This window comes from Bacillus sp. SJS (assembly GCF_000732485.2).
In the GTDB taxonomy this organism is placed as follows: domain Bacteria; phylum Bacillota; class Bacilli; order Bacillales; family Bacillaceae; genus Metabacillus_B; species Metabacillus_B sediminis.
This window is the reverse complement of the sequence record NZ_JAQV02000019.1, coordinates 173,015-224,735: the sequence shown is the minus strand read 5'-3', so window position 1 is coordinate 224,735 and position 51,721 is coordinate 173,015. Positions and strand designations below refer to the sequence as shown.

General features: G+C 44.7%; 55 protein-coding genes and 1 rRNA gene (1 of these 56 only partly in view). 23 read left to right on the top strand and 33 right to left on the bottom strand.

Translation table 11 applies throughout. The features are described 5' to 3' along the window. Both AS29_RS11680 and AS29_RS11675 read right to left on the bottom strand, forming a co-directional pair. Nucleotides 1–153 (bottom strand): 16S ribosomal RNA (locus tag AS29_RS11680); the annotation flags it as partial. Nucleotides 154–385: 232 nt separating this feature from the next. Further along, a complete protein-coding gene (locus tag AS29_RS11675; protein ID WP_035406032.1) occupies nt 386–1,258 on the bottom strand; it encodes a nucleotidyltransferase-like protein in 873 nt (290 codons plus the stop codon). 199 nt (nt 1,259–1,457) lie between these two features. On the opposite strand from AS29_RS11675, the gene AS29_RS11670 reads away from it, so the two are divergent. After that, entirely contained in the window at nt 1,458–1,817 is a 360-nt protein-coding gene (locus AS29_RS11670; RefSeq protein ID WP_035406030.1) for a YgzB family protein, read from the top strand. A 22-nt stretch (nt 1,818–1,839) separates the two neighbouring features. Here the strand turns inward: AS29_RS11670 and perR are convergent, their stop codons facing one another. Next, a complete protein-coding gene (perR, locus tag AS29_RS11665) occupies nt 1,840–2,277 on the bottom strand; it encodes a peroxide-responsive transcriptional repressor PerR (RefSeq protein WP_035406029.1) in 438 nt (145 codons plus the stop codon). Between the two features lie 336 nt (nt 2,278–2,613). Here perR and AS29_RS11660 point away from each other — a divergent pair, with 336 nt between their 5' ends. Together AS29_RS11660 and AS29_RS21395 are read left to right on the top strand one after the other, a co-directional pair. Beyond that, nucleotides 2,614–3,480 (top strand): SPFH domain-containing protein, encoded by an 867-nt coding sequence (locus AS29_RS11660; RefSeq protein WP_035406025.1) that lies wholly within the window; start codon nt 2,614–2,616, stop codon nt 3,478–3,480. Between the two features lie 11 nt (nt 3,481–3,491). Beyond that, nucleotides 3,492–3,647 (top strand): ribbon-helix-helix domain-containing protein, encoded by a 156-nt coding sequence (locus tag AS29_RS21395; protein WP_123914226.1) that lies wholly within the window; start codon nt 3,492–3,494, stop codon nt 3,645–3,647. Between the two features lie 33 nt (nt 3,648–3,680). Here the strand turns inward: AS29_RS21395 and AS29_RS11655 are convergent, their stop codons facing one another. The 3 genes from AS29_RS11655 to AS29_RS11645 form a co-directional block, all read right to left on the bottom strand. Beyond that, nucleotides 3,681–4,202, bottom strand: a complete 522-nt coding sequence (locus tag AS29_RS11655) for a DinB family protein (protein WP_035406023.1) — start codon at nt 4,200–4,202, stop codon at nt 3,681–3,683. Between the two features lie 120 nt (nt 4,203–4,322). Beyond that, nucleotides 4,323–4,793, bottom strand: coding sequence for a thioredoxin-dependent thiol peroxidase (gene bcp / locus AS29_RS11650; RefSeq protein ID WP_035406021.1), 471 nt, complete (start codon nt 4,791–4,793; stop codon nt 4,323–4,325). A gap of 60 nt (nt 4,794–4,853) precedes the next feature. After that, the gene (locus tag AS29_RS11645) at nt 4,854–5,261 is read right to left on the bottom strand and encodes a potassium channel family protein (RefSeq protein ID WP_035406020.1); all 408 of its coding nucleotides are present in this window, start codon (nt 5,259–5,261) and stop codon (nt 4,854–4,856) included. A gap of 285 nt (nt 5,262–5,546) precedes the next feature. On the opposite strand from AS29_RS11645, the gene AS29_RS11640 reads away from it, so the two are divergent. From AS29_RS11640 to AS29_RS11630, 3 genes are read left to right on the top strand one after another with little or no spacing between them, the layout of a single operon-like run. Further along, nucleotides 5,547–6,101 (top strand): sigma-70 family RNA polymerase sigma factor, encoded by a 555-nt coding sequence (locus AS29_RS11640; RefSeq protein WP_035406016.1) that lies wholly within the window; start codon nt 5,547–5,549, stop codon nt 6,099–6,101. Then, the gene (locus AS29_RS11635; protein ID WP_035406014.1) at nt 6,086–6,490 is read left to right on the top strand and encodes a PadR family transcriptional regulator; all 405 of its coding nucleotides are present in this window, start codon (nt 6,086–6,088) and stop codon (nt 6,488–6,490) included. The genes AS29_RS11640 and AS29_RS11635 overlap by 16 nt, the downstream gene beginning before the upstream one ends. Before the next feature lie 3 nt (nt 6,491–6,493). Beyond that, entirely contained in the window at nt 6,494–7,774 is a 1,281-nt protein-coding gene (locus AS29_RS11630) for an FtsW/RodA/SpoVE family cell cycle protein (RefSeq protein ID WP_035406012.1), read from the top strand. A 455-nt stretch (nt 7,775–8,229) separates the two neighbouring features. On the opposite strand, the gene AS29_RS11625 is transcribed toward AS29_RS11630, so the two are convergent. From AS29_RS11625 to AS29_RS11615, 3 genes are read right to left on the bottom strand one after another with little or no spacing between them, the layout of a single operon-like run. Further along, nucleotides 8,230–9,015, bottom strand: coding sequence for an ABC transporter permease (locus tag AS29_RS11625; protein WP_035406010.1), 786 nt, complete (start codon nt 9,013–9,015; stop codon nt 8,230–8,232). 3 nt (nt 9,016–9,018) lie between these two features. Then, nucleotides 9,019–9,810, bottom strand: coding sequence for an ABC transporter permease (locus AS29_RS11620; protein WP_035406008.1), 792 nt, complete (start codon nt 9,808–9,810; stop codon nt 9,019–9,021). A 15-nt stretch (nt 9,811–9,825) separates the two neighbouring features. Next, nucleotides 9,826–10,851: an ABC transporter ATP-binding protein gene (locus tag AS29_RS11615; RefSeq protein WP_035406005.1), complete on the bottom strand. Its 1,026-nt coding sequence runs from the start codon at nt 10,849–10,851 to the stop codon at nt 9,826–9,828. A 165-nt stretch (nt 10,852–11,016) separates the two neighbouring features. Between AS29_RS11615 and AS29_RS11610 the strand changes: the two genes are divergently transcribed. From AS29_RS11610 to AS29_RS11595, 4 genes are all read left to right on the top strand, one after another. Further along, the gene (locus AS29_RS11610) at nt 11,017–11,619 is read left to right on the top strand and encodes a sigma factor-like helix-turn-helix DNA-binding protein (RefSeq protein WP_051860613.1); all 603 of its coding nucleotides are present in this window, start codon (nt 11,017–11,019) and stop codon (nt 11,617–11,619) included. Nucleotides 11,620–11,637: 18 nt separating this feature from the next. Beyond that, nucleotides 11,638–12,216, top strand: a complete 579-nt coding sequence (gene clpP, locus AS29_RS11605) for an ATP-dependent Clp endopeptidase proteolytic subunit ClpP (RefSeq protein ID WP_035406002.1) — start codon at nt 11,638–11,640, stop codon at nt 12,214–12,216. Nucleotides 12,217–12,280: 64 nt separating this feature from the next. After that, entirely contained in the window at nt 12,281–13,573 is a 1,293-nt protein-coding gene (locus AS29_RS11600) for a glutamate-1-semialdehyde 2,1-aminomutase (protein ID WP_035405999.1), read from the top strand. A gap of 546 nt (nt 13,574–14,119) precedes the next feature. Next, entirely contained in the window at nt 14,120–18,601 is a 4,482-nt protein-coding gene (locus tag AS29_RS11595; protein ID WP_035405997.1) for a glutamate synthase-related protein, read from the top strand. A gap of 330 nt (nt 18,602–18,931) precedes the next feature. Here AS29_RS11595 and AS29_RS11590 read toward each other — a convergent pair whose 3' ends face one another. Beyond that, the gene (locus AS29_RS11590) at nt 18,932–19,201 is read right to left on the bottom strand and encodes a hypothetical protein (RefSeq protein ID WP_035405995.1); all 270 of its coding nucleotides are present in this window, start codon (nt 19,199–19,201) and stop codon (nt 18,932–18,934) included. An 11-nt stretch (nt 19,202–19,212) separates the two neighbouring features. Further along, a complete protein-coding gene (locus tag AS29_RS21065; RefSeq protein WP_082883825.1) occupies nt 19,213–19,368 on the bottom strand; it encodes a YezD family protein in 156 nt (51 codons plus the stop codon). Nucleotides 19,369–19,775: 407 nt separating this feature from the next. On the opposite strand from AS29_RS21065, the gene AS29_RS11585 reads away from it, so the two are divergent. Continuing rightward, nucleotides 19,776–20,819 carry a DUF1835 domain-containing protein gene (locus AS29_RS11585; protein WP_051860612.1) on the top strand — a complete coding sequence of 348 codons (1,044 nt, stop codon included), beginning with the start codon at nt 19,776–19,778 and terminating at the stop codon, nt 20,817–20,819. 262 nt (nt 20,820–21,081) lie between these two features. Further along, the gene (locus tag AS29_RS11580) at nt 21,082–21,876 is read left to right on the top strand and encodes a protein phosphatase 2C domain-containing protein (protein ID WP_035405993.1); all 795 of its coding nucleotides are present in this window, start codon (nt 21,082–21,084) and stop codon (nt 21,874–21,876) included. A 643-nt stretch (nt 21,877–22,519) separates the two neighbouring features. Here AS29_RS11580 and AS29_RS11575 read toward each other — a convergent pair. Further along, a complete protein-coding gene (locus AS29_RS11575) occupies nt 22,520–23,341 on the bottom strand; it encodes a hypothetical protein (RefSeq protein ID WP_035405991.1) in 822 nt (273 codons plus the stop codon). Nucleotides 23,342–23,723: 382 nt separating this feature from the next. Between AS29_RS11575 and AS29_RS11570 the strand changes: the two genes are divergently transcribed. Next, entirely contained in the window at nt 23,724–24,800 is a 1,077-nt protein-coding gene (locus AS29_RS11570; RefSeq protein ID WP_035405989.1) for an FUSC family protein, read from the top strand. A gap of 222 nt (nt 24,801–25,022) precedes the next feature. Here the strand turns inward: AS29_RS11570 and AS29_RS11565 are convergent, their stop codons facing one another. The 6 genes from AS29_RS11565 to AS29_RS11540 form a co-directional block, all read right to left on the bottom strand. Beyond that, nucleotides 25,023–25,427 (bottom strand): cytidine deaminase, encoded by a 405-nt coding sequence (locus AS29_RS11565; RefSeq protein ID WP_035405987.1) that lies wholly within the window; start codon nt 25,425–25,427, stop codon nt 25,023–25,025. Between the two features lie 141 nt (nt 25,428–25,568). Continuing rightward, a complete protein-coding gene (gene nikC, locus AS29_RS11560; RefSeq protein WP_051860611.1) occupies nt 25,569–26,459 on the bottom strand; it encodes a nickel transporter permease in 891 nt (296 codons plus the stop codon). Nucleotides 26,460–26,472: 13 nt separating this feature from the next. Beyond that, nucleotides 26,473–27,474 carry an ABC transporter permease gene (locus AS29_RS11555; RefSeq protein WP_035405983.1) on the bottom strand — a complete coding sequence of 334 codons (1,002 nt, stop codon included), beginning with the start codon at nt 27,472–27,474 and terminating at the stop codon, nt 26,473–26,475. Between the two features lie 58 nt (nt 27,475–27,532). Then, nucleotides 27,533–29,146 (bottom strand): ABC transporter substrate-binding protein, encoded by a 1,614-nt coding sequence (locus AS29_RS11550; RefSeq protein WP_035405981.1) that lies wholly within the window; start codon nt 29,144–29,146, stop codon nt 27,533–27,535. 48 nt (nt 29,147–29,194) lie between these two features. After that, entirely contained in the window at nt 29,195–30,163 is a 969-nt protein-coding gene (locus tag AS29_RS11545; RefSeq protein ID WP_035405978.1) for an ABC transporter ATP-binding protein, read from the bottom strand. Continuing rightward, nucleotides 30,138–31,139, bottom strand: coding sequence for an ABC transporter ATP-binding protein (locus tag AS29_RS11540; RefSeq protein ID WP_035405975.1), 1,002 nt, complete (start codon nt 31,137–31,139; stop codon nt 30,138–30,140). Before AS29_RS11540 ends, AS29_RS11545 begins: the two co-directional genes overlap by 26 nt. Nucleotides 31,140–31,262: 123 nt before the next feature. Between AS29_RS11540 and AS29_RS11535 the strand changes: the two genes are divergently transcribed. After that, on the top strand, nt 31,263–31,601 hold the full coding sequence (locus AS29_RS11535; protein ID WP_035405973.1) for a hypothetical protein: 339 nt from the start codon (nt 31,263–31,265) through the stop codon (nt 31,599–31,601). Nucleotides 31,602–32,134: 533 nt separating this feature from the next. Here the strand turns inward: AS29_RS11535 and AS29_RS11530 are convergent. From AS29_RS11530 to fabL, 5 genes are all read right to left on the bottom strand, one after another. Then, a complete protein-coding gene (locus tag AS29_RS11530; RefSeq protein WP_035405971.1) occupies nt 32,135–33,880 on the bottom strand; it encodes an ABC transporter ATP-binding protein in 1,746 nt (581 codons plus the stop codon). Nucleotides 33,881–33,996: 116 nt separating this feature from the next. Next, nucleotides 33,997–34,527: a nucleoside tri-diphosphate phosphatase gene (gene ntdP / locus AS29_RS11525; RefSeq protein WP_035405969.1), complete on the bottom strand. Its 531-nt coding sequence runs from the start codon at nt 34,525–34,527 to the stop codon at nt 33,997–33,999. A gap of 177 nt (nt 34,528–34,704) precedes the next feature. Continuing rightward, nucleotides 34,705–34,959, bottom strand: coding sequence for a YgaB family protein (locus tag AS29_RS11520; RefSeq protein WP_035405967.1), 255 nt, complete (start codon nt 34,957–34,959; stop codon nt 34,705–34,707). 263 nt (nt 34,960–35,222) lie between these two features. Then, nucleotides 35,223–35,414 (bottom strand): gamma-type small acid-soluble spore protein, encoded by a 192-nt coding sequence (locus AS29_RS11515; protein WP_035405965.1) that lies wholly within the window; start codon nt 35,412–35,414, stop codon nt 35,223–35,225. A gap of 76 nt (nt 35,415–35,490) precedes the next feature. Continuing rightward, on the bottom strand, nt 35,491–36,240 hold the full coding sequence (gene fabL / locus AS29_RS11510; protein ID WP_035405962.1) for an enoyl-[acyl-carrier-protein] reductase FabL: 750 nt from the start codon (nt 36,238–36,240) through the stop codon (nt 35,491–35,493). A gap of 90 nt (nt 36,241–36,330) precedes the next feature. On the opposite strand from fabL, the gene AS29_RS11505 reads away from it, so the two are divergent. Further along, nucleotides 36,331–36,555, top strand: coding sequence for a hypothetical protein (locus tag AS29_RS11505; protein WP_035405961.1), 225 nt, complete (start codon nt 36,331–36,333; stop codon nt 36,553–36,555). Between the two features lie 459 nt (nt 36,556–37,014). Here the strand turns inward: AS29_RS11505 and mutY are convergent, their stop codons facing one another. Next, nucleotides 37,015–38,103, bottom strand: a complete 1,089-nt coding sequence (gene mutY / locus AS29_RS11500; protein WP_035405959.1) for an A/G-specific adenine glycosylase — start codon at nt 38,101–38,103, stop codon at nt 37,015–37,017. Between the two features lie 139 nt (nt 38,104–38,242). Between mutY and AS29_RS11495 the strand changes: the two genes are divergently transcribed. Further along, on the top strand, nt 38,243–39,223 hold the full coding sequence (locus tag AS29_RS11495) for a metal-dependent hydrolase (RefSeq protein WP_035405957.1): 981 nt from the start codon (nt 38,243–38,245) through the stop codon (nt 39,221–39,223). A 33-nt stretch (nt 39,224–39,256) separates the two neighbouring features. On the opposite strand, the gene AS29_RS11490 is transcribed toward AS29_RS11495, so the two are convergent. After that, nucleotides 39,257–39,526: a YfhJ family protein gene (locus tag AS29_RS11490; protein WP_035405955.1), complete on the bottom strand. Its 270-nt coding sequence runs from the start codon at nt 39,524–39,526 to the stop codon at nt 39,257–39,259. A 93-nt stretch (nt 39,527–39,619) separates the two neighbouring features. Between AS29_RS11490 and sspK the strand changes: the two genes are divergently transcribed. Further along, nucleotides 39,620–39,811, top strand: coding sequence for a small, acid-soluble spore protein K (sspK, locus tag AS29_RS11485; RefSeq protein WP_082883824.1), 192 nt, complete (start codon nt 39,620–39,622; stop codon nt 39,809–39,811). Between the two features lie 145 nt (nt 39,812–39,956). On the opposite strand, the gene AS29_RS11480 is transcribed toward sspK, so the two are convergent. Next, nucleotides 39,957–40,274 (bottom strand): YfhH family protein, encoded by a 318-nt coding sequence (locus tag AS29_RS11480; protein WP_035405953.1) that lies wholly within the window; start codon nt 40,272–40,274, stop codon nt 39,957–39,959. Nucleotides 40,275–40,333: 59 nt separating this feature from the next. Continuing rightward, nucleotides 40,334–41,152, bottom strand: a complete 819-nt coding sequence (recX, locus tag AS29_RS11475) for a recombination regulator RecX (RefSeq protein WP_035405950.1) — start codon at nt 41,150–41,152, stop codon at nt 40,334–40,336. A gap of 96 nt (nt 41,153–41,248) precedes the next feature. On the opposite strand from recX, the gene AS29_RS11470 reads away from it, so the two are divergent. The 5 genes from AS29_RS11470 (at nt 41,249) to AS29_RS11455 (ending at nt 45,014) form a co-directional block, all read left to right on the top strand. Beyond that, nucleotides 41,249–42,139: a TIGR01777 family oxidoreductase gene (locus AS29_RS11470; protein WP_035405947.1), complete on the top strand. Its 891-nt coding sequence runs from the start codon at nt 41,249–41,251 to the stop codon at nt 42,137–42,139. A gap of 31 nt (nt 42,140–42,170) precedes the next feature. After that, nucleotides 42,171–43,343 (top strand): amidohydrolase, encoded by a 1,173-nt coding sequence (locus AS29_RS11465; protein ID WP_051860610.1) that lies wholly within the window; start codon nt 42,171–42,173, stop codon nt 43,341–43,343. Between the two features lie 251 nt (nt 43,344–43,594). Continuing rightward, complete coding sequence (locus tag AS29_RS11460; protein WP_035405945.1) at nt 43,595–44,152, top strand: GNAT family N-acetyltransferase; 558 nt, start codon at nt 43,595–43,597, stop codon at nt 44,150–44,152. 475 nt (nt 44,153–44,627) lie between these two features. Further along, the gene (locus AS29_RS21060; RefSeq protein WP_249291989.1) at nt 44,628–44,747 is read left to right on the top strand and encodes a YfhE family protein; all 120 of its coding nucleotides are present in this window, start codon (nt 44,628–44,630) and stop codon (nt 44,745–44,747) included. 78 nt (nt 44,748–44,825) lie between these two features. Next, entirely contained in the window at nt 44,826–45,014 is a 189-nt protein-coding gene (locus tag AS29_RS11455) for a YfhD family protein (RefSeq protein ID WP_035405943.1), read from the top strand. 43 nt (nt 45,015–45,057) lie between these two features. On the opposite strand, the gene AS29_RS11450 is transcribed toward AS29_RS11455, so the two are convergent. Both AS29_RS11450 and AS29_RS11445 read right to left on the bottom strand, forming a co-directional pair. Further along, entirely contained in the window at nt 45,058–46,266 is a 1,209-nt protein-coding gene (locus tag AS29_RS11450; protein ID WP_051860609.1) for a C40 family peptidase, read from the bottom strand. Between the two features lie 129 nt (nt 46,267–46,395). Beyond that, a complete protein-coding gene (locus AS29_RS11445; protein ID WP_035405941.1) occupies nt 46,396–47,607 on the bottom strand; it encodes a threonine synthase in 1,212 nt (403 codons plus the stop codon). Between the two features lie 201 nt (nt 47,608–47,808). Here AS29_RS11445 and AS29_RS11440 point away from each other — a divergent pair, with 201 nt between their 5' ends. Then, on the top strand, nt 47,809–48,393 hold the full coding sequence (locus AS29_RS11440) for an RDD family protein (RefSeq protein WP_051860608.1): 585 nt from the start codon (nt 47,809–47,811) through the stop codon (nt 48,391–48,393). 25 nt (nt 48,394–48,418) lie between these two features. On the opposite strand, the gene AS29_RS11435 is transcribed toward AS29_RS11440, so the two are convergent. The 4 genes in view from AS29_RS11435 to nagA are tightly spaced (at most 1 nt apart) and all read right to left on the bottom strand, a layout consistent with a single transcriptional unit that may run on beyond the window. Then, nucleotides 48,419–49,258 carry a DUF4037 domain-containing protein gene (locus AS29_RS11435; protein ID WP_051860607.1) on the bottom strand — a complete coding sequence of 280 codons (840 nt, stop codon included), beginning with the start codon at nt 49,256–49,258 and terminating at the stop codon, nt 48,419–48,421. A gap of 1 nt (nt 49,259) precedes the next feature. Beyond that, nucleotides 49,260–49,997, bottom strand: a complete 738-nt coding sequence (gene phnF / locus AS29_RS11430; RefSeq protein ID WP_035405940.1) for a phosphonate metabolism transcriptional regulator PhnF — start codon at nt 49,995–49,997, stop codon at nt 49,260–49,262. Beyond that, nucleotides 49,994–50,749 (bottom strand): glucosamine-6-phosphate deaminase, encoded by a 756-nt coding sequence (gene nagB, locus AS29_RS11425; RefSeq protein WP_035405937.1) that lies wholly within the window; start codon nt 50,747–50,749, stop codon nt 49,994–49,996. The genes phnF and nagB overlap by 4 nt, the downstream gene beginning before the upstream one ends. Then, nucleotides 50,746–51,721: the 3' portion of an N-acetylglucosamine-6-phosphate deacetylase gene (nagA, locus tag AS29_RS11420; protein ID WP_035405934.1), read on the bottom strand. 197 nt of this gene lie beyond the right edge of the window; 976 of the gene's 1,173 nt are visible here — the last part of the coding sequence; its start codon lies off the right edge, out of view; it ends in the stop codon at nt 50,746–50,748. The genes nagB and nagA overlap by 4 nt, the downstream gene beginning before the upstream one ends.

Here is a 51,721-nt window from a genome sequence, read left to right as displayed (position 1 = left end):
CTCCGGTTTCCCGGAGTTATCCCAGTCTTACAGGCAGGTTGCCCACGTGTTACTCACCCGTCCGCCGCTGACCTCCGAAGAGGTCCGCTCGACTTGCATGTATTAGGCACGCCGCCAGCGTTCGTCCTGAGCCAGGATCAAACTCTCCAAAAAGTAGTTTGACTAGCTCTAGTTTGTTGCTCTAGAATTAACGTTGGCACTTCGATTTGTTTAGTTTTCAAAGATCATTTTGTTTCGTTCGTTTCCTCAGAAGCGACTTTATTAATATACCATTTTCAAAAGCCTGAGTCAACAACTTTTTTATTTTTTTATCGCTGCCGATTTCGGCATTATCGGCTTCGTTCAGCAGCGACGCTTATTAATATACCACCTGCAGCAACCGTGGTCAATAACTTTTTTTAAAAGAATAAGCCCGGTGATAAATTCCTTTGCCCTTCGTTTCAATTAGATGAATGCCCACGAATTGTCTTTCCACTAAAAACTCCAGCAAAATACTGAGATCCACCGCATAATAGGCAACCTCCGGATGAGCAAGCAGCTCTGAAAAATGCCAGAATTCCTTTTCTTCTAATATAGAAAGTAAATGTGCGGCTCCCACATCTGCTTTGGAATGAATTAAAAAATCACTCGCAAGAAAAAGAAGTTCCAGTCTCTTATTAAGAGGCTCTCCGCTATCAATTAGCTCCTGATAAAGTTTATGAACCTGAGGCTCAATCTGCCGAACTTGATTCCAGACAGTAATCTCCGGATAAAACCCCTGATCAATAACTTCTAATCTTGCAAGATGATGAAGGGCATGAACGATATGATTATATGCGTCCAAATACTGCTTTGCTTCAAAAAAAGATTTCCCCTCAAAATAGCGTCTAATCAGCTTCCCGTATTCCATTCCAATTTTCAGCTTTCTTTCAGAGAATGGGAATGTACTAAGTTTTTCTACCATTTGAGATAAATATTCATTCCGATCAAATAATACCTTGCCATTTAAAATCCAATCAATGATTCGTCTGTTTGTTCCAAGCACCAGCCATTCACCGATTTGTTTCTCTGTCACGATATGCATGGATGCCTTTTGATCGTTAAATTCATAATGTTTTATATGTACAGGGATTTCTGCTGTGCGGACAATAATAAGCAAAGCTGCATCAAACATATCCGTTCCCGGAGAGGTTTGGTCCTTTTTTTCAACCATGATGACAGCAAGCGTGTCCGGGTGACTTGCCCGTTCCTGATAGATAGGGCGGAGAATGTTTTCCATTTCAATAATTCCTCCAAGTACAATATTGATTCGTTTCTTACTTCTACATTTTTTTCTAATACCCTTTTTCGACAAACATTTATCCCACTAAAGGATTAAAACATATTTTTCAGGCAGGGATATTTTTCGGATATTAATGGTGTTTTTTTCTAATTCCTTTGCGCTTCCTGTGCTATATTTAGTATAAGGGGTTGATGGGATGGCTCGCGCTTATTCAAACAAGATTAATAAAATAAGAACTTTCGCGCTTAGCTTAGTCTTCGTTGGGTTTTTCATTATGTACTTAGGGATCTTTTTTAGACAATCAATTATCGCAATGACTATTTTCATGCTTCTCGGCTTGCTTTCAGTTTTAGCCAGTACAGCCGTTTACTTTTGGATCGGCATGCTTTCCACACGAGCTGTACAGGTTATCTGTCCTGCATGTCAAAAGCCTACGAAAATTCTCGGGAGAGTGGATATGTGTATGCACTGCAGAGAACCTCTTACACTGGACAAGCAGCTGGAAGGCAAGGAGTTTAATGAAGACTACAACCGAAAAACGGCAAAAAAAAGCTGATAGGCGCTTCCTATCAGCTTTTTTAATGGATGTTTTTTTGAGCACAGCTGCTGCATTCACCGTAGATCTCCATACGGTGATGGCTCACTTTGAATCCAGTAACATGAGCTGCGAGATGCTCAACTTCATCCAGTCCTGGATAATGAAAATCGACAATTTTGCCGCACGTCTCACAAATGACGTGATAATGCTCTGTTGTTACAAAATCAAACCGGCTGGAGGAATCCCCATAGGTTAACTCTTTCACAAGTCCGACTTCCTTGAAAACCCGAAGATTATTATAGACCGTAGCCACACTCATATTTGGAAACTTACCTTCCAAGGATTTATAGATATCGTCCGCTGTAGGATGGTTCATGGAGTGAATAAGGTATTCCAAAATCGCATGACGCTGCGGGGTAATCCGGACTCCGGTTTGCTTTAATGTATCAATCGCTTCCTTGAGCTGATGTTCAGACATCCGCCATGCACCTCTCTTCCGAAAAACATTCTCACATTGTAATATTTATAAATAGTGTACTCTGAGGAATTGAGTTTTGTCAATGCTCCGCCCTGTTTGATTACATATTTCAGCGAAAACTTTTTCAAAAAAAAATGTGCAGAAAATTAATTCTGCACCAATGTCGCACTAACTTTTGAGGAGGTTATGCCTTCCCTCTTACTATATACCGCAGTGCCAATTTCGGGATGGACGAACGCCCCCTTTTCAAACTTTTTTCCTTAAATGTAAAATTATAGTGTGATTCTGATATTAAAGTGATATCATAATGATATAAATATATTGGGGGTCAGATGAATGACAGAGAAAATGATCTGGAAGGTTAATGGATTCATGGGTATCCTATTGTTTCTCATCTTTTGCGGAGGAGCCCTCTTCTTCTTCAACGCACAGCAGCAGTTTGGAGATGTCGCGGGGATTGTTTTAGCGATTGCCTCCCTTCTTCTAGGTATGCTTGTGCTCAGCGGGCTGACGATTGTCCAGCCTAACAAAGCAAATGTTTGTACGTTCTTCGGCACATACCGGGGAGTAATCCGTGATCAAGGATTTTGGATGACGATTCCGCTCACAATCCGCAGCACTATTTCACTTCGAGCGGTGAACTTTAACAGCGACAAGCTCAAAGTAAATGATTTTGAAGGAAATCCAATTGAGATTGCAGCTGTGATTGTTTACAGGGTTTTGGATTCAGCGAAAGCCATGTATGATGTAAATGATTATGTAGAATTTGTCCGCATTCAAAGCGAAACCGGTATTCGTCATATCGCCACCCAATATCCTTATGATAATTTTTATGGAGACGAGGGTATCTCTTTAAGGAAGAATAGTGATGAAATTGCCGACATGCTGGCTGGCGATCTTCAAAGAAGACTTCAAGTCGCGGGGGTTGAAGTGATTGAGGCGAGGATTATGCATCTTGCTTATTCATCCGAGATCGCGTCTGCGATGCTGCAGAGACAGCAGGCAACCGCGGTACTTGCTGCAAGAAAAGTAATTGTTGATGGGGCCGTAGGTCTTGTGAAGTCCGCGATTGATCAGCTTGCTGAAGAAGGCGTTGTGGAATTGGATGAAGAGAAAAAAGCACAGATGGTGAATAATTTGATGGTCTCCCTCGTGTCTGAAAAGGGCATGCAGCCGATTATCAATTCAGGAAGCATCTACTAGGTTGTGATGAAATGAAACGAAAAAACTTCCCTCTCAGAATTGATCCCGAGCTCTATAAAGCTCTTGAAAAATGGGCAGACGATGAAATCCGGAGTGTAAATGCTCAGATCGAGATTATTTTGAAGGAAGCAGTAAAACGCGCTGGACGCAGCAAGAAGGAAGAATAAAGGAAGAACCGGACGCCATGCATCCGGTTCTTTTCATTTTTGTGGAGTAAGCTGATCCCTGTACCAAAAATATACGTAATCGGTCATCAAGGAGGATTCATCCATTTGATGCAGCATCGCTGAAATATTGCCTCTGTGATACGTGCTGTGATTTACAATATGAAAAACGATTTCTGCCAGACTGGTTTCTCTTACTCCGGCATATGGATTGTTGAGTATGATTTTCTTTTCCAGGTCGGGGGTGCTTTCAAAGAAGGTTTGAAATTGAGCATTCAACGCATGGAACTCTTGTTCAATCTCATCCACGGATAGCTCTCCCAGTTTTTCGCGCAGTTTAGCTGCCGCTTCCATAGCAATCGCCATTTCCTTCCCTTCCAGCGCGTGAAGCCACAAATATTCTGTTACATAGATATGAGTCATCGTTGCAGAAACAGAGGGAAAGGTGCTTTTTGTTTCCTTATGAAAGATCTCCTGAGGCAGCGTCTTTAAATGGTCAAAAATCCGCTGATGTGCCCAAACATTGTACTCATAGAGCTTGTTCGGATGGTTCTCCATTATGATCGCCTCCTATATAACTTCCTTCTTCCAATTCGTGTAAGAAGACTAATATTCCTCCTGATTTTGAATTCAAACTGCAAAAAAAGCCCGGGGAACAATCTCCCAGGCTTTCATGGTTTAGTTGGACTCATTTTTTATATAAGTCAGTGCTTCTTCCACATGGTCCTTCACTTTGACTTTTTTCCATTCTTTAATAATCTTGCCTTCAGGATCGATAATAAAAGTAGAGCGTTCAATGCCCATGTATTCTTTCCCGAAGTTCTTCTTCAGCTTCCAGACACCATATGCTTCGGATACCTTATGATCCTCATCGGCAAGCAGATGAAAAGGAAGATCATATTTGTCTCTGAATTTATCATGCTTGTCTACAGGGTCCGGACTCACACCAAGAATCACTGCATTAACATCAGAAAATTCACTGTGGCGGTCGCGAAAATCACAAGCCTGCGTCGTGCATCCCGGGGTCATGTCCTTTGGATAGAAATAAAGAACAACATATTTCCCTTTATAATCAGACAGCTTAACCTTTTCGCTGCCGGCTGCATTCAATTCAAATTCAGGAGCCTGCACTCCAACTTCAATACTCATGTTTTCCCCTCCAAATATGATTTCTATTTAGAGCGTACCCAAAAGCAGGAGTTCGTACAACTATTTAGCGTTTTTATCGATTTCAAGCACGGTTCTTGCTACTAAAATAACCGGCAGCATATATCCGATCAATGCTTCCAGAACGGCAATCAGCCTTCCCGCTCCCACCGGAATAATCTCCCCGTAGCCGACCGAAAACAGTGTGACCGCACTAAAATACAAACTAGTATTTAGATGCTCCAGATAATCGCCTTTAATCGGCTCATTACCCTGCGTTAAAATTCCTTGTCCGGTTTGAATAAATAGAAGGTAAAGCATCGCAAAACCAATCAAAATCGATAAATATAAAAACGCGATGACGAGGATCGTTTCGCGGGACAGGAATTGCTGCTCTTTGAATGTCTTCGCCGTTATCCGAACAGACATGAGCAAACAGATGATGGTTGCAGCACCAATAATCGGTTCCATAGCGGCCTCCGTGTTTGTCCTTTTTGTATGTATATGCTGATTGAAAAGTTAAATATGTTTTTGGTTTGATCTTTGCTTCGCTGATCTTGAAGAGGGTAAAACTTTGCACTGATCCCCGCTCTGCTAAACTTCCCTAATAGTGCATTTTTGCTCTTGCCCCCGCTGAGCCTCCTAATAAAGGGGGAGTGAAAAAAACGCACCTATGGAAATATGATAAATTTTTAACAAACCCAAAAACTATTTGGCACCGGGCGTCGTCTAAGTGTGGAAAGGGGGGAAGACAGGTTGGAAGAATCAATCGCTGAGATATGGGAAACCGAAGACAAGGAAGCCGTTCTCGATGAAATCATTCATTTATACGGACAGGACATCCTCCAGCTTGCTTATTCTTACGTAAAGAATAAAGCAATTGCGGAAGATTTGACTCAGGATATATTCGTGAAGTGCTATAAATCCTTACATACCTATAATAAAAAATCCAAGATTAGGACTTGGCTATGGAGAATTGCCATTAATACATGCAAAGACCATGTAAAGAGCTGGTACAGCAAAAACGTTATGGCTGCAAGCGAAGAACTAACGCATAGCTGGGATTCTGAACAATTAGTTGAAGAGGAAGTTCTGCAAAAAGATACCGATGACCTGCTTGCAGCCGCAGTCATGGAGCTGCCGATTCAATATAGAGAGGTCATTTACTTGTTTTATTTTGAAGAATTAACGATTAAAGAAATCTCTACTTTAGCCAGCGTTAATGAAAACACCGTTAAAACAAGAATGAAGCGTGCTAAAGAACTTTTGAAGGAAAGATTGGAGGACAATAATCAATGGACAAGCGATTAAAATCACTTCGCAAGTCGATGGAAAGTTCAACATTTAGTAACCTAACCTTTACTGACCGGATGCACAGTGAAATAAAGAAAAAAATCAAAGAAGAAATATCAGAACAAGACCTGCTTCTGGCCGTCATGCAGCTGCTGACAACCCAAAAAACCGGATTTGTATTATCCCGGTCTCTAAGCTCTCGAGGCATTCATAAGTTTCATGAAAATGAAGGAGAGCTATACACAATGCTCCATCAACTTGAATCAAAAGGCTGGCTCTCTAGCCGCTGGGATGATGAGAGCCGCAAGCACTATCAGCTAAATGACAAAGGAAGGAAGCTGCTCAACAAGCTGGAAAGAAAATCAGCCGTTCCTTCATTAAAGTGGAAAGAGCTGCTGGAGGGATAAAAAATGAGCGATCAAAAGACGTTTTTAGGTGAAGTGATGCAACATATTAAAATGAAAGAGGCAAGGAAGCTTGTGACTGCAGAGCTTTCCAGTCATATCGAGGATGTAAAGAAAGAGTGGACCAAGAAGGGACTTTCTGAGAAGGAAGCTGAAGAAAAAGCGGTTGAGCAAATGGGGAGTCCGTATGTGATTGGCGAGAAGTTTAACAAAATTTATCGACCTCAGGTGGATTGGGTAACATTAGCACTGCTGGCTGCCGCATCGGGTCTTGGGTTTCTTCCTCTTATCACGTTGCCTGATATTGGACAAAACTATGTACTTAAACATTTTATCAACGTTCTGGTTGGTACCGGTACTGTATTCGCAATCATGATTTTTGATTACAGAAAATGGATAAAGAACAGCTGGATTTTTTATTGTATAGGAATCGTTCTTTTAATAGTGATGACCTATGGGACAAGGTTGAATCTCCCAATGAACTTTTTCCCAACCGCCAACGGGGTTACCTTCATTCATATTGGCCCTTTCTATATGAACAGTTTTCTTCCATTATTGTCCTTTTACATAGGGTGGGCTTCGTTATTAGAAAAACGCTATTTAAAGATATGGCATTTCATCCTGCTCTACCTTGCTCCGCTTCTTTTATTCATAATGGCTAATCCTTCAGCTTCTCTATTGTACACCGCTATGGTCTTCACGATGGTTTATCATAGTAAATCTAAAAATAAACGAGTGATGCTGTTTACTGGAGCAGGTATATTCGCGTCAGCGGGAATAGTAATGATTTTAAGGCGCTCTCGATTAGAAAGGTTATCCGGATTTCTAAACCCTGAAAAAACCGAGAATTATCAGAATAATTATGGGTATATATCCGTGCAAATAAAAGAAATTTTATCAACCTCCACCATGTTTGGTAACGGAACCAGTATAAAAGAAATACAGAACGGGGGCTTAGAATTCGCTTTTATAAAACTTATCGGTCATTACGGATTCTTTGTTGCTTTTTTAGCTGCAGGGGTGCTGATCCTTTTGCTCATTCGCATCCTCCATTTAAATTTTTCCTCAAGAGACACCTTTGGAAAAACACTTGCTGCTGGGGGATCCGCACTTTATTTGGGGCAGCTATTCTACAACCTGTGCATGTCGCTTGGATGGCTTCCTATCATATCCATGCCTCTTCCGTTCATTGATTACGGAGGCTCTGCACTTCTTGTTAACTCTGTTATTTTCGGAGCGATATTGAGTGTTTTCCGCAGGAAACACCTTCCCCCTGTTCAACCATAAAATTAGAAAGACCGGCCCCATCAAGCAGAGCCGGTCTTTTCCTCTATCTCTTCTTCACTTTCTTACTTATCAACTGATACAGCTTCTCCCACTCGGGAGCTTTTTTTGGTTCTTCTTTAGGGGGTGTTTCTTTTTTCTTGGCCATCAGGATTGGCTCCTTTCGACTGTGGGTTTGCACTGACCCCCGTTCTGCTAAAGGACTAAACCTCCGTCCACGTTACTTTAGATAGCACACTGGGCGCGGGTTTAACAGGCTGATGCTTGTTCCCCCGCTGCACTGCCGCATTGGGGGTCAGTGCATTGCTCTGACCTTCATTCCGCTAAAGGACTAAATCTCCGTCCCCACCCATTGTAATTGCACACTGAACGCGGGTTTAGCGGGCAGCTGCTCAATCCCCCGCCGCACTGCCGTATTGAGGGTCAGTGCAAGCAAAGTACCTAACAAAGCACCAAATTCAGTTCCCCGCTCCCCGATACTGCTTCACTCCCTGATTCCACACAAATACAGCTATCAAGAAGAAAGCAACCCCGACAATCGGCGTTAAAAATGCATAGGTGTACCATTCTTCTTTTCTCAGAAAGTACGCTGCCGGATACATGCCAACGAAAGCGAATGGCAGGATCCACGTTAAAACGAAGCGGATGGCTTTATTATAAATATCAACCGGATAACGTCCATAGTTACCGATATTATACATCATCGGCATAATGGATGTCCGGGAGTCGGAGTAGAAGCTGATGCTTGCGATCATGATAAAGATTCCCGCATATACCAATACTCCTCCAACGGTGAAAAGGATGAAGACGAGCGGATCATGCCAGTAAAACGGCAGCCCAAGCTGGGATCCCGCGTACATCATAACAGCAAAACCAGTAACGGCTCCGAACAGCGACTCCAATTCCATCCTCTCGAGCGTGACCTGGAAGAGGCTATGGATCGGCCTTGTTAAAATCCGGTCCATCTCTCCTTTTACAATGTACCGTTCATTAAAATCCCATATGTTGAAAAAAGCTCCGAAAATCGCAAACGGGATAAGGAAGAATCCATAAATAAAGATGATTTCATTTTGATTCCACCCGCTTAATGACTGGGTGTGGCCAAATACAACGAGGATAAATATCAAATTGACGGCCTGGAACAGAAAATCGGAAAAGATTTCAACGAGCACATCAGCCCTGTATTGCAGCCTCGTTTTCATATATTGTCCTGCATATTGGATAAACATCGATACGTAATACATGCGTTACCCTCCCTGGATGACCATTTGCTTTTTTGCCAGCATCCATAGAAGCTGGATTGGAATAAGGAGGAGGATAGCCCATATTCCTTGATACAGAAGTGCCTGCAAGAGTTCGTTTCCTTTATAGGCCTCTGTGAAAATCATATTTGGCACATAGCTGATTGCCTGGAACGGGAAATATTGCATGACTCCCTGCGCCCAGCCCGGATAAAAGCTGATCGGCAAAAGCAGCCCTGAAAACAGATCCACTACTACCCGTTTCGCTCTGATTAACCCATCATTATTAAATAGAAAGAACGTCATAATACCTGTAAGCAAATTGATTTGTGTGTTGATAATAAAGCTGAAAACGAGTGACAACGCAAAAAAGATCCATGTTGCGGCATTCCCCGGAAATTCCAGCGGAAAAACAAAAGCGATAAAAATCATGCCCGGCATTGAGAAGAATAACAGGCGAAATACCCCTTCACCGAACGCCTGCATCGTTTTCATCCCAAGATAATGATAGGGACGAAGCAGCTCGACGGCTACCTTCCCTTCCTTAATTTCAAGGGCAATTTCCCTGTCGATGTTGTTGAAGTAAAAAGCGCGCGCCATCCAGGCCACTGCCACATAAGTAGACATCTGCAGCACAGTCAGACCCTGAATATTCCCTTTGTCTCCATAAATTGCGGACCACAAAAAGAAATAAGCACCGATGTTAATGCTGTAGATCAAAATGCCGCTATAGTAGTTCGTCCGGTACGCAAGCATCATCAAAAAGCGGATGCGCACCATTTCTATATATTTATCCATGCCAAGACCCCCGCATCATGTCAGGATCCTCTTCTCCGGCTGGTAGCCTTTTTCATAAATCTGGCGGATGATTTCTTCTGTTGAAACCTCATGAATGCTCATATCCAGCACTTTTTTCGCTCCTACTACACGTCCGATAAGCTCGGACATGCCGGCTTCCTGTGCTGTGAGCAAGGCCGTCCAGCTGTTTTCATTGTTTTGCTGCCAGAAAACTTCAAGCTCCTCTGATAGAACCTTTAATGATGATTCATCTACAGGCTCTCCAAACTGGAACTCAATCTTCTTTCCTTCGCCGAAATCCTGGCGGAGGTGCGCAAGCGCGCCATCATAAATAATTTTTCCCTGGTCGAGCATGATGACCCGCTCACAAAGCGCTTCAATATCGGATAAATCATGGGTGGTCAGCAAAATCGTCGTTTTGTATTTCTCATTCATTTCCTTCAAAAACTGGCGGATCTTCAGTTTCACCAATACATCCAGTCCAATTGTCGGCTCATCCAGAAACAAGAGCGGCGGATTATGGATCAATGCAGCGGCAAGCTCGCATCTCATCCTTTGTCCCAACGACAGCTTCCGGACCGGCTTATCCAGCAGCGGACCGATATCAAGCGATTCAATCACATGCTCCATGTGGTTTTTATAATCCTCATCAGAAACCTTGTACACTTTTTTCAAAAGACGGAATGATTCCTGTACCGCGATATCCCACCAAAGCTGGGAGCGCTGGCCGAATACTACTCCGATCGAGCTTACAAATTTCTCCCGCTGCCTGTGGGGGTCCATTCCATTGACACGAACCGTTCCGGCCGTTGGATTCAGGATTCCCGTCAGCATTTTTATGGACGTGGATTTTCCCGCCCCGTTTTCACCGATATAACCGACCATCTCTCCCTGCTTGATGGTAAACGATAGATCGTCGACAGCGCGGACCACTTTATAATTGCGTGTAAACAAATCCCGGAAAGCGCCTCCCAGGCCTTCCCGGCTCGAATAGGCTTTAAATTCCTTCCGAAGCCCTTCTGTTTCAATGACATTTTTCATTTTGCACGTTCCCTTCGTAATGTCTGCCAAAGATAGTTTAGCCTATATCATCCCAACTTTGAAGGAATTCATCTTCCCTGGAAAGAATAAAATGCAGAAACCCATATCCTTTTAAGTCATTCATCCGTTTAGTATACAAAGGTGCACCTTTAAGGAGTGAAATCGATGAAAAAGAGCAGCGCTGCTCGTTTTGAAAAGAAAGACCTTACTGAAACGTATCTTTCCCTATTTAAATATTGTCTCATTCTCACACGAAATAAATGGGACGCCGAGGATCTCGCCCAAGCAACGGTATGCAAACTTTTGGAAAAATATCAAGAACTGCCGGAAGATCTGCCCCAGGCACTTTATAACAAAGCCGCCTGCCATTTGCACATTGATTTCTACCGCAAACAAAAGCGGATGACTACCGGGTTCGTTCCATCTGATTTAACTGGAGCCAATACAGAAAGCAAAATAGCGGAGCTTGCCGAATGGCTTGCATCGGTCATGACGAAAAAACAGGCAGCAGTCTTTGTGCTGAAGGAAGCGCTGCTTTTCAAAAATGAAGAAATTGCTGAAATAACAGGCTTTACAGTTGCAACCGTTAAAGCCCTGCTATTCAGGGCGAGGCAGCACTCGATGCAGGAGGGCACATCGGATATTGACGGAGAGCTGGCCGCTGCCATCAGCCGCTCTCTGACTGAAGAAGATCCGCATCCCCTGCTCAATCTGCTGACCCTCGTTCCGAAAACAAACAGCGGACCGATGGCACTTATGGCCGCTTAATAAACGGAGGATTTGCAGATGAACATGATACCTTATGTAGTGGAACAAACGAAACACGGTGAGAGATCGTATGACATATACTCAAGGCTTTTAAAAGACCGCATCATCATGATTAGTGACGAAATCAATGATCATACAGCCAACAGCGCGGTTGCCCAAATGCTTTTCCTCGCTTCAGAGGATCCGGAAAAAGATATTTCCCTCTATATAAATAGTCCGGGCGGTTCGGTAACCGCAGGGTTCGCGATTATCGATACGATGGATTACATTCAACCTGATGTGAAAACGATCTGCATCGGGATGGCCGCTTCCATGGGGGCGATGCTGCTCCTTTCCGGGAAAAAGGGAAAACGGTATGCGCTCCCTTCAGCCGAGGTGATGATTCACCAGCCGCTTGGAGGTGCCCGCGGCCAGGCGTCCGATATTGAAATAACCGCGAAACGCCTGCTTCACACCAAACAGATCTTGAATGAAAAAATCGCCAAACAGACCGGACAGCCGATTGAGAAGGTTGCCCGGGATTCAGACCGCGATTACTATATGACCGCAAAAGAAGCACTCGCTTATGGAATCGTTGATGAAATCATTGCCAAGTAGCTGAACAGAAATCCTCCTGAAAAAGTGCTAGAATAAAGAGCAGACTTTTTTAGGAGGATTACTTATGCAATTTACCAGATCAGAAGAACTTCAAAGAGAAGCCCTTGAACATATTGTCGGCGGTGTAAACAGCCCGTCCCGATCCTATAAAGCCGTAGGCGGAGGAGCTCCCGTTGTCATGGAAAAAGGCCAAGGCGCATACTTTTGGGATGTCGACGGAAATAAATACATAGATTATCTGGCGGCGTACGGTCCGATCATTACCGGACATGCACACCCTCATATTACAAAGGCCATTACTAAAGCGGCGGAAAACGGCGTTCTCTACGGAACCCCTACTCCGTTCGAAATTGATTTTGCTAAAAAACTGAAGCAAGCCATGCCGAACATGGAAAAGGTGCGCTTTGTGAACTCGGGTACGGAAGCCGTCATGACGACGATCCGTGTAGCCCGTGCTTACACAGGACGCGATAAAGTCATTAAGTTCGCAGGCTGCTATCACGGCCACTCCGATCTTGTCCTTGTTGCAGCAGGATCAGGTCCAGCGACACTCGGTACACCGGACTCTGCAGGGGTTCCAAAAAGCATCGCCCGGGAAGTCATCACCGTTCCATTCAATGACATTGAACCGTTCCGCGAAGCGATGGAAAAATGGGGAAGCGAAATTGCCGCTGTACTGGTCGAGCCAATCGTCGGCAACTTCGGGATTGTTGAACCGAAACCCGGCTTCCTGGAGCAGGTAAACGAAATTACCCACAATGCCGGAGCCCTAGTAATTTACGATGAAGTCATCACGGCATTCCGCTTCATGTATGGAGGCGCTCAGGATATGCTCGGCGTAACCCCTGACCTGACCGCACTCGGAAAGATCATCGGCGGCGGCCTGCCAATCGGCGCTTACGGCGGCAAAAAAGAGATTATGGAAACTGTCGCACCGCTCGGACCTGCATATCAGGCAGGTACAATGGCCGGCAACCCCGCATCCATTCTTTCCGGAATCGCCTGCCTCGAAGTACTGGAGCAGGAAGGCGTATACGAAAAAATGGACCGTCTTGGCGCCATCCTTGAAGAAGGCATCCTAAAGCATGCGGCTGCAAATGAAGTCACAATCACAGTAAACCGTCTGAAAGGCGCGCTGACGATCTACTTTACCGATGAAAAAGTAGAAAACTATGAACAGGCCGAAAACACAGATGGCGAAATGTTCGCCCGCTTCTTTAAGGAAATGCTGCATCAGGGAATCAACCTTGCCCCTTCTAAATACGAGGCCTGGTTCCTGACAACCGAGCATACGGAAGAAGATATTACGGAAACTCTTGCTGCAGTGGAAAAAGCGTTTAAAGCTTTGAAAAAATAAAATTTGGTAAGGGACCGGCATGCTTTAGAGCCGGTCCTTTTTTGTTTACGGGCTACCTGCGGCCGTTTACGGGCCAAGTTTCAACGAATACGGGCCACTTACCAAGGTTTCCGGGCCAAGTTCCAAATACACAGGCAAATTCCCGCAGCCCATATACCTACTGTATAAAAATACACAATTATACAATCCGATTACCCTTTCATTCTCTGATTCTTTTTAAACGCAACTATGAAAACGCTTACTTAATCATGCATATAAGCGTTTGGAACAAATATGCCACAGTTGTTGACATGAATGCCGCTTTCATCATTTTGCATAAATAATTGAAAATGTTTTTCTTAGGTGGTATGATAAAAGCTATAATTCTGAAAATTATATAAATTCAGTGCACGATCTACACTTGCCCGGCACTGTTTTCTTTTCTCTTCTCCGCCCTAATTTTACATCCTATTACTCTTCAATCTTACTTACCATTTCAACACTTATCAGCAGGAGGTGAAGGCGCAGCGAGCGGAATAAAAAGTTCCCTCATGGCAGCCGATGAATATGAAGCAAAAGTGGAGTCCCAGTACATTTAAAAACTATGAAAACGCAGAACACGATGCATGCGGAATTGTTTCAATAGTAGAGAAACATAACATACCGACAAAAGAGAACATCGATGCATGTATTAAAGCCCTTGTCACGATGAACCACCGTGCAGGCTTCATTAATGAAGAAGGCGACGGTGTAGGCATTCACATTGATATCCCGCGCGATCTCTGGAAGCAAAAGCTTGAAAAGGCCGGTGCCGATTCAAACCTGACAGACCGGGACGATTTTATTGTCGGACATTTCTTTTTATCACGCCATGGCAATCAGTCTGAAACGAAGAAAGCCGCAGAAAAGCATATTGCTTCCTATGGATTTGACATTGTTTTTGAAACGGACAAAGTCACATCTTCTAATGCACTTGGACCAATAGCCGTTCAGGAGGAGCCTCTTTTCTGGCAGACTGCCCTGATTCCTGTAAAAGAAACGAATGAAACACTGACTAAACGCTTATTTGATTTGGCTATCGAACTTGAGAAGGATGAGCATATCCATACCGCTTCTCTGAGCCAGCATGCCGCAGTTTACAAAGTAATGGGCGCGGGGGACGTTCTGCCTCAGTATTATCATGACCTGGCAGATCCGCTAGTGGCGTCTTCCATGACTCTCGGCCACAACCGCTATTCAACGAACACCCTATCAAACTTTTTCCGTGTGCAGCCGTTCAGCATGCTCGGCCACAACGGTGAAATCAATACCATTTCAAAGCTTCGCGATGAGGCGCGCATGATTGGTGCCCCGCTCACTATCGGCGGAAGTGATTCACAGGATTTGAATCGGACGATCGAGACCCTCGTATGCCGTGACGGATACAGCTTATTTGAAGCACTTGATGTCCTGTTCCCTCCTATTATTAATGAAATCAAGTCTTATCCAGACCACCTGAAAGATTTGTATACCTATATTAGGGAAGCTTGGGGCCATTTTGCACAGGGTCCTGCGGGCATCATTTCCCGTTTCGGAGATGAAGCCGTCTACAGCGTGGATGCTCTGGGGCTTCGTCCGCTTTGGAAGGTAGAAACAAAAACTTCCTATATTTTTGCATCAGAGCCCGGCATCATTCCGGCTAGTGAATACATGGCTAATCCAAAGCCGCTGGCGCCTGGTGAAAAAGTGGGCTTGAAATGGGATGGGGATTCTATCAAAGTCTATGATTATCCTGCTTACCAGGAGGAAGTTCACGGCCGCTTTACAAGCCGCGTTCAGATAGACGGCTTTGGCACCCATTTGAATCATCCTGTTTCAAAAGGAAAATGCTCAACTTCACCGGTTATGAAGCTTCATAACGGTCATTACGCAGCATTCGGCTGGGACCGGGAGCATATCCAGCTTCTTGAGCAGATGGCGGATAAAGGCGTTGAACCAATCCGTTCTCTTGGACATGATGGTCCTCTTGCCGCCATTCATCCAGGCCGTAAAAACCTGGCAGACTTCTTTAAAGAGAGCGTTGCCGTCGTAACAAACCCTGCTATTGACCGGGACCGGGAATCCGAGCATTTCTCAACCCGTACGATTGCCGGAAAAAGGCCGTCCCTGTTTGATGCGGAATCTTTTGAGCATATTTTAGAGCTTCCTTCTCCAATCGTGATGGAAGGCCTTCTCGCTCATGAAGCATTTGAAGCGTCCAATCAGCTCCCATATGAGGAGTTATCCGAACATTTCTCAAGAAATAAACAGCTTTATGTTTTAAATACCGTTTTTTCTGAGAATGAATCCCTGAAGGAAGCACTTGACCGTCTGACTGCCGAAGCCATTCAAGCGGTTCGCGATGGTGCTGCGCTGCTTGTACTGGACGATCATCTTGCCCATAAGGACGGAAATCTGTGGATTGATCCCCATTTGATTACGTCTGTGATTGATCAGACCCTTGTTGCTATGCAGCTGAGAAGGGACTGTTCAATTCTTCTCCGATCCGGAGCAATCCGTTCCCTTCATGACATCATTACGGCATATGGACTGGGTGCGAATATCCTGAATCCGTACATGATTTTTGCGACAGTAGCGGAAGACGGCCAGACACAGCCTTCTGTTAATCTTTTTGAAGCTCTGAATAAAGGTCTGGAAAAAGTCATTTCAACGATCGGCATTCACGAACTGCGCGGGTATGGACGCCTGTTTTCAGCTATCGGTCTTAATCATGAAATCGGTGACTTGCTTGATATTCCGAACTTCCTTGGTTCAAATGAGCTGCGCTACAATTTCAATCAAATGAAAACAGATGCGGTTGAGCGGGCAGAGGATTTTGAAAATGAAAAAGCCCGTCCTACAAAAACCTTCCATCTGTTCCCAAGGATCTGGAAAGCGATTGGAGATGTGGCTGCAAACGGTGATTATGAAGCATACCGCGAAAAAATTACCGAGCAGGAGGAAGCAAATCCAATCGCAATTCGCCACCTGACGAGCCTGAAGCAAACCGATTCAAGCGTAAATCCGGAAAAGGTGGATATAAGGGTCGGCGAGCATGACCTGCCGTTTATCATTGCTTCCATGTCCTTCGGATCCCAGAACGAAATCGCCTTCCGTGCCTATGCCGAAGCAGCGGATCAGCTGAATATGGTCAGCCTGAACGGTGAAGGCGGAGAAATTAAGGATATGCTCGGCAAATACCCGAAAACGCGCGGCCAGCAGGTTGCATCCGGACGTTTCGGAGTCAATGCAGAGCTGCTGAACTCCTCTAACCTTCTTGAAATCAAAATCGGCCAGGGAGCAAAGCCTGGAGAAGGCGGCCACTTGCCGGGATCTAAAGTAACAGCAAAGATAGCGGAAGCCCGTAATGCGACGATTGGTTCTGATTTGATTTCTCCGTCAAACAACCATGATATCTATTCCATTGAAGACCTTGCGCAAATGATTACCGAGCTGAAAACGGCGAATGATCAGGCGAAGGTCGCGGTAAAAGTGCCGGTTGTGCCAAATATCGGAACCATCGCTGTAGGAATTGCCAAAGCAGGCGCTGACATTATTACCTTAAGCGGATTTGACGGAGGAACAGGTGCTGCCAGAATTCATGCACTTCAATATGTTGGGCTTCCTGTTGAAATCGGTGTGAAGGCTGCACACAATGCCCTTCTTGAAGCCGGACTGCGCCAAAAGGTTGAACTATGGGCAGACGGCGGTGTGAAAAGCGCGCTGGATGTAGTAAAACTTATGCTGCTTGGGGCAAACCGCATCGGCTTCGGTACTCTTTCCATGATCGCCATCGGCTGTACAACGTGCCGCGGCTGTCATCTGGATACGTGCCACGTCGGAATTGCAACGCAAATCGAATCTGAGGCACAGGCAAAAGAACACGGACTTAGACGTTTCGTTCCAAGACAATACGATAATGCCGTTCAGGGATTAAAAAACATGTTCACAGCGTTCGGAAGCGAACTGAAGGCTTTGACGGCTTCACTAGGCTTTACGAACCTGCAAAGCATTGTCGGCCGCTCCGATTTGCTTGAGCAAACAAAAGAGACCGATGCAATGGATCTTTCCCTATTGCTGAAGCCACTTGAAATACAGAACCTTGCGAGTGCTCATAAAGAGGTGGCAGCAAGCAGCCAGGAACGCGGTCTTGCCGTTGCAGCAGGAGCAGAATATCTGGATTACAGGGATGAAGATCTTCATCAGTCCAGGGAATTTGCAAGCATCACCTCCGAACAGCGCGTTCTTGGAAGCCGCGTATCCGGTCATCGGGTTCGCGAGCGCCTTGACGGATCCTATAAAGAACTGGAAGACATCCGTTTGACATATAGGAACGGATCTGTTCCCGGCAACGGACTTGGTGCATACAATTCAAGCGGAATCACGATATCCGTTGAAGGCGGCGCACAGGACGGAACCGGAAAAACGTCCTTCGGCGGTGCGATCCGCGTCCTGAAAGGAAAAGGCGGAGACGGCGAATTTTACAGCGGCTCGGTCGGGAAAGGCTTCGGCTACGGTGCCCAAAGCGGAACCCTTCTCGTTCAGGGAGATGCAGATGCAAGAGCCGGGATTCGTCTATCCGGCGCCGACATGATCATCGGCGGCCGCATCGAAAAGCCAATTCCGGCAGTAGAGCATGGAAACATAGGAGTCAACGCAAACATCAAGGGCTTTGCCTTCGAGTACATGACAAACGGCCGCGGCCTTGTCCTCGGTGACCCGGGTCCATGGATTTGCGCAGGGATGACAGGCGGAGTCGTCTATGTCCGCCAGCAGCCTGAAATGGGGCTCAATCAAACGGCCCTTGAGCGCCGAATCGCTAAAGGTGCAAAAGTTGAAATTACCCATCTAAATAAAAAAGGCCTGTCCGATATTCAGGAGCTTCTCGGTATCTATATCGCCGCTCTTGAAGAACATGGACAGCAGGCTGAAGCGGAAGATTTAAAGCAGCTGCTCGACAATCCGGCGCAGCATTTCCTGCAGCTTGTACCGGCTAAGGAACAGGCAGATCCTTCTGTTTCTACGGAGTGATATTGGTGGTTGATAGGTGAGAACCGGTCCTTTGGGGGCTGGTTCTTTTTTTGCGTTTATGCGGGGTGCCAGTCCCGACTTGCTTTAACGCAACAGGGGACGGAGATTGCGGTCTTTAAACCCTGTGTTATCAAGGCTTTGAAGCTCCGGTGCCAGAGCTTTCGTTCTTTACAGAAACCGGGGACTGGCACGGTGCCAGTCCCGTCATTCTTCACCGCAGCGGGGGACAGAGACTGCGTCATGCGAAGCCTTGTGGCGCAGCGGATGGCGGAAATGGTGCCAGAGCTTTACTTCTTTATAGAGTGCGGGTCAGGCACGCACTAAACAACCCTACGCACACTTCTTCCAAAAAGCATAAAGCGCCGGTACCAGTCCTCCTTTCCCTACCTTTAACAGAGCTGCCTTTTCCCCCTGATTCGGTTCAGACAGGTCCTGAAGGAAATTAACGATTATCTGCCTTCTTTCGAGCACAGACACTGCTCCGGCTTGAAAAAACCACTCATCAATCGTATTATAAATCCCTCTATTCACTCCGAAGACCTCTTTGCAATATTGCTGAAAAACAAGATCAGGACTGTTCACGGTTTCCGCTGTAATCATCCTTCTCCCTCCTATTTCACTGTTCCTGTTTTGGCTATTCTTGTTTTTTCCTTAATTTCTACCTGCGTAATTTCGTTTGCATGAACGGTAATAAGCAATGAACCATATTCAAGGCGCTGCAACAAGGACATCAAATACTCTATTTTCTTTTGATCAAGCTTCTTCATCCATGTCCACTCCTTCTGATTAGATAATAAAAAAGGCTCTTTATTCCTCGCCCAAGAGGGGAAATAAAGAGCCTTCGGTTAACCGATCGGCAAAATAATTTTATTAATTGTATTTTAAACAATTTTATCCTATCGGTCAACTCGGAATTGAGAAATGATCCAAATGGATCAAGAAAAGGTTTGAGACATGGCATATGGGCAGCCCGATAACATCGCATCTGTTTGTAGGAATCGTTGAAGACATTACCGAGTTTTAGAAATTGAGGTCAAACTATAATTATAGTAGTTTTTTCCTTTTTCATATAAAATTGGTATATTACCAATTTTGTTGTTAATCAAAGCATTTTGCAGTACGGATGATTGGAGCGTAAATCATCCCATCCTGTTTTAAAAAGAGGTGTGAAAATTTGATCGAAAAAATTACAAAATTAAAAAATCAAGTAAAGAACTTACAAGAAGATGAAACCAAATCCCTTTTATTTCACATATTACTGCGAACCGATTTAATTCAAGATTCAGATCAGGAACTCGCAATAGAAATCCAGGAAATGTTTCATGATCTCCTTAAGTCGAAGGAAAAACAAGCTGCCCCTAAAAATAATGATAAAGCCGTGCACCTCGTTTTCGGTGATTCTGCAGCTGGATGCTTAAAGGAAGCAAGGAAGATGTACCCTGAAAAGGTGATCAGCATTCCGGATATGCTGTCTATCGGACCCATCTCCCTATTGAATGAGGAACAGGGCGTAACCCTTAGATATGAGTGGCTGAAACACCACATTCTTTTTGAACATGATGAGGATATCCAATCAAAGGAAAATCGCTTAAACGATGCCATCACTGAAATTAAAGCCATCCCTGAGCAAATTCCTGTTTGGATCTGGAGCGGGGAAAATTCACATGAACAAACCGGACACAGGCTTGCCCTCTTTTTATTAAGAGGAAAAAACAATCCTGTTCATGTCTTGAATACTGCAAAAGAATTCAGAGAAGCTTTTCCTCACAAAGCCAATGAGGGGTACCCGCGGCATACCGGTGAGCTTTTGCCTGATCAGCTATCAGCTATTTACGAAAGCAACCAATCATCCCCTTCTCTTTCTGAAAAAGCAAGGAATGCGATAGAACGTGAATGGATTGAATTATCATCTTCTAAGGAGCTTTTAAGGATTTGGGAAAATGAAGAAATTAAGAGCGTCAGTGAAGCGTTTTACGATGATCTTATATTAGATACCGTTCGGGGTCTGCAAAGCAGGGGAGAACAGGGGTTTATGAAAGCTGCAAGAGTCATAGGCGAACTGATAGGACACTTGGATCAGCAGATTGGTGATTCTTTTTACGAATACCGGCTGAGGCATTTAATCATGGAGGGATATCTTGAGATTTATGGGGTACCAAAAGCAATGCGCTATTATAGTGTGAGGCTGAGGAAGGCCGGAAACCTTTTAAAGGATTGACCATTTAGACCGATTTTAATTTTGTTTAATAACTGTTCTTGCTTTTAGCTCAAAACGACTTATTAACGCCTTTACCGTTATCATTCTTTCTGCCATCTGCACCGTTACTTCCGTTCAGCTGCTTTTCTTAAACGGGATTTTTGATGACGAATTGAACAGTGCCGGTGACCCTGTAACCTTTTATCTATTTTTGCTGTCTTAGGATTAAGCTGTTTATATTTTGTTGTCTATTTAGGTAAAAAAGCAAAACTGGGGTGAAGGAATGAAAGACTCGTGGGCTGGGAGCGATCATAAATATCTAGATGAAACTGCAGTAAAAACGATTGGCCCTATTACTGCCGGACTATTCGGCGGAAGCTCCGAATCCGGCCAGACTAAAAATGAGGACGGGTTTTTCGTAATGACAGGAGACGATTGGGAATTCGCAGTGATTTTGGATGGGCACAAATCCGCTGAGAGTACGACTCTTGTTATGAAGGAATTTGACAAACATGATGACCCAATCCGTACTATTCTCTGTAAGCAGCCTTCGGAAGCAATAAAGCAGCTGCAGGAGTTCCTGTCTGCTTTTTTCATGAATCCTGATTTTCTTAGTTCTTGCAGGAGGGTTCAGGGGGAAACTGCCTGTCTGATTGCTGCCCGCAAAGAAAAATATTTGTTTTGGTTTTCAATTGGTGATTGCGTCCTCCACCTTTTTCATCCTGAGCTTGCAGCTCTCGGCGAGTATCAGCAGAACCACCGCAGCTTCTATGAATGGGTTGGGCAGGTGAACACGTTCGATCTTTCCGTTCCATGCTTCAGCTCCGGTGTTAAGGAACTTAGAAAAGGCACCAGCCACATTCTCCTTGCGACGGATGGGCTTATTGAGTGTCCGGATCTTCCCTATGTAAAGCCTGAGGCCGTTTTCGCAGAGTTCAGGCAAAGAACTCATGAAGACGGTGTTCTTCATTTAATGACCGAAGCATCCAGAGCAAAAATTCTCGACAACTGCACCATACTTTCCTGGAAAGCCCGGGTTGAACAAGAAGGCAGTATGCCGAGTGACCTTATTAAATGAAAAAAAGGCATGAATCCTGACGGGTTCACTTTTGAGTACAAAAACAAAAAAACACATCAAAAGGAGTGCCAAATCTTATTGATTTTGCCGATAAATCTTCATAAATTGCAATACAAAATGCACCCTGAAATGCACATTACAAAACTCTCTGTTCCTCAAATTATCTGATGCAACTTCTCATACACTTTTAGGCACACAAAAAAGAAACTGAGGGCAGCATGTATGATAAAATACAGAGAACAGAATCTTCAATTAAAGGTGATTGTTGAATAAGCACAAGTGGATAAAGGTAGGAAAGTGACATAGAAGTAGGAGAAAGTATGAAAAGAAGCAAAAACAGAAATAGGAGATCTATTAGGGATACATTCAGGGAAATTAGAAGTGAATTATTATTTGAATTGCTATGGAACATCTTAACTTTTATTCCAAGAATGATGTTCCGCTTAATAAAAAGCATTTTTAACCGCTATTAAAAAATCAGGGGCTTTAATTGAATAATCGTCATAAATAAATGGTCAGAGGCACATCAGCCACTGACCATTTTTATGCAAATATAATTGTTGTTTTCGCTACAAATAACTCTACCATTATTTTTGTTTATTAGGAAGTTTGCACTTCAAAACAGAACCCGTTGCCTTTTTCTTTATGTATCAAATAACGTACCATTAATTGCTTGGACATATCTTTCTGCTGATTTTTGAACGGAATGATTGGCATCATCCAGTACAACACGATGAAAAGCATTGTAAAGCCGGTTAAATTTTAATGGTCTTACTTTTTCAGCTATCTCTTCAACCTTGCCAGGCGGCAGCGGAATCAGATTCGGATAGCTGTACATGAAGCTCACCCATTTCCGGTCAGCGACGACCTGGATCACATCCCCCGTAAGCAACACTCCATTATCGCTGTTTCCATTTATCCATTGGAGCACTGCTCCGCCCTTAAAGTGTCCTCCCAGCCGGTGCAGAACGATGCCTTGGTGGAGTTCTAAGGACTCTCCAGACCAGAAGATGATTTTATCACTGCTTCTCGTTACCCATTCTTTGTCATCCTCATGAATATAAATGGGAGCATTGAAGGTTTCTGCCCATTCCACTTGAGTCGAATAATAATGGGGATGGGAAAGAGCAATCGCCTGCAGTCCTCCCATTTCATTAATATGCTGGATGGTTTGCTGGTCCAGATAGGTGATGCAATCCCAAAGGACATTAAACCCCTTCTCTTGAACCAAATAGGCCGTCTGGCCAATTCCAAATCCCGGTTTGGTCGTTACACTGTACAGTCCCTGTTCTTCTGCAAGGATCTCATTTTTATAAGTACCTGATTTTTGCATTTCTTCAAGGGTCGTCCATGTCTGGCCTGAAGGACTGACATATTGTCTTTCTTCTGAACAAATTATACATTGGGATGGACTTTGTATCTTTCCGTATTGCACTCCGCATGTTGCACAAATAACATAATTCATGGCAGTGACTCCTCTTGTTTATTTTTCATTCGTGATGATTGCTCATTTCTGCTTCTCCATCTTCCCCGCCTAAATGCGGATTGCCCATACAACTATCTGTTTAAAACAGAGGCAAAGCAACTGTATTAAAATTAATCCTGTTTTAATTTACCATTGTTGCTAGATAAAAGAACAGACAAATTCACTAAAAATGGTTAAATTCTATTTCATTAGTGTAAAGGCTTCCATCCTTATAAATAGTGGGGGTGTTTTTCCTCTTTTGCTGGAGCGCGTTATGATTTATCCGAAAATGGGAAATAGTATCTTGAATAATCCTTTTAAACGTTGTATATTACGTAGTTGTTTACTTAAACCCTTTGAAAGGAATGTAACCTTAACTTATATGAAACTCGGTGCCAGAATTTTAAAGACAGGGATTGCGATTACCATTGCATTATGGATTGCCTCTCTGTTGAACCTGCCATCTCCGGTTTTCGCGGGGATCGCAGCGATTTTTGCCATTCAGCCAACGATTTACCGTTCTTATTTATCCGTAATTGAACAAGTGCAAGCGAATTTTATTGGAGCCGCTTTTGCTATAATGTTTGGACTTATATTTGGCCCCCATCCATTCGTCGTCGGTTTGACTGCCGTCATCGTCATTTCCATTAACCTGAAGCTCAAGATTCAAAATACCATTCCCGTTGCGATTGTAACAGTCATCGCCATCATGGAGACACCCGGGGAAAATTTCATCCAGTTCGCCCTGCTCCGTTTTGGAACCGTCATGCTTGGGGTTTTCTCTGCATTTATTGTGAACCTGCTATTCCTGCCTCCAAAATATGAGACGAAGCTTTACTACCGAATTTCTGACAGTACAGAGGAAATTCTGAAGTGGATCCGGATCAATATCCGCCAGGCTTCTGAACATAGTGTCCTGAAAGAGGACATTGAGCGTCTAAAAGAAAACATGATGCAGCTCGATCAGCTTTATCTTCTTTACAAGGAAGAGCGAAACTATTTGCGCCGCAACACGCTGACAAAATCAAGGAAGCTCGTTCTTTTCAGACAGATGCTTCTGACAACGAACAAGGCGCTGGATACACTGAAAAAGCTGCACCGCCTTGAAAACGAGCTTCACCTGACAACACCTGAGCTGCAGCAGATCATCACAACAGAATTGGATTACCTGCTTAGCTACCATGAACGCATTCTTTTGAAATTTATCGGCAAAATCAAAACGGAAACACCGAATGAGTTAATACAAGAAGGGTTTTTCAATAAACGGGAACTGGTAGAGGAGTTCATGAAATATCAAAATCAATGCCATGACCCTGCCTGCTTCTATCACATGCTTCCGCTCGTAGCGAACATCTTGGATTACAGTGAACAGCTGGAGCATCTTGATACGCTGATCAACAGCTTCCAGAGCTATCATAAGGAAGAAAATGAAATTGAAATAAGCGAGACGAAAGAATAGGGATGGCCAAAATATTAAGCATTTGAAATAGCCTGTAAATTAAGCACCTAAAAAACGCCTGGAGATTTTTCCAGGCGTTTTTTCTTCGTGTTAAAACTATTTTTTAAAAGGCACTGTGAAATTTGGCTGTTGATTTCCGCTACAGACCTCGCTTCAATCAACAGGTGTTAGAACATTAGGCTTTAACACAGCTTATATCAAAAGCCGTGCTAATTTAATAGTTCAATTGTTTTCATAGGCTTTATGCCAATGATACGGCTGTATCTCCTTTAAAGTTTTGTACTCCAATATACCATTTGTGTTTGTTACAGCAGCTTGTACATTTTCTCCCCAGTAAAAAAGCCGTTCTTGGCATACGCCACAAGGAGTTAAAACAGTAAATTCCGATTTTTCATCCTCTCTTACAACGCAAATAGTATGTGTTACCTTTGTATTCAGTTTATGGGCTTCAAGAATTGCACCTGTTTCCATACATAATTCAGTTGATGCATTGATCACTTCTGGGGCAACACTTGTTAAAATTTGACCGTTTTCTGTATACATCGCTGCAGCTCCGCCCCACCCGGTAGGATATCTTTTTTCTATTAAATCTATAGCTGATTGATATAATTGTCGTTCAATATTCATTTTCTTCTACCCTTTCACTTTTACTCTCAAATAATACTTTAACATATAACCCCAAATTACGATAAAAACATAAAAACACCTTCAAAACGGCAGCAATGCAACCATTTCGAAGGTGTTTTAAGGAGCTTATTTTTAACCTTTTCAATGCTTTGATTTAGGATCAAGCGCATCTCTAAGCCCATCCCCCATTAGGTTGAAGCCTAAAACTGTCAGCATTATGGCAAGTCCGGGAAAGATCATTGTCCACGGTGCCTGAATCAGGTACTGCTTTGAATCCGAAAGCATTTTCCCCCACTCCGGACTTGGTGCCTGTGCGCCGAGTCCAAGGAATCCAAGGGCAGCAGCTTCAATGATCGCTGTTGCGATGGCAAGGCTTGCCTGAACGATAATCGGAGAAAAGCTGTTCGGCAGCACATGCTTGAAGAGAATTCGGGCATCCTTCATGCCAATCGACTTCGCGGCCATAATATAATCCTCCTGCTTCACACTGAGCACCTTTGCCCTCAGCAGCCGTCCAAAGTTCGGAATGTTAATGACAGCAATCGCAATTAACGCATTTTGAAGGGATGGCCCCAGAATAGAAATGATGGCAATGGCAAGCAGGATACTTGGAAAAGCAAGCATGATATCAAAAAAACGTGAAATTATGGTGTCTGCCCATTTACCGTAATAGCCGGCGATTATCCCGAGCAAACAGCCAATAATAACCGATCCCAGTACAGAAAAGAAGCCGACAAACAATGAAATTTTTGCCCCGTGAACAACTCTTGAAAAAATATCCCGGCCAAAGTCATCTGTTCCAAGCCAGTGCTCGGATGATGGCGGCAGCAGACGTTTTGTTAAGTCCTGCTCGTTAATTCCAAAGGGGGCAATTAGCGGCGATAAAATGGCAACAATGATAAAGAATAGGACAATAGCTGTTCCCGCTACTGCTATTTTATTTTTCATAAAGGAGCGGAGCCCTTCCTGAAAAGGGGTTAGTGGTTTTTCTTCAGCATATTGGATGGATTGCGGCAGCTGCGGTTCTCCCATAGTCGTTCCCCCCTTAATATTTTATGCGCGGATCAATGGCCGCATAAAGCAGATCTACAATAAGATTGACAAGGACAAAAAGAAGAGCAATCATTAAGATTCCGGACTGAATGACTGGATAATCACGGTAGCTGATGGCTTCCACGATATAACGTCCAAGTCCAGGCCAGCCGAAAATCGTTTCCGTAAGAATCGCGCCTCCCAAAAGCAAGCCCGTCTGAAGACCGATGACTGTCAAAATTGGGATGACGGCATTTTTCAAAGCATGGCGGTATACGACCCAGCTCATCCTAAGCCCCTTCGCCCTTGCAGTCCTTATGTAATCAGCGTTCAATACTTCAATCATACTTGAACGGGTAATTCGCGCGATAATCGCCATTGGTATTGTGGCAAGTGCAGTTCCTGGGAGAATAAGATGCTTGAATACCTCTCCAAATTGATCAAACCGCCCATTAATAAGCGTATCAATTAAGTATAGGTTGGTCACAGCGTCAACAGGATTCCGGATTTCTTCGCGGCCAGTCGTTGGCAGCCAGTCCAGTTGGATGGAAAAGAACCACTGTCCCATCAGGCCAAGCCAGAAAATCGGCATCGAAATTCCAATGAGTGCGATAATCATCGCGCCGTAATCAAACCATGAGCGCTGGAACCATGCACTGATAATTCCGGCGTTAACCCCTACAATAATTGCGATGGCCATGGCAAAAATCGTCAGCTCGGCGGTGGCAGCAAGATACGGAATCATTTCCTTGCTGATCTGCTCGCCAGTCCGAATGGATTCACCGAGATTTCCAGTGATGAGATCCATTAAATAAGAACCATATTGTACATAAATAGGCTGGTCCAGTCCGAGCTTGGCGGTCAGCTGCTGGATCGCTTCCGGCGTAGCCCTCTGACCTAGGATGACCTGGGCAGGGTCGCCCGGAATGGCACGGATGATTGCAAATACAACGATTGTCATGCCGAGCAGAACCGGCACAAGCATACCAATGCGTCTGATCGTATAAGATAGCATCGCCGCATCTCCTTTCAAATTTTAAAAGGGAGGAGCCTGGACCCCTCCCTTTTCCTTCTTACTTAAATTCGACTTTCGTGAACAGATCCGTTCCGGTTGGATGCGGAATAAAGTTTGCAATGTCAGACATTCCCGCCATCATCGGAGTGGAGTGAACGAGCGGAATCCAAGGTGCTTCATCATGCACAATGGCCTGCGCTTTTTTATACAGCTCATTCCGTTTCGCTTGATCCGTTACCGTTTGAGCTTCAATCAGAATGTCATGCATTTCAGGGTTGCTGAAGTAGGTGTAGTTGTTTCCGCCAATGCTGTCTTTATCTAAAAGGGTATAGATAAAGTTGTCGGGATCTCCATTGTCACCGGTCCAGCCAAGAAGGAATGAATCCGCTTCTCCCTTGCTCGCTTTTTCCAAATACGTTGCCCATTCATACGTTACGATTTTCGCTTTAACACCAATTTTTTCAAAGCTTGCCTGCAGCACTTCCGCGACCTTCATTCCTTCAGGCATGTAAGGACGCGCAACCGGCATAGCCCATAGCTCCATTTCAAATCCATTCGGGAAACCGGCTTCTTTTAGAAGAGCTTTTGCTTTTTCAAGATCGTACGGATATTCTTCAACAGAATCATCATAGCCTTCAAGAGAAGGAGGCATCGGGTTTTTAGCCGGCTCTGCAAATCCTCCGTAGAAGGAGTCGATGATGGCTTTCTTATCAACAGCATGGTTAAGCGCCTGTCTGACAAGCTTGTTATCAAGCGGCTTTCTTGTTACGGTTAATCCAACATATCCAACGTTCATAGAAGGACGCTTGAACAGCTGAAGATTTTTATCACCCTCTACCTTTGAAAGGTCAGATGGGTTCAAACCGTCCATCAAATCGATTTCTCCTGTTTGAAGGGCATTGAGACGTGCTGAATTTTCAGGAATCGTTTTAAAGATTACCTGTTTCAGCTTCGGATAGCCTTTCATCCAGTAGTCCTCATTTTTCTCTAATACGATGCGGTCATTTGCTTTCCATTCCACAAATTTGAAAGGTCCTGTTCCTACTGGATTTGCTCTCAAGTCGTCGCCGTATTTTTCAATAGCGGCCGGACTTGCAATTCCAAACGGTGACATCGCAATATTTTTAAGGAATGGTGCCTGCGGACGCTTCAGTGTGAAAACAACCGTTTTCTCATCGGCGGCTTTAATTTCTTTAATGACATGGCCTTCATCCTTTTTAAAGCCTCCGAACATCGTGTAATACGGGAATTTTTCCGCATCTCCGTTCATCCAGCGATCGAAGTTTTTCACTACTGCTTCAGCATTGAAGTCTGTTCCGTCATGGAATTTGACTCCCTCGCGAAGATGGAACGTGTAAGTGAGACCGTCATCTGACGCTTCCCATTTCTCGGCTAAACCAGGCTGAACCGTTGTGTCCTCATCTCCATAGCTTAAAAGACTTTCATAAATATTTTCCGTAACTTTAAATGCCTCGCCCTCAGTTGTGGTTATCGGGTCAAGAGAAGTAGAATCTCCGCCCCTTCCATAAATGAGGGTATCCTTCGCGTTCGATTTCTCTCCGGCCTTTTCATCTCCGTCTTCCCCTCCCGCTGACTTGTTGCTGCACGCGGACAAAGCAAGTGAAAGAATAAGGACAAAAATCAAGCCAAGCATGGACCACTTTTTTCTCATTGTCTGTTTCCCCCCTAATTTATCACCATCATCTATCATTCACGATGCTCAGCCATATAAATGGCAGGCAACGAAACGACCATCCTCCACCGGATAAAGCTCCGGCTTCACTTCCTTGCAAATATCCTTTACCCTCGGGCACCTCGTATGGAAGGCGCACCCTTTCGGCGGATCGGCCGGATTCGGCATGTCCCCTTTGATGACAATCGGCTCTTTTCTGCCGGAAGGCTCAGCAATCGGAACACTTGACAGCAATGCCTCCGTATACGGATGAAGAGGATTCCGATAAAGAGATTCACTGTCAGACAGCTCTGCCAATCTGCCAAGATACATAACGGCTACGCGGTCACTAATATGCCTGACAACCCCCAGATCATGAGAGATAAATAGATAAGTCAGAGAAAAAGTTCCCTGCAGCTCCTTCAGCAGATTCAGAATCTGTGCCTGAATGGAAACATCCAATGCGGATACAGGTTCATCGGCAATAATGAGCTTTGGATTCGTCATCAGCGCCCTTGCAATCCCGATCCGCTGTCTCTGGCCGCCACTGAACTGATGGGGATATCTTTTGCCAAGATCCGGATCAAAGCCCGCGATTCGCATGATGTCCGCAACCCTCTCTGTCCGTTCTTTCTTAGATCCCATTTTGTGAACAATGAGCGGCTCCTCCAATATGGATTGGACCTGCTGCCTCGGATTCAAGGAAGCATACGGATCCTGAAACACCATTTGCATCTCGCGCCGGACTGTTTTCATATCCTTTTTGTTCAGGTCAAATAGTGATTCTCCATTAAACCGGACCGAACCGGATGTCGCATCCGTAAGTCTTGCAATCAGGCGGCCGAGGGTAGATTTCCCGCACCCCGACTCCCCAACAATTCCAAGCGTTTCCCCGGCATTCAGCTGAAGCCTGATTCCATCCACAGCCGTGACCTCTGTTTTATTCCTGCCAAGGAGCCCCTTGTGGCTTGTATATACTTTTCTTAAGTCTTCAATCTCTAGCAATGGCTGACTCAATCAGGGCACCCTCCTCTTTATACAGCCAGCATCGAACCTTCTGGCCGCCGCTTACAGTCAAATCCGGCCCCTCCTCCTGGCACAGCGGCTGAACGAATTCACACCGGTTGGCATACGCGCATCCTCTCTGGATACTGCCTGGCTTCGGAACCTGGCCTTTTATGGAAAAAAGCTTTTCTTTCTTTGTACGGATATCGGGAACGGACTGCAGCAGCCCCCTCGTATACGGGTGCTTTGGAGAAGAAAAAATGGATTCAACATCCCCCTCCTCAGCAATTTGCCCTGCATACATCACAGCGACCCTGTCGCACACCTGAGCAACTACACCAAGATCATGGGTAATAAGCAAAATCGATGTATTCAGCTTCTTATTCAAATCCTTCATAAGCGCCAGGATCTGAGACTGAATGGTTACATCAAGCGCTGTTGTCGGCTCGTCCGCAATCAATACACCCGGATTGCAAATCATCGCCATCGCAATCATGACACGCTGGCGCATCCCGCCAGACAGCTGATGCGGATATTCCCCGAGAAGGGATTCAGGCCTCGGCATACCGACAAGCCCAAGCATTTTAACCGCCTGCTCCCTCGCTTCCTTTTTTGAACACTTTGTATGAACCCGGCATGCTTCCGTCAGCTGTTCCCCGATTTTGAGAAGCGGGTTCAGCGACGTCATCGGCTCCTGAAAAATCATCGCGATTTCATTGCCTCTGATCTTTCTTAAACTAACTTCACTTTGTTTAAGAAGATCCTTATCCTTATAAAGAATTTCGCCTCTAACCAGAGAAGTATTCGGCAAAAGACCCATCAGCGCCATGGACGTCACACTTTTTCCGCAGCCTGACTCGCCGACAATCCCGAGGATTTCACCCTTCTTCAAGGTCAAATCAACAGACTTCACCACATCCGTCACAGAAGCATCTCTTTTGAAGCCGACGGAAAGATTCCTGACTTTTAAAACCGTCTCATTTTCCAAAGGTCTTGCCCCCTTTATGCGGTACACTCTATTTTTTTATTTTTTTGCTGGACAGGCGGATCGCTGTTTGAGCAGTTCGCCTGGGATTTCGATTCGACCTATAATAGGTGCACCGGAGATGCGATGCTTTTCGAGCCGATTGGCCGGGCTTTCCAGCCAAACTTCGTTTTTCGGCCGATAATGGGCGCTTTCCAGCCGGTTCGGTCCTTTTTCCGGCTGCTTACCGTGCTTTTCCTGCCGATTGGCCCAGTTTTCCAGCCAAACCTCGTTTTCCGGCCGGATGCGGCGCTTTTCCTGCCGGTTCGGTCCTTTTTCCGGCTGCTTACCGTGCTTTTCCTGCCGATTGGACGGGCTTTCCAGCCAAACTTCGTTTTCCGGCCGGATGCGGCGCTTTTCCAGCCGGTTCGGTCCTTTTTCCGGCTGCTTACCGTGCTTTTCCTGCCGATTGGCCCAGTTTTCTAGCCGAATTTCTTTTTCCAGCCGATACTATGCACTTTCCAGCCGTTACGATTTTCTTTCCAGCCGTTACGATTCTCTTTCCGGCTGAGTACGTTTCTTTTCAGTCGTTTTCCGGGGTTCTCAGCCAAACTTAATGACTGATCCTTCAATTTTTCTTTCAGAAAATATTCACTGCTGCACGGGTGTCTTTCATTCTGGTTGGGGCTCTTATTTGAGCCAATTTGCGGTAAGATTTTACTTAAATTATGTAGATTATGCGGGAGGAGCAAGATGATTTTGAGTAGAGCGGAAACTAAGAAGTTTTATATTTCAATAATATATCAAACTTTTACACTAGTGTAAATATTCAGAAAAAATAACATTTTTTATTCTATTGTATTTTTATTATAGAAATGGCTTATTCATAGGCAATTCCCAACGAATCAATATAATTTTTTTTGCTGTAAAAATTTTTCATTTAAAATAGCCAGAAGGTACTACATTGTTATGAAGACAGGCTTTTTATTATGACAAAAAGCCCTTCAGCTGGAGGGCTTCTACAAGTTTAATTGCTGAATCTGAAACAGGTTGTGGTACAGTCCTTTTTTCGCCATCAGTTCCTTGTGTGTTCCTTTTTCCGCGATTTTCCCATGATCCATGAGGATAATCTGGCCTGCATGGGTAATGGTTGAAAGACGGTGGGCGACTATAAAGGTGGTTCGATCCTTGGATAGCTTTTCGAGCGCTTCCTGAATGAGATGTTCACTTTCAAGATCGAGGGCGCTGGTTGCTTCGTCCATTACAAGGATTGGAGGGTTTTTCAGGAACACCCGGGCAATTGACACTCTTTGCTTTTGTCCCCCGGAAAGCTTGACCCCTCGCTCTCCGACCTTTGTATCATAGCCGTTTGGAAGCTTTATGATAAAGTCATGTGCATTTGCGGCTTTTGCGGCCTCAATTACTTCTTCATCCGTCGCATCCGGTTTCCCGACAAGGATGTTTTCTTTTACAGAGTGCGAAAATAAGAATGTATCCTGCAGCACCATCCCTATTTGATGGCGAAGACTGGTTGCCTCATAGTCCCGAATGTCGATCCCGTCAAGGGTGATCCTGCCGCCCGTAACATCGTAAAACCTTGGAATAAGGCTGACGAGCGTTGATTTTCCGCCTCCGCTCATTCCTACGAGAGCAATGGTTTCTCCTTTATTCGCCTCAAGTGTTACATCGTCGAGAACCTTCGCATCATCGTCTTCATATTGAAACGTGACATTCTCGAATTTGAGCTGTCCATTCACACGATCCGCTTTGACTGCATCCGGCTTGTCAACAATGTCATACGGTTCATCCATAAACTCGAATACACGGTCCATTGAAGCAAATGCCTGGGTAATCAGTGTAGAGGAATTAATCAGACGTCTCAACGGACCATACAAACGCTCAATATAAGCAATAAACGCGACCATCGTTCCTACCGTTAAATTTCCATGGATAACCTGATACCCTGCATAAGCGATAACAATGAGCGGAGCAGCATCCGTTATTGTATTAACGACGGCAAAGGTTTTCGCATTCCAGCTCGTATGGTCGATCGCTTTCTGAAGGAAATTCTGGTTTTCAGACGCAAACTGACGCTGCTCATAATCCTCAATCGCAAAGCTTCGGATCACCGGCATCCCCTGAACACGTTCGTGCAAATGGCCCTGTACTTCTGCAAGCGCCTGTGACCGTACCTTCGTCAGGGTGCGAAGTTTTCCATAGAAATACTTTACCGAGATACCGTATAGAGGGAAAAGAACGATGGAAATGAGTGTAAGGGGTACGTCCATTGTCATCATGATGGCGATAGCAATCAAAATGGTGACAATATCCAGCCAGACATTCATCAACCCCGTCATAACAAAATTTTTCGTCTGCTCGACATCATTTATTACCCGCGAAATAATCTCTCCGCCTCGGGTATTTGCGTAATACCGTAGACTAAGCTTTTGAAGATGAGTAAACAGGTGATCCCGAATATCATAAAGAATCCTGTTTGATGCAAGCTGTGCCAAGTATTGCCGATAATACTCAACCGGCGGCCTCATGACAACAAACACGGCAAACATAGCACCCAAAATCGTAAATAGATGCTGCGTCTTTTCATCAGCCGTGCCAGGACCGCCAACAATATCATCCACCACATATTTAATCAAAAGCGGTATAAGAAGTGGAATTGCAAATTTCACAATTCCGATTGCAATCGTTCCGGTAATTTGCCATTTATAAGGTTTAACAAATTCCATATAACGCCTAATTGAACCCATACTTTAACCCCCATGATGTCTAAAACGACAACAGATGCGCTGCCTCTATCCTGCGGTGACCGCATGGATTTTACAAAACAAACAAAAAGCCTGCTGATCCGCTCCAACAGGCCTCTTCATTTTGAGAATTTTAAATACTGTTCGTACCATGTATCAATAAATTCCGAAGAAAAGGGTCCCTCTCCTTCATGAATCCAATTAATCAGCCTATCCACATTTTTTCTTAAAATGAGATCAATTACACCCGGATAGTTCATTTCTTTCTTATGGGTTTCATATTCATCCTCATCGAGTAAAATATATGACTTGTCCGGGAAAACCTTTACGTCCAAATCATAATCAATATATTTCAGTGCCTCATCGTCCCATACAAAAGGGGAGCTGATATTACAGTAATAATAGACACCGTCTTCGCGGATCATGCCTATAATATTAAACCAATACTTTGCGTGAAAATAGCAGATAGCGGGTTCTCTGGTAATCCAAGTCCTTCCATCTGACTCAACAACGGTTGTCCGGTCATTGCCTCCGATAATCAGGCTGTCCGTCCCTTTCAGAATCATTGTCTCTTCCCAGATTCGATGCAGCTTGCCGTTGTGTTTATAGCTATGTATTTGTATAGTTTCTCCTTCCGCCGGTAAGCCCATCTTTTTCGCCATCCTTTGAAGCAGCTTCCACAAGAATTTCCGATCATATCATATCCAGAAGCCAGAATTCATATTTGCTCTTATTATACAGTTACTAGATTGAAAAAGAAAACAAAAGGCCATCGCCGCAGAAATAGAGGGTTTCTCTCCATCGCAGATGCATGACCTTCAAAGCTCTTATCGCTCCCACACCGGGTGATTTTTATAAGACTGGATTACTTCTTCCGTCTGCTTTTCAAATGTCTGCTGGATGGAGTGCAGCTCCATCTTCATCACCTGAATCTCATTCTGAACCACCCTAAGCTTATCCTCATTCTGAAGCTTTTCAAGTTCCCTTTCTATCCGCTGGCATCTCTCCACTTCATTCTGCAGTTCAAGCAGCTTATCCATCGTCCTAAGCTGCTCCTCAACAAGCACATCAAATTTGCCCATGTATGAGCCCCTTTCCCGCTTAACCTTACGTTCATCTATATATTCGGTCTGGAATGACCAAGCTCCTTTAAAAGATTATGCGGAAGAATGGCATGTTTTGTCGGAGGCAGAAAAAATGAAAAGAGGCCGCCATTATGCAAGCCGTCCTCTATCTCCTTCTGCAGCCGGACCCGCTCACGATTAAGCGATCCTTGTACAGAGATTGGAGATAAGCACAATTCTTGCGGCGACCTCTCATGCATTTCTGCATTTAGTGGTGTGAATTAGCTGTTTTGAGATTTGTTTGCTTCAGCTTGCTGGTTGTACTTTTTCACGTGCTGAGCATCAGTCTCAGAAGCATACTCAGTACCGTATTGTCCTTGAGCAGCTTGTTGGTTCTGTTGCTTAACATGTTGAACGCTAGTTCCAGAAGTTGTTTTACCAGCTTGTTGTTGGTTTTGGTTGTTGTTTGCCATTGTAATCACCTCCACAAAAAATATCATGTCCTGTGAAGGTGAGGAATATGCGATTTATTTTTTAATTTTTTTCATCTTAAACGAGCAAAGAACGTCCGCCATCCACGATGAGCGTTTGACCCCTGATCATCCAGGATTGATCGGAGACAAGAAAATCAACAGCGTTCACAATATCCTCAATTTCCACCATACGTCCTGCTGGTGTTTTGGAAATGGCATCATCCAGCAGCTCTTGTCTGTTTGGAAAATGCTTCAGCGCTTCTGTGTCAACGGCACCGCCGGAAACAGCATTCACCACGATTTTTTTAGAAGCCAATTCGACCGCTAAATATCGTGTCAGCGCCTCCAGTGCAGCCTTCGATACTCCGACAGTTGTATAATTTTCAAGCACACGGATGGACCCAAGTGAACTGATGCTCACTATTTTACCGCCTGATTCATCCATCCGTTTTGCTGCTTCCTGAGCGCAAAACAGCAAAGCTTTGCTATTAATATCCATGGTCCAATCCCAATGATTTTCTTCAAGCTCCATCAATGGTCTCAACACACCCGATGCGGCATTGTTGATGAAGACATCCAGTCTTCCAAACGCTAAATCAATTTGTTCAAAAAGATCCTTAATTTTATCCACTTTACCTACATTTGCTTTAACTACAAGGGTTTTCACACCCAGCTTTTCAATTTCTTCCGCAGCTTCAAGTGCTGCCTGCTTGCTTCTCGCATAATTAATTACGATGTCATAGCCCTGCTTCGCCAAGCTTAAAGCAATCGCCTTTCCAATTCCTCTGCTGCTTCCTGTTACAAGCGCGACTCGATTTTGTGTCATTTTTCTAATCCTCTTTTCTTTCGAATAGATACGTTTATTGTATCAAACAATAAGGTCAATACGCCATAATCGGCAAGGAGGCACTAAATCATGTATATTGGACGCGATATGTCAGAACTCACAATGATCTCAAAACGGGATTGGAAAAATGAAGAACTCGCCTATTTTCACCACGCTCTCCAGCAAGTACTTCCTTATATGAATTCTGAAGGACTAACCATTCACAAAGAAATAATGAAAGAAATCGAAGAGCGCGGCGGATTGAAAAGGAATGAAGCGGATTATACGCATGGGACGAGGGTGAGTTACGATTGAATTGAGTTTGCCTGGGATTTCCGATCAAATCCAGTTTCCCTGGCATTCTTGCCTGGTATTCCCGCTCAAATTTAGTTTCCCTGGCACTCTTGCCGGGCATTCCCGTTCAAATTAAGTTTGCCAGGCATTCTTGCCTGGCATTCACCGTTCAAATCCAATTTCCCTGGCATTCTTGCCTAGCATTCCCGTTCAAATCAAGTTTCCCTGGCATTCTTGCCTGGCATTCACCGTTCAAACCCAGTTTCCCTGGCATTCTTGCCTAGCATTCCCGTTCAAATCAAGTTTCCCTGGCATTCTTGCCTGGCATTCACCGTTCAAACCCAGTTTCCCTTGCATTCTTAACTGACATTCCCTCTCAAATCAATTTTCCCTGGCATTCTTCCCTGGCATTCCCGCTCGGTGGATGCCTTTCCTAACATCCCAGCAACCCAAAGAACCCGGCAAAAGCCGGGCCCCCAATCACTTCTTTTGCCCATCCAAATACAACTGATAAATTTTCTGGTGGGACACTGGAAAAGCATATGCCTTCATCTCTTCTTCTGTTACTTTCACCAGTCCTGCTCCGTTCTCTATCCGTTCCACTTTCCCTGCAAAAAGGGTGATGTTCCAGATCAGGTGACTGAACACGTGCTGGATGATTCCTTCAATCGTCTCTAATTCCATTAGCGCTCCGTATTCTTTATGCAAAAACAATTCAAGCTCTGCTTTTTGGGTCATCGTTTCCGACACAGTTTCGCAGTTTGGGAATTCCCATAGATTGGCGAGCAAGCCTTCTGACGGACGTTTGTGAATCCAGAAGTTACCCTCGCTGTCAGTCAATACGGCAGCTGCAAGCAGCAGGGACTTCTGCTTTTTCTTTTTGCTTTTTATTGGAAGGTCTTTTTGTCTTCCTTCTTCAAATGCCTGACAATGATCTCTAACAGGGCAAAGGAGGCAGGATGGCGATGAAGGTGTGCAGATGAGTGCACCGAGTTCCATGAGTGCCTGATTAAAATCGGATGGATTGTCTTTTGCAATCACTTCTCTGATAGCTGTGTCAAAGAGCTTTCTTGTTTTCGGTTTGGCGATGTCTTCTTCTATCAGCAGGATTCTGGACATAACGCGCATTACGTTGCCGTCAACAGCCGGCTCAGGGATATTGTAGGCGATGCTCATTACAGCGCCCTTCGTATATGGGCCGACCCCTTTGAGTTCTCCGAATTTATCCGGATCAGCAGGCACGATCCCATCGTAGGATTCATGTACTTCCCTAACCGCTGCTTGCAGGTTGCGCACTCTCGAGTAGTAGCCAAGCCCTTCCCAGGCTTTCATGACTTGCTCCTCATCTGCATTTGCCAGGGCGGCTGGATCAGGGAATTTTTCCATGAAGTTTAAAAAATAAGGGATGACCGTGTCTACTCTTGTTTGCTGGAGCATAACTTCAGATACCCAGACTCGGTAGGGGTCTGAGTTTTCACGCCATGGGAGAATGCGCTGTTCTTTTTGGAACCAGCCGATCAGGTCCTGCTGGAAGTCCTTTATTTCCAATTCTGATAGCAAGTTTTTCATGTTGGAGCCTCCAGATGTTAAGATTCATATTAAAATGGGAAACATAGCAGTATCATGATTAGAAAAACGAGATCCATGTTCCCGGTTATTGTGTCGGAGAGATTTTCTTGAAAATCGTTTATCAGCTGGGAGGGATTTTATGGATACTGCCACCCATGTGGTAATGGGGATTGCACTTGGAGGAGCGGCAACACTTGATCCCGTAATTGGCAGTGACCCTGCAGCATCACATGCCGTTATGGCTGCTGTTCTACTTGGATCGCAGGCTCCGGACCTGGATACTATTTTAAAACTTCGAAATAATGCTGTCTATATTCGAAACCATCGAGGCATTACACATTCCATGCCTGCTGTTTTAATATGGTCTGTTCTAATTACAGCCTTGATTTATTTTCTTTTTCCCGGTGTAGATTTGCTGCATTTAGGGATTTGGACATTCATTGCTGTCGCACTGCACGTGTTTGTGGATATCTTTAATGCTTATGGAACACAGGCTCTAAGGCCCTTTTCGCACAAATGGATCGCACTCGGATTAATCAACACGTTTGATCCGATCATTTTCTCCATTCATGCTCTTGCCATTGCAATTTGGGTCTTTGGAGCACCGCAGGGCTATACTTTTGCGATTATGTTCGCTGTCCTGGCGGGTTATTATGTAGTGAGATATATAATGAACAAAAAAATCGTACATGAAATTAAAGAACGGTTCAACAATGTTACCGGAATCATCATTTCTCCGACATTAAGATTCAGGAGCTGGCATCTTGCTGTTACGACGGAATCCCATTTTTACGTGGCGCGTCATGTTAAAGGCGTATTAACTGTGCTCGATGAGTTCGACCGCGTCCCTGTTCCGCAGACGGAGATGATTAAAGCAGCTGAAGAGGATCATAACATTTCAGCCTTCTTATCCTTCTCGCCTGTATACCGCTGGGAAGTGGAAGAATTCTCTGATCACTATGAAGTGCGCTTTATCGATCTTCGCTACCGCAGTAAAGGATACTATCCGTTTGTTGCGATTGTTCAGCTTGACAGCAGTCTGAAAATAGTCAGTTCCTATACAGGATGGATCTTCAGCGAAGAAAAGCTTAGAAAAAAACTTCACATCATTCCCGATTAAAAGAGGCGGTTCCTATAAGGAACCTGCCTCTTTTTAATGCTGCAGATAGTCATCATTGTTCAAAAGATGCTTGTATTTCGGGTTTGAAGCGACAAATTCATGAAGCCTTGGACCATATTGTTCAATCCAATTTCTTACGATGGCTTCCGTCATTTCTTTGCCTTTATATGTTGCACCGGCTTTTGCATAGGTAGCTTCGAAATCCTCCCAGAGGAGTTCAACCCATGTTCTTGCCTGGGCATATGCAAGCGAATCATTTTTTAACAGCAGCAAGTCAGTAAGACGCTCATAGTAGCTTTCCATTTTGAGCACCTCCTTTTTGAAGGCAATTCTGCCTGTATGTACTAATTATAATACAAAGTCTTATGCTCATAATAGTAGTACGCTTCAAGATCAATGAAGCGAAACAACCCATCACTGGAGGCGGTTCGATTGCGGAACAAAGCAAAGGATTTCCCCATTGCAGAAAGATCCGAGGGCGAAGCGCGTGCGAAAGGCGCGTATGCGTCCAAACGCGCTGACGGTTCGATCAACGATCATCCCCAGGAGCGTATGAGAGCTTCTGGCCAGAGAGAAGATTACAACTAATCTAGATCCTCTTGCCGGGCAATCTTCGCCATTCCTTTGATTCATGAACAAAGCGTATTCGCAGCTTCTATAATCTGAAGTACGTTCACTCAAAGTGAAAGGCGGAGCGCTGAAAAAGGACTGGCCGCGCTATTGCGGCCGGTCTTTATGGTTTAAGGAGCACCGAAATGGGCAGAGCTTCTTCTTTATCCGGGGTTTCAAGACGATGGCCCCATGCAAAGATTCCGTTCATGTAGACAATCTTGAACATCTCTCCAGGAGCCCCCTCGATTTCATATTCATCCCCAGCTTTATAATCAGCAGGATTCAGCAGATAGGATTTTGCCATTGAAATTTTCCGGTCGAGAACTGCAAATTCGTTGACCATCCCCATTTGCTCAGCCTTTCTTGCCTTCTCCTTTAACGCTCCAATTTCAGTATTCAGTTCAAATTGGGTCATTTCACTGTATCGTTGTGTTTGCATGTCCATCGTTCCCCCTAATGTGCAGCCCAAAAAGGAATCGGGCAGGTTTGAAGAGAATATTAACCCTGTATAAATTCTTCGGGGTTTTCCAGAAACTCATCAATGAGTTCGATCTGAAAACCTTTCCGATACAAGTATTGCTTCATTTTTTGCCTGTATTCATAATCATTGCCTTTGTTATACTTGTACATCACTTTATTTGCCTGCTTGGCAAGCGCTTCCTTTTCATCGTCCTGATCGCCGCCGAATTCAAGCGACTGCACGACTTCAGAGATTAGGTTGAAACTGAAGCCTTTGCGAATAAGAAGCTGTTCAAGCTTCTTTTGAATTTGAAAGGCTGATATAGCGTGATTCTTTTTCATGAATTTTTCAGCATGCACCATTGCAGCATCGCGCTGCTCTTCATGCGAATATAAAGATAAAGCCTGTTCAATATCAAGCGGCGCAATCCCCTTTTTAATCAGCTCCTGCCTTATGACAGCCGGACCCTTGCCTGAAGATTGCCATTGCGTTCTCGTAAATGCATCAGCAAATTGCTGATCATTAAGTAAGCCGGATTCATCAAGCTGATGGAGCACCTCTTGAATGGTCTCAGGCTGGAATTCTTTTTTCTCCAGCTGCTGCTTGATTTCCATTGTTGAGCGCATTCTATAACTGAGAAAGTCCAGAGCGGAATTGTACGCTTTTCTGACATGATCACCCGTGCAGATTTCAGCAATGTCCAATTCGGAAAGTTCCTTGCCTTTTGCGAGGCCGTGTTTAAGCAGAGTGTGCTCGTCCACACCGAAACCAAACTCTTCGCCTTTTCCATAATCCAAATAGATGTTATACCGCTCAGCGTTTTTTTGCTGGGACGTAATTTTCGTTATAAAAGCCATTCTCAACACCTCTCTCCTATTTTAGCACACGTTTATCATCAGGGAGGCAGGGTAGAGCTTAGAAAAAGCATTTAAAAAATACGCGAGGTGACAAGGATGAAAATAGCAATCGCCGGAGGATCCGGTTTCGTCGGAAAACATATCGCCCAATACTTTGCAAGAGAAGGCCATAACGTCGTTATCCTAACCAGAAGTGAAAAAGAAGGCTATGGAAACATTGAATATGCGAAGTGGATGGATGGGGCTAAACCTATTCCAAGTCTGGAAGGCCTGGACGTTATGATCAACCTTGCAGGAAAATCAATCAGCTCCCGCTGGACAGAGGAAACGAAGAAGGAAATTGTAGAAAGCCGCGTTGAATCCACTAGAGAAGTTTATAAAATACTGAACGGAATGGACAAAAAACCGTCTGTATTTATAAATGCAAGTGCTGTTGGAATTTACGGGACGTCTGAAGAAAAAACATTTACAGAGGAGTCGAACGGAACGGATGAAGATTTCCTTTCAAGCACCGTTCTAAAATGGGAACAGGAAGCATCGATGATTCGCGATTTAGGGATCCGCACCGTTTACGCCAGACTAGGAATTGTGCTCGGAGAAGGAGGCGTGCTCCAGAAAATGATCCTCCCTTATAAATTATACGGCGGAGGCCCGCTTGGCTCAGGTACCCAGTGGATGTCATGGATTCATGTAACGGATATTGCCGGGCTAATGGATTTCATCATCCATCATGATGAAATTAGCGGGCCGATAAACATGACATCACCCAACCCTGTTCAAATGGATACCTTCGGGAAAACGCTGGGCAAAGTCATCAACAAGCCGCACTGGCTGCCGGCACCAAGCAGCGCCATTAAGCTTGCACTTGGGGAAATGAGCATTCTTTTATTGGAAGGACAGCGTGTTCTTCCGAAAAAAGCGATTGAAAACGGCTATACTTTTATTTTCCCATCGCTTGAACCTGCTCTGTCTGACATAATAAAATAGTATAAAATCTATTTCCGCTAGGAGCACAAAAATGACCTGCACATTATTTAAGCGCGCTACTATTTTTCCCGTCACTTCCGAAATTTTATATGCTTCCGATCTTCTTGTTGAAAATGGGAAAATCGTCAAAATCGGAAAAAACATTCCCGCACCTGATGAATGCACAATCATTGATTGTCAGGATCAATATTTGTTTCCGGGACTGATCGATGTTCATACCCATCTAGGTCTTTATGATGAAGGAACCGGATGGGCTGGAAACGACGCCAATGAAACCGTTGAACCTTTGACACCTCATATCCGGGCCCTTGATGGCGTTCATCCGCTTGACTCCGGATTCCGTGATGCGATTTCACACGGAATAACGACGGTTCACATTATGCCCGGGAGCGCCAACGTAATCGGCGGAACGACATCTGTTATCAAAACCTGGGGTGTCAATATAAGCGACATGCTGATTAAGGAAACCGCTGGTCTAAAAATTGCCCTTGGTGAAAATCCGAAACGGATCCACAGTACAGGCAATAAGGATTCCATCACCAGGATGGGGATTATGGGCATGCTCAGAGAAGCCTTTTATCTCGCAAAATACTGCGATGAAAAAGAGGATTTCCGCTCTCTTTCCATCCGCCGGGCATTGAGACGCGAAATTCCTGTCCGTATTCACGCACACAGAGCAGACGATATCCTATCTGCCATTAGATTCGCGGAGGAGTTCAATTTAGATTACAGAATTGAGCACTGTACAGAAGGTCATCTCATTGCCGATGAATTTGCAGGCACGAATGCAAAGGTTAGTGTTGGACCGACCTTTACAAGACGGTCAAAAATCGAGCTTAGAAATAAAAGCTGGCAAACGTATCAGGCCCTTACCGATAAAGGGGTAGAAGTATCCATTACAACGGATCATCCCTACACACCTATCCAATATTTAAATGTCGTAGCTTCACTCGCCGTACGTGAAGGCTTCGATGAGCAAAAAGCGATCGAAGGCATCACAATTACCGCAGCACGCAATCTTCAAGTCGACCATCGCATCGGCAGCTTAGAGGTTGGAAAGGATGCAGATTTGGTTCTCTGGAGCCACCACCCCTTCCATTATTTAGCGAAGCCAAAGTGCACAATGATTGACGGAAAATTCGTGTTTGAAGACTCCAAATGGGCCTCTGAAAAAGGGATAAAAATTGGCCAAAAAAACCAATAAATTTTCGCAAAAAAACTGTATCTTTTTTAAACAAATTCGAGTATGATATCAGTGCATGGCTTGCTCACAAAGCCTTGCTGTGTATGACAACTTAATGACCTGGGTTCAATGGGAAGGCAAATGGTGCGCCACCAGTTTTACTGGTCCTAGTGGGTTCGATTCCCACCCCGAAATTTTTTGGCTAATTTAAAAAATTTCGAGGGTGGGGCTAAGGCTACGCGTCTGCCCTCATGTTGGAGGGAGCGAGAAAGATGCTTAAAAAACGTGACATTCACGATAGTCATGCGCTGTATGAACTCATGGTACACCCCGACGTCTTCCCTTATGTACGTCATAAAGCTGATTCAATCGAGGAATATTTGTTTTTAACCAAGCAAACAATCGAAGCCGAAGAGCGCAGTGAATTGATTTCACGGACCATTCTTGACGAATGGGGCTCTCCAATCGGGACCATCAGTCTTTTTGATCTCCAGGAAAACGCCGGGTTCCTCGGAACCTGGCTCGGCAAGCCTTACCATGGTAAGGGCTACAACCAAGCGGCAAAAGACGCATTTTTCAATGAACTATTCTACGAACTGGGTATCGACACCATTTTCCTCCGTATCCGGAAAGTCAACGTCCGTTCCACCAAAGCTGCAGAAAAACTTCCATACGTCGAATGTGCCAATGAAACACGCAAGGCACTGCTGGAACAAATCAACAACGGAGAAGACATCTACAGCCTATTTGAAATTAAAAAGGATTTATATACACTCTATACTATGAGAACCCCTTGTGCTGTAGAAGAACAGCACTTGAAAGAAGCATAAAAGTACAGCCCGCCATTATTGATGGCGGGCTTTTGGTTTGCAAGGCAGTTAAAGGCTTTGAATAAGGAAGGCGCTTTGATTTAAGGTTGATACAGGGGATATAGCGGACAAATTTATTTTTCCAGGTGATCCCTGCATTTATTTTGACGCATTTCCCAACAGTTCAACACCTATTGGCTCTCACACGATGATTTCTAGTTAAAATACAAGATGAACTATCTGCAAAATGATTGTTTTGCTGACTTTCGACAGATAATTGCTGACTTTTCACCATTAATTGCTGACTTTCGGCCGTTAATTGCGGACTATTTACTATTAATTGCTGACTTTCCTCCGTTTATTGCTGACTTTACCCAGACACACTTCCATCCCGGCAAAGTTCGTTAAAAAGTACGTGTCCACCCCTTCATCTGTATGAATCCCCCCATACTTGTCGAAAATAGTTCTATCCTTAAAAAAATGGAGCTGATACATAATGGAAAAGAAACGTCATGAGAATTCTAAGAGAACACTGACCACTGCACAGGAGGTTCTCTTCGGGAAAGAATTTAAAGCGGCTGACCGTGCTGGCGGTTTTACGAAGAAGAAGAACTAGTTTCCAGCATGTACGCTGCCTTCATCGGCCATCCTAATAGTGAACCACAAGTTCACAACAACACAGGGGGCGTTCATTTTGGGAAGAGGACACAAACAGCACAATCGTGATAAAAACAAGAATAGTCTTCCTCAAGTTCCGAAGCAGCTGAAAAGAGAAACGGATGGAACGTATGAGGAGTATTCCCGTGAATTAGCCGACCAAGCGGACGTGAAAGCACAGGCGAGAGCCAGCGCGGCAAACGAACGTCAGCAAAAAAGCCACTAAAACATGCATTAAGCCCCTGCCAGGAGTCAGCAGGGGCTTTTATTTATATGCGTTTAGCTTTTAAATATTTGCTTGACCAGTAAGTGCTCACCTTGTAATGAATGACTTTTACTCCATCATTTGATGTGAGGATTACCTGCCCTTTACCGGCATAGATAGCAGGTACGATTGAGCCGGTTTGGAAAAAGACGAGATCCCCTGGTTTAAGGTCCTTTTCTGCAACTTCCTGTCCCAGGTTAATCTGCTGATTTCCGTACCTTGGCAGCTGCATGCCTTTTGCCTTCTTAAATACATACTGCACGAAACTGGATGTATCAAATCCGGTTTCCGGAGAAACTCCGTTCTTCGCGAACTTTGTTCCGACAAGTTCTTCAGCATTCTTCACCACGGGCTCACTTCGGTCGATCCCAAGTCCGCTGACCCGTTTTATTCCCGCGAATTTTTCCTGTAAAAAATTATTCGTGAGGTAGCTGACCGTTACTTTATTCGCGCCGCCAATCCGTGTCGCATTGAGAATTTGGTTATTTCCTGCGTAAATGCCAACGTGGGAAATTCCGGGCCGATGTGTGTCTTTGAAGAACACAAGATCTCCCGGCTGGACGTTTTCCCTCGCTACCGAAGCTCCAACCGCCCATTGCTGTTCAGGGGTTTCCGGCAAGTAGATTCCGGATGCTTTTTCATACACATACTTAGTGAATCCGGAGCAGTCAAATCCATCAGGCGACTGGCCTCCCTCTGTATAAGGAACATTTAAATACTGAAGCCCTTTTGAAATAACCTGGTTAGCCGATGCCATCTTCAGCGGGCCGGTAATCCGCTTCGCACCCGCATAGCGGCTGTTCCAGTAATTAGAGTTTTGAAATCCGACAGATGTAACTCCTTTCGACACAGAGCTGTATATCATCCGCCCATTTCCTTCATAAATTCCGGTTGTTGAAAGCTTTCCGCCGGATGAATCGTTAAAAAACAGGACATCCCCCGGCTGCAGGCTTTCCCTTTTTACCTCTGTTCCAAAGCTCCACTGCTCGCTTGATAGAGGCGGAAGTTCAATTCCCTTAGTTTTTTTAAAAACATATTGAACAAATCCGGCTGAGTTGAATCCTTCCGCCGGTGTATTACCTTTACTTGAATAGCTTGTACCCATGTACTGCTTGGCTGTTTGCAGGATTGTAGCTGCAGATGACTTAATGAACGGGAGACTAATTGCTAAACAAGAGCTTATTGCTATGGCGGCGATTACTTTCATTTTCATATAGTCTGGGCTCCTTTTTCTAATCTCCCCACCATTATGTCAGCAGCTTCATCCGATGCCAATAGCGCCAATTCCTCAACTGTCTCTGCTCATTTAGACTGGTGAATTCCTTGTTTTTGGTCGAAATGTTTATACGAGGGAGTCACCCGGTTCAAGGACTGGAACCTCTGCCTCAAGGTCATCTGCATACTTAATTCCTTGTCCTGTGTTAAGCAGGACAACCGTATCATGTTCCTTTATCCATAGCTCCTCACGCAGCTTTTGGGCAGCAGCAAAAACGGCCGCCCCTTCAGGACAAATGAAAAGCCCTTCCTTCGACGCGACATCCAGCTGTGCAAGCTGAATGGCTTCCTCTGATACAGACACAGCACAGCCTTTCGTCTGATAAATCGCATCAAGTACGAGAAAATCTCCAATCGCTTTTGGAACATTGATTCCAAAGGCCCCAGTCTTGGAATTGTTCCAGAATTCGGATTCCCGTTTTCCTTCTTCCAATGCTTTCACAATCGGGGCGCACCCCTCCGCCTGAACCGCAACTAGCCTGGGCATTTTGTCAGACGAAATCCAGCCGAGTTTCTGCAGTTCGATCATGGCTTTATAAATACCGATTAGTCCGACTCCTCCGCCTGTCGGATAAAGAATGACATCCGGAACTTCCCAATTAAACTGCTCTGCGATCTCGAGACCCATTGTCTTCTTTCCTTCAATTCGGTATGGCTCTTTTAAGGTGGAAGCATCATAATACCCTTTTTTGCCGACTAGCTCACCCACCATTTTTCCGGCATCACTGATCAGCCCGTTTACCAGCCACAATCTTGCTCCCGAAGCTGCACATTCCTTTCGGGTCGTGACGGGAGCATCAACCGGCATAACGACATTCGCTTCAAGACCTGCCCTGGCGGCATAAAGCGACCATGCTGCACCTGCATTCCCATTCGTTGGCATCGCAAACTTTTTGACTCCAAGCTCTTTCGCTTTAGAGAGCCCAACTGCCGCTCCCCTTGCTTTAAAGGACCCCGTCGGAATCAGCCCCTCATCCTTCATGAATAGGTGAGAAATTCCATATTTTTCACCCATTTTCGAAACAGGCAGTATTGGAGTCCCCCCCTCGCCCATCGTGACGGCATTCTCTTCCTTGCGAACTGGCAGGAGCTCGTGGTATCTCCATATATTGCTTGATCTTGCAGCTAAACTTTCCTTCGTCCATACTTTTTTTATCTCTTCATAATCATAATCCACCAGCAGCGGAGAGCCGCATGTACACAATTGATGAATTTGCTCGGGATCATAATTCCTCCCGCATTTAGGGCAAAAGAGCCTGGTCATATAGCTATACTGCATAACAAATTGCCTCCCCATGAAAAATAAAAACTCACTTTTAAATAAAGATGAGCCTTCAGTTTATCTGATCGGCATCTGTTTTTTATCATATCATAGAAATTTTTTCTGCTGCAGAACGCTATTTATCCAAAAAACTGGTTTACCTGGAGTTTTTTTAAAGTGTATGATGGGAAAGTACTATATTGAAGGAGGGGATTGCTTATGCATAAAAATCCTGCAGGCTTTTGGATTCGCTTAGGCGCAAATCTGATTGATGGAATTATTTTTGCAGTTATAGGTTACTTTTTGGTTTTAATCATGGGAGAAGGCATTGGGAATAGTGCTACGAGCGGTATTCAGTTCTTTTATGGACTTCTGCTTCCGATTTTCTGGTACGGATATACGGTGGGAAAAAGGGCCGTCAGCATTCGTATTTTACGAGTGAACGGGACAAACGTCACGTTCTGGACTATGATCAAACGTTCAGTGGTAAGCGGTATTCTCTATAGCGCTCCAATTGGTATCGGAGCCATTATTGCGCTTACCATGGCATGGACTGAGATTGCACAAGTCTTAGCCAACCCCACGGATCCAAGTTTAGCAATAAACAATTCAATGATGTCAGCTTTTGCTGTTTTCATTGGAGGAATGCTGCTTTCCTCAATCATGCTTTTAGCAAGTGCCATTATGGTGGGTGTGAGGGAAGATAAGCGCTCATTGCATGATTTGATTGCCGGTACATATGTAACCCGTAATTCGCCAGGTGAACCAGCTGTTACTGGGATTAATGAAGTTAAAGAAGCATAAGAAAAACAGGTGAATCATTTGTCATTCACCTGTTTTTTTGCTGTAAACGGGCAGATTGATTGGCTTGAATGAGATGATCAATACTTAGGTGAGGGCATTCATCCTTCACCAATTGATAGACGTCTTTTAACAGCTCCTCCAAAATCACCAAACCTTGCTTCGGATCCTGCAAAAAGACATTTCCCATGCGCTCCGCTGCTAATGATGGCTTACTATTCATTTCGCCAAGAGACTGCCTCTGCCACTTAAACCCCGGATGATGAACATAGGTTTCATTTAATGCAAAAAGTACACTCATTACGTTTTTCTGTACGTTGACAAAAATCTGATGGAGCAAGAGCCAATCCTGTCTTTCCACAAGAGCGTACCGGTTTCTCCATCTGCTTCCAAGCTCTAAATTCTCTGTTATCATTGCAAGCTTTAAAGATTCCGGATAGACGGATACTTTTTCTATCAGCCTCTGAAATGCGCTTTCTCCCGCTAAGCATTTTCCATTGAAAACAGCAGCCGCGAGACATTGTTTTTCAAGATCTGTGGATGAACGGTCAACTACATCTCCTAAAACTGAATCTGCAGTTCTCGTCAAAAAATGGCTGATTTCCATTTTGACTCCGAGAGCGTGGTAGGTTTCTGACCATTCTTCGTCTTCATAGTCATGAAAATCTATGATTTCTCCCTGGACCTCTTGAATGGGGAAAAGCCGGTCTTCATCACTTGGTTCTTCTCGCCAGCAGAGAAAAAGCTCAATATCGGAAAAGCAATCTTCCCATCCTCTGGATACAGATCCTCCAAGCCATATATAATCCACTTTTGGATTGCTGTTATAAACATCCGCTATTTTTACAGCTAAATCATTAAGCTCCATCCTAGTGTCCCCCTTGCCTCCGTTCCAGCTCCATCACATACTTATACCGGTCCCCGCGATAAATGGTTTTAGTATATTCCACAGGCTGATGGTCTGCCGTAAAGCTTGTCCGCTGGATTTTCAAAACAGGTGCCCCTTCTGCAAGCTTCAAAGCCTCTGCCGCTTTTTTGCCTGCTTCCGCTGCCTCGAGCTCCTGCTTCCCGTATTGGATCGGCATGCCGCAGTCACTTTCAATGTAGTGATAAATGGAGCCCTCGGCATGCTTTTTCGTCATATCAGGAAAGAGATGAACCGGCATGTAGAGAGTTTCGTAAGCCATCGCTTCCCCATCTGCCAGCCGGATCCTTTTCACTTTGTACATCTCCTCATTCTGTGTGAGACCAAGTTCTTTTGCGGCCTGTTTTGAGGCTGTTGTTCGTTCAAAGCTAATAATCATCGTTTCCGGTTTTTTTCCCTGCTCTGCCATTTGCTCTGTAAAACTCGTAATTCCTGTGAGCTCCTGATTGAGCTTTGGAGCGGAAACAAAGGTTCCCCGCCCTCTTTTGCGCTCCAAAATGCCTTCATTAACCAGATTGCTGATGGCCTGCCGGACCGTCATCCGGCTAATCGAATACTGCTCGCAAAATTGTCTCTCAGAAGGGATCGCTTCCCCGCTTTTCCATTCACCCGAACTGATTTTATCTTTAATGTTTTCTTCCACCTGAAAATAGATGGGAACCGGAGAATCTTTTTTTATCATTGGCTAAGCTCCCCTTTCCCCTCCATCCGAACACCAGAAAGTGCCTCCTCATCTGCAATGATCGTTGCGTCAGGATGAAGTTTCAGTACGGATGCCGGGAAATCCTCTGTCACTTTTCCGTACCATAGCTGCTCAATCGCAGCTGCCTTCTTCCCTCCTGAAGCAAGGAGGACGATTTTGCGGCTTTTCATAATGGTGCCGATTCCCATTGTGATGGCTTCTTTTGGTACCTGTTCCATCACTTCAAAGTACCTTGCATTCGCCTGTCTCGTTGATTCCGTCAGCCCTACGAGATGGGTGCCAATCTCAAAAGACGTGCCAGGTTCGTTAAACCCAATATGACCATTTTCTCCAATGCCAAGCAGCTGCAGATCGACTCCGCCTGATTGTTCAATCAATCGATCATAACGGCTGCACTCATCTATAGGATCAGCAGCGGTTCCATCCGGAATGTAATTGCTTTCTCCAGCAAAATCCGTATGACTGAAAAATTGCTCCTGCATGTAGCTGAAGTAGCTGTTCGGATCCTCTTTTTTCATTCCAAAATATTCATCCAGATTAAAGGAAGCCGCCTCTGCAAAAGAGATTTTCCCTTCGAGGAATAATTCAACCAGTTCAGAATAAACCCCTTTAACCGTCCCGCCTGTTGCCAGACCCAGAACCGACTGCCTTTTTTGTTCCATCTGCTTTAAAAAAATACCGGCTGCTTTTTTACTCATATCTCGATAATCCGCTGCTGCAATTAATTTCATGCCCATCCCCCTTTTTGGTAAGCGATTTTCCCGCGGCAAATCGTCAGCACCACATCTCCATCCTTTGATAAAGCCGTCAAATCTGCATCCTTTCCAGGCTTAATGCTGCCTTTCCGGTCAAATATATTCAGCTGCTTTGCAGGATTCACAGATGCCATTTGCACGATATCCTCCATAGAGCAGCCTGTGAATCTCTTCATGTTCTGCACCGCTTCATTCATTTTCAATACACTTCCGGCAAGTGATCCGTTTTCAAGCTCTGCTTTTCCATCTTTCACATACACGTCCTGGCCGCCAAGATCGTACACTCCATTTTCCAGCCCCTTGGCTCTCATGGAATCCGTAATCATTATCATCCCTTCCGGACCTTTGAGACGGTATGCAAGAAGGATCATTTCAGGTGCAACGTGAACCCCGTCAGCGATAATCTCGCACTTGATTCGCGGATCCAGCAGCGCAAAACCGGCTGTTCCTGCCTCCCTGTGATGCAGCCCCCTCATTCCATTGAATAAATGGGTTGCTTGGCACACCCCATGATTTGCCGCCCTTTCCCCATCAGAAAATAGCGCATCCGAATGCCCGATGGATGGAATAACTCCTGTATTTGTAAGATGGTCCGCCAGTTCCATACCGCCCTCAAGCTCTGGAGCCATCGTAACTAATTTAATCGCTCCGCCTGCTTTTTCCTGCCATTGTTCAAAAAGAGCGATATCCGGTTTTAAGAAATGAGTCGGGAGCTGTGCTCCTGCCCGCTTTGGTGACAAAAATGGCCCTTCTACATGGATTCCGAGAATTTCCGCACCTTTAGGAGGTCTAGACATGCAGACAGCTAGATTAGAAAGTGCTTTTTCAATGGATTGAGTATCGGAAGTCATCGTTGTTGGCAAAAAGGACGTAGTTCCTTCTTGAACAAGCTGATTTGCCATCGCTGCAAGTGCTTCCTCTTCTGAATCCATTGCATCAGCTCCGCCG

What these genes read in the sequence shown, in the direction of transcription:
- AS29_RS11600 (WP_035405999.1), top strand. Translation starts at nt 12,281, where the DNA reads ATGCAATTTACCAGATCAGAAGAACTTCAAAGAGAAGCCCTTGAACAT.
- mutY (WP_035405959.1), bottom strand. Translation starts at nt 38,103, where the DNA reads ATGAAAAACTTGCTATCAGAATTGGAAATAAAGGACTTCCAGCAGGAC.
- AS29_RS11590 (WP_035405995.1), bottom strand. Translation starts at nt 19,201, where the DNA reads ATGATTACAGCGGAAACCGTGAACAGTCCTGATCTTGTTTTTCAGCAA.
- perR (WP_035406029.1), bottom strand. Translation starts at nt 2,277, where the DNA reads ATGTCTGAACATCAGCTCAAGGAAGCGATTGATACATTAAAGCAAACC.
- AS29_RS11490 (WP_035405955.1), bottom strand. Translation starts at nt 39,526, where the DNA reads ATGGAAAGCTACTATGAGCGTCTTACTGACTTGCTGCTGTTAAAAAAT.
- AS29_RS11470 (WP_035405947.1), top strand. Translation starts at nt 41,249, where the DNA reads ATGAAAATAGCAATCGCCGGAGGATCCGGTTTCGTCGGAAAACATATC.
- AS29_RS21395 (WP_123914226.1), top strand. Translation starts at nt 3,492, where the DNA reads ATGAAACGAAAAAACTTCCCTCTCAGAATTGATCCCGAGCTCTATAAA.
- AS29_RS11575 (WP_035405991.1), bottom strand. Translation starts at nt 23,341, where the DNA reads ATGAATTATGTTATTTGTGCAACATGCGGAGTGCAATACGGAAAGATA.
- nikC (WP_051860611.1), bottom strand. Translation starts at nt 26,459, where the DNA reads ATGGGAGAACCGCAGCTGCCGCAATCCATCCAATATGCTGAAGAAAAA.
- AS29_RS11555 (WP_035405983.1), bottom strand. Translation starts at nt 27,474, where the DNA reads ATGCTATCTTATACGATCAGACGCATTGGTATGCTTGTGCCGGTTCTG.
- AS29_RS11625 (WP_035406010.1), bottom strand. Translation starts at nt 9,015, where the DNA reads ATGTATTACGTATCGATGTTTATCCAATATGCAGGACAATATATGAAA.
- AS29_RS11565 (WP_035405987.1), bottom strand. Translation starts at nt 25,427, where the DNA reads ATGAATATTGAACGACAATTATATCAATCAGCTATAGATTTAATAGAA.
- AS29_RS11435 (WP_051860607.1), bottom strand. Translation starts at nt 49,258, where the DNA reads ATGGAGCTTAATGATTTAGCTGTAAAAATAGCGGATGTTTATAACAGC.
- AS29_RS21065 (WP_082883825.1), bottom strand. Translation starts at nt 19,368, where the DNA reads ATGAAGAAGCTTGATCAAAAGAAAATAGAGTATTTGATGTCCTTGTTG.
- AS29_RS11495 (WP_035405957.1), top strand. Translation starts at nt 38,243, where the DNA reads ATGGATACTGCCACCCATGTGGTAATGGGGATTGCACTTGGAGGAGCG.
- AS29_RS11620 (WP_035406008.1), bottom strand. Translation starts at nt 9,810, where the DNA reads ATGGATAAATATATAGAAATGGTGCGCATCCGCTTTTTGATGATGCTT.
- nagB (WP_035405937.1), bottom strand. Translation starts at nt 50,749, where the DNA reads ATGAAATTAATTGCAGCAGCGGATTATCGAGATATGAGTAAAAAAGCA.
- AS29_RS11450 (WP_051860609.1), bottom strand. Translation starts at nt 46,266, where the DNA reads ATGAAAATGAAAGTAATCGCCGCCATAGCAATAAGCTCTTGTTTAGCA.
- phnF (WP_035405940.1), bottom strand. Translation starts at nt 49,997, where the DNA reads ATGATAAAAAAAGATTCTCCGGTTCCCATCTATTTTCAGGTGGAAGAA.
- AS29_RS11630 (WP_035406012.1), top strand. Translation starts at nt 6,494, where the DNA reads ATGAGCGATCAAAAGACGTTTTTAGGTGAAGTGATGCAACATATTAAA.
- AS29_RS11595 (WP_035405997.1), top strand. Translation starts at nt 14,120, where the DNA reads ATGAAGCAAAAGTGGAGTCCCAGTACATTTAAAAACTATGAAAACGCA.
- AS29_RS11445 (WP_035405941.1), bottom strand. Translation starts at nt 47,607, where the DNA reads ATGCAGTATAGCTATATGACCAGGCTCTTTTGCCCTAAATGCGGGAGG.
- AS29_RS11515 (WP_035405965.1), bottom strand. Translation starts at nt 35,414, where the DNA reads ATGGCAAACAACAACCAAAACCAACAACAAGCTGGTAAAACAACTTCT.
- AS29_RS11465 (WP_051860610.1), top strand. Translation starts at nt 42,171, where the DNA reads ATGACCTGCACATTATTTAAGCGCGCTACTATTTTTCCCGTCACTTCC.
- fabL (WP_035405962.1), bottom strand. Translation starts at nt 36,240, where the DNA reads ATGACACAAAATCGAGTCGCGCTTGTAACAGGAAGCAGCAGAGGAATT.
- AS29_RS11530 (WP_035405971.1), bottom strand. Translation starts at nt 33,880, where the DNA reads ATGGGTTCAATTAGGCGTTATATGGAATTTGTTAAACCTTATAAATGG.
- AS29_RS11520 (WP_035405967.1), bottom strand. Translation starts at nt 34,959, where the DNA reads ATGGGCAAATTTGATGTGCTTGTTGAGGAGCAGCTTAGGACGATGGAT.
- AS29_RS11460 (WP_035405945.1), top strand. Translation starts at nt 43,595, where the DNA reads ATGCTTAAAAAACGTGACATTCACGATAGTCATGCGCTGTATGAACTC.
- AS29_RS21060 (WP_249291989.1), top strand. Translation starts at nt 44,628, where the DNA reads ATGGAAAAGAAACGTCATGAGAATTCTAAGAGAACACTGACCACTGCA.
- sspK (WP_082883824.1), top strand. Translation starts at nt 39,620, where the DNA reads ATGAAGCGAAACAACCCATCACTGGAGGCGGTTCGATTGCGGAACAAA.
- AS29_RS11505 (WP_035405961.1), top strand. Translation starts at nt 36,331, where the DNA reads ATGTATATTGGACGCGATATGTCAGAACTCACAATGATCTCAAAACGG.
- clpP (WP_035406002.1), top strand. Translation starts at nt 11,638, where the DNA reads ATGAACATGATACCTTATGTAGTGGAACAAACGAAACACGGTGAGAGA.
- AS29_RS11655 (WP_035406023.1), bottom strand. Translation starts at nt 4,202, where the DNA reads ATGGAGAACCATCCGAACAAGCTCTATGAGTACAATGTTTGGGCACAT.
- AS29_RS11675 (WP_035406032.1), bottom strand. Translation starts at nt 1,258, where the DNA reads ATGGAAAACATTCTCCGCCCTATCTATCAGGAACGGGCAAGTCACCCG.
- AS29_RS11535 (WP_035405973.1), top strand. Translation starts at nt 31,263, where the DNA reads ATGCTTTTCGAGCCGATTGGCCGGGCTTTCCAGCCAAACTTCGTTTTT.
- AS29_RS11440 (WP_051860608.1), top strand. Translation starts at nt 47,809, where the DNA reads ATGCATAAAAATCCTGCAGGCTTTTGGATTCGCTTAGGCGCAAATCTG.
- AS29_RS11610 (WP_051860613.1), top strand. Translation starts at nt 11,017, where the DNA reads ATGAAAAAGAGCAGCGCTGCTCGTTTTGAAAAGAAAGACCTTACTGAA.
- AS29_RS11570 (WP_035405989.1), top strand. Translation starts at nt 23,724, where the DNA reads ATGAAACTCGGTGCCAGAATTTTAAAGACAGGGATTGCGATTACCATT.
- AS29_RS11480 (WP_035405953.1), bottom strand. Translation starts at nt 40,274, where the DNA reads ATGCAAACACAACGATACAGTGAAATGACCCAATTTGAACTGAATACT.
- AS29_RS11550 (WP_035405981.1), bottom strand. Translation starts at nt 29,146, where the DNA reads ATGAGAAAAAAGTGGTCCATGCTTGGCTTGATTTTTGTCCTTATTCTT.
- AS29_RS11615 (WP_035406005.1), bottom strand. Translation starts at nt 10,851, where the DNA reads ATGAAAAATGTCATTGAAACAGAAGGGCTTCGGAAGGAATTTAAAGCC.
- AS29_RS11670 (WP_035406030.1), top strand. Translation starts at nt 1,458, where the DNA reads ATGGCTCGCGCTTATTCAAACAAGATTAATAAAATAAGAACTTTCGCG.
- ntdP (WP_035405969.1), bottom strand. Translation starts at nt 34,527, where the DNA reads ATGGGCTTACCGGCGGAAGGAGAAACTATACAAATACATAGCTATAAA.
- AS29_RS11635 (WP_035406014.1), top strand. Translation starts at nt 6,086, where the DNA reads ATGGACAAGCGATTAAAATCACTTCGCAAGTCGATGGAAAGTTCAACA.
- AS29_RS11645 (WP_035406020.1), bottom strand. Translation starts at nt 5,261, where the DNA reads ATGGAACCGATTATTGGTGCTGCAACCATCATCTGTTTGCTCATGTCT.
- bcp (WP_035406021.1), bottom strand. Translation starts at nt 4,793, where the DNA reads ATGAGTATTGAAGTTGGAGTGCAGGCTCCTGAATTTGAATTGAATGCA.
- AS29_RS11660 (WP_035406025.1), top strand. Translation starts at nt 2,614, where the DNA reads ATGACAGAGAAAATGATCTGGAAGGTTAATGGATTCATGGGTATCCTA.
- AS29_RS11580 (WP_035405993.1), top strand. Translation starts at nt 21,082, where the DNA reads ATGAAAGACTCGTGGGCTGGGAGCGATCATAAATATCTAGATGAAACT.
- recX (WP_035405950.1), bottom strand. Translation starts at nt 41,152, where the DNA reads ATGGCTTTTATAACGAAAATTACGTCCCAGCAAAAAAACGCTGAGCGG.